Origin of the sequence: Streptomyces sp. NPDC051976 (genome assembly GCF_040680795.1) — a bacterium.
Classification (GTDB): Bacteria; Actinomycetota; Actinomycetes; order Streptomycetales; family Streptomycetaceae; genus Actinacidiphila.
Window position 1 is genome coordinate 1 of record NZ_JBFAXL010000030.1, and the last position, 57,671, is coordinate 57,671.

Annotated in this window: 41 protein-coding genes, 1 tRNA gene, 1 other RNA gene and 2 pseudogenes (1 of these 45 running past the window's edge); 30 read left to right on the forward strand and 15 right to left on the reverse strand. The window is 72.7% G+C overall.

Features of this window, described 5'->3' with window-relative positions; translation table 11 throughout:
* Positions 1-181, forward strand: a pseudogene (locus AB0M29_RS26410) (hypothetical protein); the annotation flags it as partial.
* Here AB0M29_RS26410 and AB0M29_RS26415 read toward each other — a convergent pair.
* From AB0M29_RS26415 to AB0M29_RS26440, 6 genes are all read right to left on the reverse strand, one after another.
* Complete coding sequence (locus AB0M29_RS26415; RefSeq protein WP_365386781.1) at positions 141-1,862, reverse strand: serine/threonine-protein kinase; 1,722 nt, start codon at positions 1,860-1,862, stop codon at positions 141-143. The pseudogene AB0M29_RS26410 and the gene AB0M29_RS26415 overlap by 41 nt on opposite strands.
* Before the next feature lie 141 nt (positions 1,863-2,003).
* The gene (locus AB0M29_RS26420; RefSeq protein ID WP_365386783.1) at positions 2,004-3,563 is read right to left on the reverse strand and encodes a hypothetical protein; all 1,560 of its coding nucleotides are present in this window, start codon (positions 3,561-3,563) and stop codon (positions 2,004-2,006) included.
* A gap of 82 nt (positions 3,564-3,645) precedes the next feature.
* Entirely contained in the window at positions 3,646-4,584 is a 939-nt protein-coding gene (locus AB0M29_RS26425; protein ID WP_365386785.1) for a carbohydrate ABC transporter permease, read from the reverse strand.
* Positions 4,581-5,969, reverse strand: a complete 1,389-nt coding sequence (locus tag AB0M29_RS26430) for a sugar ABC transporter permease (RefSeq protein WP_365386787.1) — start codon at positions 5,967-5,969, stop codon at positions 4,581-4,583. Before AB0M29_RS26430 ends, AB0M29_RS26425 begins: the two co-directional genes overlap by 4 nt.
* A gap of 6 nt (positions 5,970-5,975) precedes the next feature.
* Complete coding sequence (locus tag AB0M29_RS26435; protein ID WP_365386789.1) at positions 5,976-7,418, reverse strand: extracellular solute-binding protein; 1,443 nt, start codon at positions 7,416-7,418, stop codon at positions 5,976-5,978.
* A 219-nt stretch (positions 7,419-7,637) separates the two neighbouring features.
* The gene (locus tag AB0M29_RS26440; protein WP_365386791.1) at positions 7,638-11,489 is read right to left on the reverse strand and encodes an FtsK/SpoIIIE domain-containing protein; all 3,852 of its coding nucleotides are present in this window, start codon (positions 11,487-11,489) and stop codon (positions 7,638-7,640) included.
* A gap of 486 nt (positions 11,490-11,975) precedes the next feature.
* On the opposite strand from AB0M29_RS26440, the gene AB0M29_RS26445 reads away from it, so the two are divergent.
* The 4 genes and pseudogenes from AB0M29_RS26445 (at position 11,976) to AB0M29_RS26460 (ending at position 18,697) form a co-directional block, all read left to right on the forward strand.
* The gene (locus tag AB0M29_RS26445) at positions 11,976-13,718 is read left to right on the forward strand and encodes a serine/threonine-protein kinase (RefSeq protein ID WP_365386794.1); all 1,743 of its coding nucleotides are present in this window, start codon (positions 11,976-11,978) and stop codon (positions 13,716-13,718) included.
* A gap of 242 nt (positions 13,719-13,960) precedes the next feature.
* Positions 13,961-15,196: pseudogene (locus tag AB0M29_RS26450) on the forward strand (protein kinase); the annotation flags it as partial.
* A 1,082-nt stretch (positions 15,197-16,278) separates the two neighbouring features.
* Positions 16,279-17,397: a peptide chain release factor 2 gene (gene prfB / locus AB0M29_RS26455; protein WP_365386796.1), complete on the forward strand. Its 1,119-nt coding sequence runs from the start codon at positions 16,279-16,281 to the stop codon at positions 17,395-17,397.
* A gap of 328 nt (positions 17,398-17,725) precedes the next feature.
* A complete protein-coding gene (locus AB0M29_RS26460; protein WP_365386798.1) occupies positions 17,726-18,697 on the forward strand; it encodes a hypothetical protein in 972 nt (323 codons plus the stop codon).
* 492 nt (positions 18,698-19,189) lie between these two features.
* Here AB0M29_RS26460 and AB0M29_RS26465 read toward each other — a convergent pair whose 3' ends face one another.
* Positions 19,190-19,381: a hypothetical protein gene (locus AB0M29_RS26465; protein ID WP_365386799.1), complete on the reverse strand. Its 192-nt coding sequence runs from the start codon at positions 19,379-19,381 to the stop codon at positions 19,190-19,192.
* A gap of 296 nt (positions 19,382-19,677) precedes the next feature.
* On the opposite strand from AB0M29_RS26465, the gene ftsE reads away from it, so the two are divergent.
* The 5 genes from ftsE to ssrA all read left to right on the forward strand — a co-directional run bounded on the left by ftsE (position 19,678) and on the right by ssrA (position 23,757).
* Entirely contained in the window at positions 19,678-20,367 is a 690-nt protein-coding gene (gene ftsE / locus AB0M29_RS26470) for a cell division ATP-binding protein FtsE (RefSeq protein WP_365386801.1), read from the forward strand.
* A 45-nt stretch (positions 20,368-20,412) separates the two neighbouring features.
* Entirely contained in the window at positions 20,413-21,330 is a 918-nt protein-coding gene (gene ftsX, locus AB0M29_RS26475; RefSeq protein ID WP_365386803.1) for a permease-like cell division protein FtsX, read from the forward strand.
* A 77-nt stretch (positions 21,331-21,407) separates the two neighbouring features.
* Positions 21,408-22,694, forward strand: coding sequence for a S41 family peptidase (locus AB0M29_RS26480; RefSeq protein WP_365386806.1), 1,287 nt, complete (start codon positions 21,408-21,410; stop codon positions 22,692-22,694).
* Between the two features lie 18 nt (positions 22,695-22,712).
* On the forward strand, positions 22,713-23,192 hold the full coding sequence (smpB, locus tag AB0M29_RS26485) for an SsrA-binding protein SmpB (protein WP_365386808.1): 480 nt from the start codon (positions 22,713-22,715) through the stop codon (positions 23,190-23,192).
* A gap of 177 nt (positions 23,193-23,369) precedes the next feature.
* Positions 23,370-23,757, forward strand: a transfer-messenger RNA (tmRNA) gene (gene ssrA / locus AB0M29_RS26490).
* 73 nt (positions 23,758-23,830) lie between these two features.
* Here ssrA and AB0M29_RS26495 read toward each other — a convergent pair.
* Positions 23,831-25,165, reverse strand: coding sequence for an MFS transporter (locus tag AB0M29_RS26495; RefSeq protein WP_365386810.1), 1,335 nt, complete (start codon positions 25,163-25,165; stop codon positions 23,831-23,833).
* A 98-nt stretch (positions 25,166-25,263) separates the two neighbouring features.
* On the opposite strand from AB0M29_RS26495, the gene AB0M29_RS26500 reads away from it, so the two are divergent.
* The 7 genes from AB0M29_RS26500 (at position 25,264) to AB0M29_RS26530 (ending at position 34,736) form a co-directional block, all read left to right on the forward strand.
* Complete coding sequence (locus AB0M29_RS26500) at positions 25,264-26,226, forward strand: LysR family transcriptional regulator (protein ID WP_365386812.1); 963 nt, start codon at positions 25,264-25,266, stop codon at positions 26,224-26,226.
* Between the two features lie 213 nt (positions 26,227-26,439).
* Positions 26,440-27,792, forward strand: coding sequence for a nitrate/nitrite transporter (locus AB0M29_RS26505; RefSeq protein WP_365386814.1), 1,353 nt, complete (start codon positions 26,440-26,442; stop codon positions 27,790-27,792).
* A 163-nt stretch (positions 27,793-27,955) separates the two neighbouring features.
* Entirely contained in the window at positions 27,956-29,182 is a 1,227-nt protein-coding gene (locus AB0M29_RS26510; protein ID WP_365386817.1) for a uroporphyrinogen-III synthase, read from the forward strand.
* 240 nt (positions 29,183-29,422) lie between these two features.
* Positions 29,423-29,977, forward strand: coding sequence for an ABATE domain-containing protein (locus AB0M29_RS26515; RefSeq protein ID WP_365386820.1), 555 nt, complete (start codon positions 29,423-29,425; stop codon positions 29,975-29,977).
* Between the two features lie 95 nt (positions 29,978-30,072).
* Positions 30,073-32,367, forward strand: coding sequence for a UvrD-helicase domain-containing protein (locus tag AB0M29_RS26520; protein WP_365386822.1), 2,295 nt, complete (start codon positions 30,073-30,075; stop codon positions 32,365-32,367).
* 391 nt (positions 32,368-32,758) lie between these two features.
* Positions 32,759-34,198 carry an NAD-dependent malic enzyme gene (locus AB0M29_RS26525; RefSeq protein WP_365386824.1) on the forward strand — a complete coding sequence of 480 codons (1,440 nt, stop codon included), beginning with the start codon at positions 32,759-32,761 and terminating at the stop codon, positions 34,196-34,198.
* Positions 34,199-34,454: 256 nt separating this feature from the next.
* Positions 34,455-34,736: an HU family DNA-binding protein gene (locus AB0M29_RS26530; protein ID WP_365386827.1), complete on the forward strand. Its 282-nt coding sequence runs from the start codon at positions 34,455-34,457 to the stop codon at positions 34,734-34,736.
* Between the two features lie 82 nt (positions 34,737-34,818).
* On the opposite strand, the gene murA is transcribed toward AB0M29_RS26530, so the two are convergent.
* Entirely contained in the window at positions 34,819-36,180 is a 1,362-nt protein-coding gene (gene murA / locus AB0M29_RS26535) for a UDP-N-acetylglucosamine 1-carboxyvinyltransferase (protein ID WP_365386830.1), read from the reverse strand.
* Positions 36,181-36,442: 262 nt separating this feature from the next.
* On the opposite strand from murA, the gene AB0M29_RS26540 reads away from it, so the two are divergent.
* From AB0M29_RS26540 to AB0M29_RS26570, 7 genes are all read left to right on the forward strand, one after another.
* Entirely contained in the window at positions 36,443-37,021 is a 579-nt protein-coding gene (locus AB0M29_RS26540; RefSeq protein ID WP_365386832.1) for a YqgE/AlgH family protein, read from the forward strand.
* Between the two features lie 11 nt (positions 37,022-37,032).
* The gene (locus AB0M29_RS26545; protein WP_365386834.1) at positions 37,033-37,329 is read left to right on the forward strand and encodes a DUF3039 domain-containing protein; all 297 of its coding nucleotides are present in this window, start codon (positions 37,033-37,035) and stop codon (positions 37,327-37,329) included.
* 29 nt (positions 37,330-37,358) lie between these two features.
* Positions 37,359-38,624 carry a hypothetical protein gene (locus AB0M29_RS26550; RefSeq protein WP_365386836.1) on the forward strand — a complete coding sequence of 422 codons (1,266 nt, stop codon included), beginning with the start codon at positions 37,359-37,361 and terminating at the stop codon, positions 38,622-38,624.
* Between the two features lie 111 nt (positions 38,625-38,735).
* Positions 38,736-40,361 (forward strand): beta-N-acetylhexosaminidase, encoded by a 1,626-nt coding sequence (locus AB0M29_RS26555; RefSeq protein ID WP_365386839.1) that lies wholly within the window; start codon positions 38,736-38,738, stop codon positions 40,359-40,361.
* 267 nt (positions 40,362-40,628) lie between these two features.
* Positions 40,629-41,501, forward strand: a complete 873-nt coding sequence (locus AB0M29_RS26560) for an FAD binding domain-containing protein (protein ID WP_365386841.1) — start codon at positions 40,629-40,631, stop codon at positions 41,499-41,501.
* Positions 41,498-43,222 carry a (2Fe-2S)-binding protein gene (locus AB0M29_RS26565; protein ID WP_365386843.1) on the forward strand — a complete coding sequence of 575 codons (1,725 nt, stop codon included), beginning with the start codon at positions 41,498-41,500 and terminating at the stop codon, positions 43,220-43,222. The genes AB0M29_RS26560 and AB0M29_RS26565 overlap by 4 nt, the downstream gene beginning before the upstream one ends.
* Positions 43,219-45,534, forward strand: coding sequence for a xanthine dehydrogenase family protein molybdopterin-binding subunit (locus AB0M29_RS26570; protein WP_365386845.1), 2,316 nt, complete (start codon positions 43,219-43,221; stop codon positions 45,532-45,534). The genes AB0M29_RS26565 and AB0M29_RS26570 overlap by 4 nt, the downstream gene beginning before the upstream one ends.
* Before the next feature lie 48 nt (positions 45,535-45,582).
* Here AB0M29_RS26570 and AB0M29_RS26575 read toward each other — a convergent pair whose 3' ends face one another.
* The 4 genes from AB0M29_RS26575 to AB0M29_RS26590 form a co-directional block, all read right to left on the reverse strand.
* A complete protein-coding gene (locus tag AB0M29_RS26575; RefSeq protein ID WP_365386847.1) occupies positions 45,583-45,873 on the reverse strand; it encodes a hypothetical protein in 291 nt (96 codons plus the stop codon).
* An 18-nt stretch (positions 45,874-45,891) separates the two neighbouring features.
* Positions 45,892-46,953: a hypothetical protein gene (locus AB0M29_RS26580; RefSeq protein ID WP_365386849.1), complete on the reverse strand. Its 1,062-nt coding sequence runs from the start codon at positions 46,951-46,953 to the stop codon at positions 45,892-45,894.
* 86 nt (positions 46,954-47,039) lie between these two features.
* Positions 47,040-49,049: a hypothetical protein gene (locus AB0M29_RS26585; RefSeq protein ID WP_365386852.1), complete on the reverse strand. Its 2,010-nt coding sequence runs from the start codon at positions 49,047-49,049 to the stop codon at positions 47,040-47,042.
* Between the two features lie 126 nt (positions 49,050-49,175).
* Positions 49,176-49,922: an isocitrate lyase/phosphoenolpyruvate mutase family protein gene (locus AB0M29_RS26590; protein ID WP_365386854.1), complete on the reverse strand. Its 747-nt coding sequence runs from the start codon at positions 49,920-49,922 to the stop codon at positions 49,176-49,178.
* A 98-nt stretch (positions 49,923-50,020) separates the two neighbouring features.
* Between AB0M29_RS26590 and AB0M29_RS26595 the strand changes: the two genes are divergently transcribed.
* On the forward strand, positions 50,021-50,755 hold the full coding sequence (locus AB0M29_RS26595; RefSeq protein ID WP_365386856.1) for a Type 1 glutamine amidotransferase-like domain-containing protein: 735 nt from the start codon (positions 50,021-50,023) through the stop codon (positions 50,753-50,755).
* Here the strand turns inward: AB0M29_RS26595 and AB0M29_RS26600 are convergent.
* Positions 50,752-51,693 carry an AraC family transcriptional regulator gene (locus tag AB0M29_RS26600; protein WP_365386859.1) on the reverse strand — a complete coding sequence of 314 codons (942 nt, stop codon included), beginning with the start codon at positions 51,691-51,693 and terminating at the stop codon, positions 50,752-50,754. The two genes, AB0M29_RS26595 and AB0M29_RS26600, sit on opposite strands and share 4 nt — an antisense overlap.
* Positions 51,694-51,835: 142 nt before the next feature.
* On the opposite strand from AB0M29_RS26600, the gene AB0M29_RS26605 reads away from it, so the two are divergent.
* Positions 51,836-52,246 carry an organic hydroperoxide resistance protein gene (locus tag AB0M29_RS26605; RefSeq protein WP_365386862.1) on the forward strand — a complete coding sequence of 137 codons (411 nt, stop codon included), beginning with the start codon at positions 51,836-51,838 and terminating at the stop codon, positions 52,244-52,246.
* Positions 52,247-52,312: 66 nt separating this feature from the next.
* Here AB0M29_RS26605 and AB0M29_RS26610 read toward each other — a convergent pair.
* A tRNA-Cys gene (locus AB0M29_RS26610) sits at positions 52,313-52,387 on the reverse strand.
* Positions 52,388-52,568: 181 nt separating this feature from the next.
* Between AB0M29_RS26610 and AB0M29_RS26615 the strand changes: the two genes are divergently transcribed.
* From AB0M29_RS26615 to AB0M29_RS26630, 4 genes are all read left to right on the forward strand, one after another.
* On the forward strand, positions 52,569-54,041 hold the full coding sequence (locus AB0M29_RS26615) for an MFS transporter (RefSeq protein ID WP_365386865.1): 1,473 nt from the start codon (positions 52,569-52,571) through the stop codon (positions 54,039-54,041).
* A gap of 268 nt (positions 54,042-54,309) precedes the next feature.
* Positions 54,310-56,097 carry a DEAD/DEAH box helicase gene (locus AB0M29_RS26620; RefSeq protein ID WP_365386866.1) on the forward strand — a complete coding sequence of 596 codons (1,788 nt, stop codon included), beginning with the start codon at positions 54,310-54,312 and terminating at the stop codon, positions 56,095-56,097.
* A 254-nt stretch (positions 56,098-56,351) separates the two neighbouring features.
* Positions 56,352-57,158, forward strand: coding sequence for a helix-turn-helix domain-containing protein (locus AB0M29_RS26625; RefSeq protein WP_365386867.1), 807 nt, complete (start codon positions 56,352-56,354; stop codon positions 57,156-57,158).
* Between the two features lie 115 nt (positions 57,159-57,273).
* On the forward strand, positions 57,274-57,671 hold the 5' portion of the coding sequence (locus AB0M29_RS26630; RefSeq protein WP_365386869.1) for a S16 family serine protease. It continues 391 nt past the right edge of the window; the window shows 398 of its 789 coding nt (coding positions 1-398); the start codon lies at positions 57,274-57,276; the stop codon falls past the right edge of the window.

Below are 57,671 nucleotides of genomic sequence, written 5' to 3' on the forward strand. Positions count from 1 at the left end.
TGCCCCCGGCTCCTTCGAGGTGGCGCGCCGGGCGCTGGGCATCGCCGACGACGCGGCGCAGGGCGACCGGGTGAGCGTCGAACTGCCCGGCCCCGCCCCTCCGGCGTTCAGCCGCTACGGCTACGGCTACGGCTCCGGTCCTACGGAGGCGTCGGTGCGTCCGGCATCTTCCACACCGTGAGCAGGGTGGAGAACGTCGGCATGCCGTTGCCCGAGTCGCTCGACGGCGTCACATCGGTGACCTTCAGCATGGCCAGGTTGCCCGACGAGGTGATCGTGCACAGGACGGCGCCCTTGGCGATGTACGTCTGCTTGTTGAGGTCGTCCCGGGTGATCTCGCCCGACAGCGCGTCGGCCCCGACGCCCGTCTTGCACGCCTCGTACGTCGTACCGTCCGCCTTGCCGAAGGTGGTGAGGAAGCGCATGCTCGCGCCCACCCAGTCCTGGTACTCGATCTCGTAGTCCGACGTGTCACCGATCTGGCCGTTCGGCTGCACGGTGGCCTTGTCGAGGTCGACATGGGTGCCGGTGTTCCAGGCGGGCCCGCGGATGATGAACTTCTGGTCCTGGACGATCACTTGGGGGGCGCCCGTCGGCGTCGCGGTGTCCGTGTCCGCCGCCGGGTCGTCGGTCGTGGGGGCGTCGCTGTCCGGAGCGGTGGGCGTCGACTGCCGCGACTGGCTGGCGCTCGTGCTCGGCCTGCTCGTCGGGCCGCCGCTCGCGCTCTGGTCGTCCTTGCCGCCGGACCGGGTGAAGGCGTAGGTGAGCGTCACCGCGAGGACCACGGCGATCACCCCGCCGCCGATCGCCCGCACCTTCTGCATGCGGCCGCTGTGCGCCGGGTCCTGCTCGGACGGAGGCCCGGACGGAGGCCCGGACGGCGGCCCGCTCGGCCCGAACGGCGGCTGTTGGGGCGCCTGTCGGGGCGGCGGCGCGGCGGCGAATCCGGTCGGCGGCGCCGCGGTCGGCGGCGGCGGGGTCAACGGCTCCGGCTGCGGCGGGTGCTGGGCGGCGGTCTCGCGGCGGGCGATCTCCGCCGCGACCGGCTGCGGCAGCCAGCCGGTGAAGTCGCGCAGGTCCCGGCCCGCGAAGTCGGCGCACAGCGCGGCGAGTTCGGCGGGGGCGGGGCGGGCGGCGGGGTCCGCGGCCAGGCACCGCTCCAGCAGGGTCCGCAGCGCGTCGGGGTACCCGGACAGGTCCGGCGGGCGCATCGCGGTGTTGGCTATCTGGGTGGCGAGCGTGATCGCGCCCGCCTCGCCGTACGGGTGCCGTCCGGTGGCCGCCAGCGCGGCGATCAGACCGAGCGAGAACACATCGGTGGCCGGGGTGAGTCGCTGGCCGTTGGCGTGCTCGGGCGACATGAACTGCGGGGTGCCGATCAGGTCGCCGCTACGGGTGAGCTGGGTGGAGTCACCCGCCCGCGCGATGCCGAAGTCGATCACCCAGGGGCCGCTCGCCGCCAGCAGGATGTTGCTCGGCTTGAGGTCGCGGTGGATCACCCCGGCCGCGTGCACCGCGCGCAGCGCCTCGGCGGCGCACCCCACGAGCTGCAGCACCGCGGGCAGCGGCAGCGCGCCGAACCGCGCGAGCGCGTCGTCCAGGGACAGCCCCGGTACGTACGTCGTGGCCAGCCACGGCTCGTTGCCCGTCGTGTCGTGGTCCACCACCGGCACCACGTGGTAGCCCTGCACACGGCGTGCCGACCGTACCTCTTGCTGGAAGCGCTGCCGGAACTCCTCGTCCTGCGCGAACTCGCGGCGGATCACCTTCAGGGCGACCGGCTGCCCGCCGCGGGTGTGGGACAGGTACACCGATCCCATCCCGCCCTCGCCGATCCGCGCGAGCAGGCCGTACCCGGCCACTTCCCGCGGATCTTGCGGCCGCAACGGCCGCAGTGGACCGGTGTTCTCGTTCCTGGCGATCTCTGCACCCCCCGGTAGGCGAACGCTGCGATGTTACCCGCCCCCGGGCAACGCCACGGAGGTCCGCGCCCCTTCGGGGCACTACCCGGGGGCGGCGAGGCGGACGAGGCGTTCGCCGGTGGCGGGCTTGGCCGCGATGACGGTGCCGTCGAACGGCACCCGCTGACCGCGGGTCAGAAGCAACCAGCTGACGTCGTAGCGCTGTTGGATGGCCCGCTGGAGGGCCGGGGTGGCGTGGGGGGCGAGGTAGGCGCGGGTGTCGGCGAAGCGGCGGTCGCGGTCGGCGAGGGAGGTGGAGGGGTCGGGCCAGGCGGGGGCGACGAGGAAGGCACCGTAGGCGGGGAGTACGTGTATGGGCAGATAGCCGGAGGTGAGGACGACCGCGCCGACGGGGATGCGGTGGGCGGCCCACTGGTAGCCGGGCCAGGGCCGGGGCCGCTCCAGGGTCCGGACCAGCACATGCCGCGGCATCACCGCACCGGCCTGCGCCAGCAGCCCGAGGCCCAGCGCGACCGCGGCGAGCGGCGCCAGCACCCGGCGCAACAGCGTCCACGGCGGGATCTCGGCCAACTCGACGGCGAGCGCGAACTGCAGCGGCACCAGCAGCAGCGCGAACACCCGCCCGTACGTGTAATGGCCGCTGAACCAGCCGTAGGTGACGATCAGCAGATCCGCCCCGAACATCAGCACCAGCGGGTCGCGCCTGCAGGTGCGGCCGCGCCGTACCAGCGCGGGCAGCCCCACGAGCGCCAGCCCGTACCAGCCCCACAGATGGGCGTACAGCTCCTTGTGCACGGCGTCGACGGTGCTGTCACCGGCGAGCCGGAACACGTCGTAGTACGGCCAGACCGCCGCCACCACGAGCGCGGCGCCCACCGTCACCGCCCAGCGGGCCGCCACCCGCCGCGTCCAGCCGCGCTGCCTGCCCGCGACCACCGCCGCCACCCCGACACCCGCCGCCAGCGCCGTGATCGGATGGATCAGCAGCAGGATCCCGGCGAGCACACCGAGCCCCGCGTACGCCGCGACGGTGGCGGGCCGCCGGGCCAGCCGGTCCGCCAGCGTCCACAGCACGAAGGACAGGCCCACCGCGAACGTACTGGGATACGACGCCACCAGCGTCAGCGACCGCACCCCGCAGAAGCCGCTCCACGCGGACCCGTTCACCCCCCACAGCAGGGTGAACGCCAGCAGCGCGTAGACCGGGGCGAGCCGCCGCCGGCTGAGGGTGTGCGCGTACGCGCCGACGCCGACGACCAGCACCGCCAGGTTGACCGGCCCGCACCAGCGCAGCACCTTCCAGCCCGCCGCGCCCGTCGCCCGCGCCAGCAGCCCCAGCGTCACGATGTACGGCGAGTAGTACGGGCTGCCGGTGCCCGACTCGCGCAGCAGCGGGTTGGCCGGGTGCAGCCAGTCGGCCTTCACCCGCTCCACGGCCGAGGCGTGCTGCCCGAAGTCCCCGTTGATCGGGGTGTGCCGGGCCGCCACCGTGAGGATCAGCCAGAACAGGGCGGCGACCAGGACGTAAGGGCCCCACGCGGACCACGCGGCGCGCCGCCCGGCCATTCGCCCCCACGCGTCGGCCGCGGGCTCCGGCGGCCGGCTGTCTGCGGGTGCGATGACATGGAAACTCCGTGGCATGGCGACTGTTATATCCCGGAAGGCCGCCTTTGGTTCGCCTTTGGCCGGTGGCCGCACCCGTGTCAGGGGTGCGGCCGTACCGCTACTTGACGGCGCCCGCCATCACACCGGAGACGAACTGCCGCTGGAAGGCGAAGAAAACCGCCAGCGGGATCACCATCGACAGGAAGGCGCCCGGCGCCAGAATGTCGATGTTGTTGCCGAACTGCCGTACCTGCTGCTGGAGCGCGACCGTGATCGGCTGCGAGTCGCTGTTGGCGAAGATCAGCGCGACCAGCATGTCGTTCCACACCCACAGGAACTGGAAGATGCCGAGCGAGGCGATCGCCGGGCCGCCCAGCGGCATCACCACACGGGTGAACAACCGCAGCTCACCGGCCCCGTCCAGCCGTGCGGCCTCCAGCAGCTCCCGCGGGATCTCCGCGAAGAAGTTCCGCAGCAGGAAGATCGCGAAGGGCAGGCCGAAGGCGGTGTGGAAGAGCACCACACCGGAGATGTCACCGAAGATGCCGATGTCGCCGAAGAGCCGGGCCACCGGGACCAGCGCCACCTGGACCGGCACCACGAGCATCGCCACCACCGCCAGGAACCACCAGTCCCGGCCGCGGAAGTCCATCCACGCGAAGGCGTAACCGGCCAGCGAGCCGATCACCACCACCAGCACCGTGGTGGGGACGGTGATGAGCGCCGTGTTGACGAGCGAGTCGGTGATGGCGTGGTTCTTCAGCAGCTGGTGGTAGTTGGTGACGGTCAGCTGCGACGGCGAGGTGAAGACCTTCCACCAGCCGCTGCCCGAGATGTCGGCCGGTGTGCGCAGCGAGGAGAGCAGCAGTCCCAGTGTGGGCAGCAGCCAGAACAGCGCCACCAGCAGCAGGAAGATCCGCATCACCCCGCCGCCGGCCCGGGCCGCCAGCCGGGCCGCGAGCGGCGGGCGCGGCCTGCCGATGCCGCTCCCCGCCGTGCCGGTGTCCTTGCCGAGGGGGGTGCCGGTCGCCTTCAGGGCGGGGGTCTCCGCGCTCATCGCCGTCCCTCCCTGCGCAGCCGCCGGATGTTGAAGATCATGACGGGCAGGACGAGCAGCAGCAGGATCACACCGATCGCGCTGCCGACCCCCTGGTCGTCACCGCCGCCGAAGGACGACAGATAGAGCTGGAGCGCCAGGACGTTGGCGTTGGACTGGGTGTTCCCCGGCGCGATGATGTAGACGAGGTCGAAGATCTTCAGCACGTTGATCATCAGCGTGACCATGACGACCACCAGGACCGGGGCCAGCAGCGGCACGGTGATCTTGCGGAAGACCTGCCACTCGTTCGCGCCGTCCACCCGCGCCTGCTCCATCAGCTCGCGCGGCACCCCGGCGAGCCCGGCCGCGATCAGCACCATCGCGAAGCCCGCCCACATCCACACGTAACTGCCGATGATGGAGGGGGTGACCAGGTCGGGGCCGAGCCAGTTGATGCCGTTGTACTTGCCGGAGAAGTTCGAGGCGGGCAGCCGGAGCTGGGCGCCCGCGGCCGATCCGGGCAGCTTGTACGTGCCGTCCTTCCCGGACTTCGCCGACGCCACCACCTTGCCGTCCCTGACCGCCTGCACCTTCACCCCGGACAGCGCCTTCTCACCCGGGTCGATCACCCCGGGCTTGCCGGTGCCGCCCGGCCGGAAGTCCAGCCATACGGTGCCGGTGATCATCCCCGGCTGCGGCGGCGCGGGCTTGGCGTCCCGCGCCCCCGACGGCAGCTTGTTCTGCGCGATGCCGATCAGCGGCAGATCCGCCGCGGTACCCACGCTCGCCGTCGACTTGGAGGTGAACGAGCCGCCCGCGGTGGGCGCCAGATCGCTGTTGGGCCGTGGCCGGGCGCCCGGATACGCGGCGTTGCTGGTGAAGGTGTCATGGACGGCGACCACCACCGCGTTCGCCACCCCGCGTGACGGGTCCTGGTCGTACACCAGCCGGAAGATGATCCCGGCGGCCAGCATCGAGATGGCCATCGGCATGAAGATGACCAGCTTGAACGCCGTGCCCCAGCTCACCCGTTCGGTGAGCACCGCGAAGACCAGGCCGAGCGCGGTCGCCACCGTCGGGGCCACCACCACCCAGATCGCGTTGTTGCGGACGGCGGTGAGGATGCCGTGGTCGGAGAAGACGGTGCCGAAGTTCTTCAGCCCGACGAAGGCGCTGTCGTCGGCGTCGTAGAGGCTGCGCTTGATGGTGTACGCGATCGGGTACGCCACCAGCGCGCCCAGCAGTACCAGCGCGGGCAGCAGGAAGAGCGCCGCCACCCAGGGACGGGTGCCGATCACGCTCCTGCGGCGGCCCGGCCGGGGTGCGGGTCCCGGCAGGGGCGCGGGGGCGCCGGTGAGACCGGCACCCCCTGCCCCCGCGGCGGAGTCAGCCACCGGGGCCATCGGGCCTCAGCTCCCGTACGCCTTGGTGGCGTCCGCTTCGAGCTTGGCCTGCGCGCCCGCGACATCCGAGGGCTTGGCGAGGAAGTCCTGCAGGTCCTTCCACTCACCCTGGCCCTTGGTGCCGCCGAACGCGGCCGGGGCCTGGTCCGACATGTCGAACCGGAAGTCGTCGCCCGACGCGATCAGCGCCTGCGCGATACCGCGCTGCACGTCGTCCGGGTACGCGGACATGTCGAGCGCCTTGTTCGGCGACAGGTAACCGCCGCCCTGCGCCCAGATCTTGGCGGCGTCGGTGGAGCCGATGAAGGTCAGCAGCGCCTGCGCGCCCTTGCTGTCCTTGAGCGCCACCGCCACGTCACCGCCGCTGACCACCGGGGGCTTGCCGCTGCCCACGGCGGGGAACGGGAAGACCTTCGCGTCCGTGCCCACCTTCGCCTTGGTGTTGGCGCCGATGAACGCCGAGACGAAGTCGCCCTCGTAGACCATCGCGGCGGCCGGCGGGTTGCCGGTGAACGTCTGCGTCACCGACTTCGGGAAGTCCGCCGCGAGCGCGCCGCTGGTGCCGCCCGCGATCAGGTCCTTCTTGCCGAAGAGCTGCCCGAGGGTGGTCAGCGCGGTCTTCACCGACGGATCGGTCCACTTGATGGTGTGCGCGGCGAGCTGGTCGTAGTTCTCCGGGCCCGCCTGCGAGAGGTAGATGTTCTCGAACCAGTCGGTGAGCGTCCAGCCGTCGGCGCCGCCGATCGACACCGGGGCGGTGCCCGACTCGAAGACCGTCTCCGCGGTCTTCAGGAAGTCGTCCCAGGTCTTCGGCACGGACGCGCCCGCGTTGCTGAACGCCGCGTTGTTGTACCAGATCAGCGACTTGTTGGAGACCTTCGCGTAGATGCCGTACTGCTTGCCCTTCCACGCGCCGAGCTTCTGCCAGCCGGGCGAGAAGTTCTGGCTCAGCTGGGCCTGCGCCTCCGGGCCGAGCGGCTTGAGCCAGCCCTTGTCGGCGAACTGGTGGAGGACGCCGTTCTGTGCCAGGAAGGCGACGTCCGGCGGCGCCCCGCCCTCGATCTTGGTGCCCAGGAAGGTGGACTGGCTGTCGCCGGTCGGTACGAAGGTGGACTTGGCGCCGGTGCGCTTGTCGAACTCGTCCAGCACCTTCTGGAAGTTCTGCTGCTCGGGGCCGGTCCAGACGGCGGCCACTTCGAGCTTCTGCCCGTGCAGGTCGGGCAGTTGGAGCCCCGAGGAGGGGCTCGACGCGGACGGGCTCGAGGACTTCTTCCCGTCGTCCTTCTTGCTGCCGCCGCACGCGGCGGCGGTGAGCGCGAGTGCGGACGCCGCCAGGACGGCGAGCGCGACGCGCGTAGTGCGGTGGTTTCGGCTGGTGCGACGACCGGTTAAGGTCCGCCCGCCAGGAGTTGGTCGAGCGTCGTTGCCGCGCATGTCAGATGTAGGCATCTGGCCATCCCCTCAGTCCCGTGGCGTCCTGTCCTACGCCCGGGCAACGGGGGCCGCAAGGGCGCGGGCCACGGCGTGCGGGTGATCGTGACCATGCCGTGATCTTGCGTCAACCCCCTTCAGGACAAAGCGAATACCAAACCTGTGGGAGTGGATTTCCGGTCGCCGGAGGCGGCATACGGGAGGGGTTACAGGTGGGTCAGGAGCCAGGACCGGCGGTCAGATCAAGGGTGCCGCCGACGCGCCGGACGCGGACTTTCCCGGCACCGGGCCGCCGCCGGGGGACCGGCCCGGGTCGTGGTCCGAGGCGTCGCCCGAGGTGTCGTCCGCGGCGCGGTCGGAGTGGCCGGCGCCCTGGCCCGCGCTCTGCGCCGCGGCCTGCTCGGGGGCCGACTCGGCGGCCCGCTGCAACGCGCTGGCCAGCAGGGCGAGATCGGTCGGCCCGTTCCCCAACTCGCGCACCTGGCGGCGCGCGGGCGGATCGCCCATCCGCTCCCACTCCAGCGGTACGACCGTCGGCCGCAGCGTCGCCGTACGCGGGATGCGGCCGCTGACCCGGCCCGCCTGGAACGGCGTCACGCCCCCGCCCGGCCTGCGCAGATAGCCGCGCCCCGGCACCGAGTCGTCAAGACCGGCCGGATCCTCGACATGCACCAGCAGCGCCGCCGACTCCGGGTCCGGCATCCGCAGCGCGATCCGCAGCCGCGACCGCTGGTCCGCCTCGGTACCCGCCGTACGCTCCGGGCGCCCGGTCGACGCCACGAGATGCACGCCCAGCGGCCCGCCGTCCCGCGCCACCGCCTCCAGCGCCCGTACGACACTGCCCGCCGCCGGTCTGCCGGTGCTGCCCAGGCCCGGCGCGACCAGCGCGTCGAAGTCGTCGACCACCACGACCAGGCGGGGGAGCGCGGGCTGGGGCGCGCCCTGGGCCTGGGCTATTGCCTGTCCCGGCGCCTCCGGGCGCGCGGCGCCTTGCGGGGCTTCATGCGTCGCCGCCCGCGCGTCGGGCCGCGCGGGGACCTGGGCGCGCGCGGTCCCTTGCGGGGGGACCGCTGCCGCCTGGGCGTCCGCCTGCCCCGGGACCTGGGCGGCCGCGGCCTGCGGATCCGCGTTCCGCCCGGTCGCCGTACGCCCGCCGCGTCCGGACTGGTGCGGCACGGTCGCCGCCACCAGCCGGTCCGCGTGCCAGGCGGCGAAGTCCTGGCCGTCGAGGATCTCGGCCCGACGCTTCAGCTCGCCGCCGAGCGCCTGGGCGAACTCCCGCATCCGTACCGGATCGGAGGCCACCAGATGCGTCGAGACATGGGGCAGGTCGGCGCAGGCCCGCAGGCCCTCGCCGCGCTCCTGACCGGCGCCGTCGACCAGCACCAGGGAGAGCCGGTCGGGCCGCTCACCCGCGGCCAGCGCTGCCGCGACCGACCGCAGCAGTTCCGTCTTGCCCGCGCCGGGCGCGCCGCCCACCAGCGCGTGCGGCCCCTCCGCCAGCAGGTCGACGGCGACCCGCCCGCCGGAGCCGACGCCGAGCACCGCGGTGGCCGTGCCGACCGCGGTGGGCGCCGCCGCCCAGCGGGCACCGATCTTGGCGGGAGTGGCCAGCGCGAGATCCAGCTCGTCCAGCAGCCGGACCGCGCCCGGCAGGGCGTGCCGGGAGCGGGCTCCTGACGCCTCCGCGTCGGCCTCGCGCAGCGGCGCCAGGGCCCGCGCGAAGTGCTCGGCCCAGGCGGCGGACACCGCGTCGAGCACGATCTCGTCGGGCGCGAGCGACGGCTGCGCGGCGGCGCCCGCGATGCCCGCGGGCTCGATGTGCAGCGTGGTCGCGACGTCTCCGGAGAGCCGGGCCACGATGCCGCTGCCGACTGCGGGGCGTTCGCCCTGCTCCGCCAGACACAGCACATGGACGCCGACCGAGGGACCGGCCGCGGCGATCCTGGCCGCGGTCTCGCGCAGCGTGGCGGAACCCGGGTCGCCGTCCACCACGAGCAGCGTGAACGGCCCCTCGTGGGCCGCCGCGGCCTCGGACACCGCGGCGGGCGCGGCACCGGCCCAGCCCGCGCCCAGCGGTCCCGCCTCCAGACGGCGCACGATCTCGGCGGTACGGGCCTCGGCCTGGTCCCGGTCGAAGGCCAGCAGCAGCCTGCAGTCCTGGCCGTGGGCGGGCCGCAGATGCGGCAGCCAGTTGAGCCAGGACCACTCCTCGGCCCGCTGGTCGGCGGTACGGGCCCGGTCCGCGCTGACCAGGACGACTTCCAGGGTGGCGGGGGAGTGCAGGGCGCACAGCTGCGCCAGCACCGCGCGGGCCAGCCCGGCCAGCCGCGGCCGGGGCCCGGCCAGGGTCAGGGCGGCGGTGCGCGGCCCGCGCAGGTCCACGGTGAAGGGCACCCCGCTCAGCCGCCGGGTGCCGTCCTCAGACGGCAGGTCCGCGGTGCCGAGCCGTACGGTCAGCGCGTCGGGGTGGCCGGCGCCGCGCTCCCACAGCCGCCGCCCGGGGCCCAGCACCGTCAGCAGGACGGCCGCCGCGTCGGGCCAGCGCTCGCGCAGCGCGTCGGCCTCACCGGCGCCCACGCCCTCGCCGCCCTCGACCGTGCTCTTGCCGCCGGCCAGCCGCCGCCGCGCCCAGGCGCCTATCGACCCGACGACCCCGCGCCCCTCGCCGCCGCGGTCCTGCTCGGCCCCGCCCGCCACGACGACCCGTCCCCGCCGCTCGCCGGTGGCCCGGCGCCCGCTGTCGGGGGCATGCCGATCGGGCTGGTCGGCCGGATCGCCCTGGTCCTCGGGGTGAGGGCCGCGTCCGCCGCCCGATTGGCCCGGGGTCGCTCGGCGGGTGTGTGACCGGCCGGAAGCGTCCTGGAAGGCTTCCGCGCCGTCCCCCGGCACCTGCCCGAGCCCGCGCAGCTCCCAGTCCGTGTCCGCGCCGCCCTGGCCGGAGCCCGTGCCGCCGTGACCGGCGGGGGAGCCGGGCGCGGCGGGCGGCCGGTCCTGCGCCGGTGCCGCGCTCTGCGCCGGGATCGGCGGCCGTGTCGGCCGCTGGGCCGGGGCGCCGCCCGGGAAGCCGCTGTCCCGGCCGCCGCTGCCGGGGGCGCCGGGAGCCGTACCGCCGTCGTGCCCACCGGGCCGGGCGGCGGCGCGGTCGGCGTCCTGGCCGGTCCTGCCCGGGAACCCCTCGGGTCCTGGCCGGGAGGCGGCACCGTGGGCGTCCCCTCCGGTCCTGCCGCCCGGGAACCCTTCGGCTCCACCGGGCCGCGAGGCCGTGTGGTCGGTGCCGCTCGTGGCCTGGCGGCCCGGTCGGCCGGCCACGTCGGCGGGGACCGAGAAGCCCGCGCCATGGGTGGCCGCCGTGGAGGGGTCCTCCGTGGGCGGCGGCGGGGTGGACGGCCAGGGGGCGTCGCGCAGGGAGACACGCAGATGGCCGTCGGAGTCCGCGACGGCGGCCAGCGCCGCGGGAGCCGCGGAGCCCGCCGCCTCCAGCCGCAGCGTCGACTCGCCGATCCGCAGCAGCGCGCCCGGGAGCAGCGGCAGCGGGTGCGCTCCGACCGGGCGACCGGAGAGCGTGGTGCCGTTGGTGGAGCCGAGATCCGCCACGGTGACGCGGCCGTCCGCGCCGACGGCGATCTCGCAGTGCAGCCGGGAGACGTCCGGGTCGTCCAGCGGCACGTCCGCGTCCGCCGACCGCCCGATCCGGGCCTGGCCGCCCTGCAGCAGATGGACTCCGCCCGCGTCGGGACCGCCGATCACATGCAGCCTGGCCGACTCCGCGGTCGGCCTGCCGTACTGCCCGAACTGGCCGTACTGACCGTGGTCACCGGGCTGCCCCGCGGGGGCGTGCAGGGACAGCAGGGCGCCGTCGACCAGCGGGGGCACTCCGAGCACGGCGGTGGGCGCCAGCCGCTGCGCCCCCGCGAAGAGCGCGACCGAGGAGCTGGCCGACCTCGCCGGCTGCCCCGACCCGGCGGCCGAGGCCAGCGCACCGGCCACCGCCCCCAGCGCGGTGCCCGCGGGCGCCGTGATGAGCACGTCGCAGGCGCGCGCGGCGCGACCGCTCCGCGGCCCGAGGACGGTCAGCCGGATCTGCATCTCGTCCGCGCTCCCCTTCTGCCCGGCATGCGGCAGGAAGTCCCCTCCCCGGCCACGCGCGGGCGCGTCGACACGTACAAGCACGAGCGGCGGGGCCCCCGTTGCCCCATCCGGACCGTACGGGTGCATCCTCCCACCCGCCACCGACAGCCCGCCCCCGGTCCCACCATCAGTGATCTTGAACGACCGGGCTGCGATCATTCCATGCCGGAAGCTGATCGGACACCGATCGGAAAACCCCCGTTCATGACCGTTGCCGGTCACAAATCGGCCGATCTCTCGAAGTCCGGCCCCCCGCGTTATCCCCTCCGTCACAACTGTCGCCACGTGACGCAACCAACAACCTACGGTCGGCGTCCTACCTGGGAATCCGGCTGAGCTGTCCGGACAGGGTCCGGCGGCGGCACTACGCTGGGGCCGGACCAGGCACGCCGAACCCGGCGGGCCGAAGCAGGGCAAGCCGAAACGGAGCAGGGAGCGCGAGACGTGCGGCCGGTAGGCAGCAAATACCTTCTGGAGGAGCCGCTGGGACGCGGCGCCACTGGCACCGTCTGGCGTGGCCAGGTGCGCGACGAAGAGGGCACCGCCGTCGCCGTCAAGGTGCTCAAGGAAGAGCTGGCCGAGGATCCGGACGTGGTGATGCGCTTCCTGCGGGAGCGCTCGGTGCTCGTCCGGCTGCGGCACCCGCACATCGTCCGGGTCCGCGACCTGGTGGTGGAGGGCGATCTGCTCGCCCTGGTCATGGACCTCGTCGACGGCCCTGACCTGCACCGCTACCTCCGGGAGAACGGCCCCTTCAGCCCGGTGGGCGCCGCCCTGCTCACCGCGGCCGTCGCCGACGCGCTCGCCGCCAGCCACGCCGACGGCGTGGTGCACCGCGACCTCAAGCCCGCGAACGTGCTGCTCGCCACCGTCACCGGCGAGGACGGCACCGAGCGGATGCACCCGATGCTGACCGACTTCGGCATCGCCCGGCTCGCGGATTCGCCCGGCGTCACCCGTACGCACGAGTTCGTCGGCACTCCCGCCTATGTCGCGCCCGAGTCCGCCCAGGGCCGTCCCCAGACCTCGGCCGTGGACATCTACGGCGCCGGAATCCTGCTGTACGAGCTGGTCACCGGGCGTCCGCCGTTCCGTGGCGAGAGCGCCATCGAGGTGCTGCACGCGCACCTGACCGAGGAGCCGCGCCGCCCCACCACGGTGCCGGAGCCGCTCTGGACCGTCATCGAGCGCTGCCTGCGCAAGGAGCCGTCGCAGCGGCCCAGCGCCGAGAACCTGGCCCGCGCGCTGCGGGTCGTCGCCGGGGGCATCGGTGTGCACGCCAGCCCGGCCGCGGCCGAGGCGGCCCTGGGCGTCGCGGCGCTGCTGGGCCCCGACCCGACCCCGACCCTCGTCCCGGGCACCGGCAACGGCGGCGGCACCCGAACGGGCGATGCCGACCCCACCGAAGTGCTGCCCTCCGGCCAGGGCGCCGGGCAGGGCGGCCGGTACGACCCCAACGCCGTCACCGGGCAGCTCCCGGGGGCCGGTTTCGGCTCCGGCGCGGGCTCCTCCGGTTCCGACTCCGGATCGGGTTCCGGTTCCGGCCGCCAGGACGGCGACCGCACCCGGGTGATGCCGCCGGTGCCGGGCGGCGACCGGCAGAGCCAGCCGCAGGCGCAGGGCCCGCACCCGTGGGAGTCGCAGCTCAGCGCCGCCAGGCAGCGCAACGAACAGACCGAGGTGCGGTACGCGGCCCCCGAGCAGGACTACCCGCCGGGCTTCCCCAACCGCCGCCCGCACCGCCAGCCGCAGCGGGCCCCGCAGCCCCAGCAGCAGGGGTACGGACAGCAGCAGGGGTACGCCCAGCCGTACCAGCAGCCCTATCAGCAGCCGCAGGCCCAGCCCCAGCCGCGCTACCAGCAGCCGCAGCCCCAGCACTACGAGCCGCAGCGCCCGCCCGCGCAGGAGCGCCCGCAGCGCGAGCCCCGGGAGCCGCGCCGCCGCAGCGCGAACCCGGTCAAGATCCCGGGCCTCGGCTGCCTCAAGGGCTGCTTCACGGTGGTGCTGGTGCTCGTCGTGCTCTTCGTGATCGTCTGGTACACCACCCCGCTGCCCGAGTGGGTGCACAGCACCCAGAACCTCTGGGACGCGACGTCCAGCTGGGTCCACACGGTCTACGACAAGCTCTCGTCGATCACCGGGGATTCGGGCGGCGGCTCCAACGGCGGCACCAGCGGCTCGGGCTGACCCGAGATCCACTCGCTCCCGCTCCTCTAGATCCACTCCGTCCCGCTCTTCGCGTTCCCGCGCGTTGCCCTTTTGTGGTCCCGCACGCCCTCCACCTGCCCTCACCTTGGTGATTTGTCGACTTCCAGAGGGTGATTTCTCCGGCAGAACGCCTAGTGACCGGCTGCACGTATCCCGAACGGCCCCTGACCCGCGTAGCTTTGTCGCCAACGCGACGGACCGTCGGAGGAGTCGGAGCAGCCTTGGCCAGGAAGATCGGCAGCCGGTACACCGCCCACCAGGTGCTCGGGCGGGGATCCGCGGGCACGGTGTGGCTCGGCGAGGGCCCGGACGGCCCGGTCGCCATCAAGCTGCTGCGCGAGGACCTCGCCTCCGACCAGGACCTCGTCGGCCGCTTCGTCCAGGAGCGCACCGCGCTGCTCTCCCTCGACCACCCGCACATCGTCGGCATCCGCGACCTGGTGGTGGACGGCAGCGACCTCGCCCTGGTGATGGACCTGGTGCGCGGCACCGACCTGCGCTCCCGGCTGGAGCGCGAGCACCGCCTCAGCCCCGAGGCCGCCGTCGCGATCGCCGCCGACGTCGCCGACGGCCTCGCCGCCGCGCACGCCGCGGGCGTCGTCCACCGTGACGTCAAGCCGGAGAACGTCCTGCTGGACTCGGCCGCCGCGCCCGGCCCCGGCGGCGCCCCGCCCGCGCTCCTCACCGACTTCGGCATCGCCCGCCTCGTCGACTCCCCGCGCAGGACCCGCGCCACCCGCATCATCGGCACCCCTGACTACCTGGCGCCCGAGATCATCGAGGGCCTGCCGCCGCGCGCCTCGGTCGACATCTACGCGCTGGCCACCGTGCTGTACGAACTCCTCGCCGGATTCACCCCGTTCGGCGGCGGCCACCCCGGCGCGGTGCTGCGCCGCCATGTCACCGAGACCGTCGCCCCGCTGCCGGGACTGCCCGACGAGCTGTGGCAGATCCTCGCCCCGTGCCTGGCCAAGGCCCCCGCGTCCCGGCTCACCGCGGGCGAGCTGGGCGCCCGGCTGCGCGACCTGCTGCCGGGCCTCGCGGGTCTGCCCGCGCTCGACGTCGCCGCGCCCGGCACCGAGAGCGGCCAGGCCGGCGCCGACGACGAGGACCCGTACGGCGACGCCTTCTCCGAACCGCTGCCCGCGCCCGGCTCGGGCCCGCGGCTGGCCGCCGACCGCCCGCGCGGCGCCGTACCGCTGGTCCGCGGCGCCGCCCCCGACTCCAGCCGCGACACCCACACCAGCATCAAGCTGCCGTCCGCCGAGGAGCTCGCGGGCTTCGGCGCCGCCTCCCGGGCCGGGAAGGCCGCCCGCGGCACCGCGGGCCGCGCCTCCGCCCCCGGCCGCCCGGCCAGCCCCCGGCACCGCGCGGTCTCCGACGCCGTGCGGCAGCGCCGTATCAAATTCGCCGCCGCCGCTGCCGCCGCGCTGGCCGTCGCGGGCCTCGGCGGCTGGGGCATCGCCACCGCGGGCTCCGGCTCGGGCTCCCACTCCGGCACCTCGCGCGACGACACCCCGCCGACCCCCACCACCACCCACGGCACCCCGAAGGCGCCGACCGCGGGCGCCGCCTCCCCGCAGGGCCGCACGGGCGCGCCGGTCAGCCTCCCGCAGTGGACCGCCTTCACCGACGTCCCCGCCGCGGGCGTACGCCTCCTCGGCGGCCCCCGCGCGCTCACCGTGAACGGCGCCACGTACGTCTTCGCGCGCGGCGCCGACAAGAACGTCTGGTACGTGGTGCGCGACGGCTCCGGCTACGGCCAGTGGCACCGGCTGACCGGGATAAGCCTCGCCGACGACCCGGCGGCCGTCTCCGACCGCGCCGGGCGGATCGACCTGTTCGGGCTGGGGACGGACGGCCTGCTCTACCGCCGCACGCTGGTGGGGGGCGGTTCCGGGTCCGGGTCCGCTTCCGGGCCGGCCTCCGGCCACTGGAACGCCTGGTCGCAGGTCGACGAGCGGACCCACTTCGACGCCGCGCCCGCCGCCGCGTCCTCGGAGCCGGGCCGGATCGACCTCGTCGGCCGGGTCGGCGGCGACCTCGTCACCGCCTCCCTGGTCGGCGACCGCTGGAACGCCTGGGCTCTGGTCCCGACCGCCGGCCGGATCACCGCCGCTCCCGCGCTGGTCTCCCGCGCCCGCGGCACGCTGGACGCCTTCGTGGTCCGCAAGGCCGACGGCGCCGTCCTGCGGCTGCCCTACTCCGGCGGCGCATGGCGGCCCACCCAGGTCGTCCGCGGCCTGGACACCACCGTCCGCCCCGACGTGGTGGCCGCCGACGGCCGCCTCTACGCCTTCACCCCCGGCGCCCAGGCCGCCGCCCCCACCGACGGCCCCTGGGAGACCGCCCCCCTGACCTCAGCGGCCCCCGGCCCCGTGGGAGCGACGGCCTCCGGCCACACCCTGGAGCTCTACACCCGCACCTCGGACGGCACCCTGGCCCGGGCGGCGTCGTCACTCTGAGGCGTTACGGGGCCGGGGCGCCGCCCCCGACCACGGGCGGCTACGTCCCTCCGGCCAGCCGGTAGGCTGGTGGGGTGGCGATCGTCGATGTATCCGAAGAGCTGAAGTCCCTGTCCTCGACCATGGGGTCGATCGAGGCCGTCCTCGACCTCGACCGGATGCGGGCTGACATTGCCGCACTCGAAGAGCAGGCCGCGGCGCCGTCCCTGTGGGACGACCCGGAGAACGCGCAGAAGATCACCAGCCGTCTCTCGCACATCCAGGCCGAGCTGCGCAAGACCGAGACACTGCGCGGCCGGATCGACGACGTCGCCGTACTCTTCGAGCTCGCCGAGGCCGAGGACGACGCGGACACCCGCGCCGAGGCCGAGTCCGAGCTGGCGTCGGTCCGCAAGGCGCTGGACGAGATGGAGGTCCGTACCCTCCTGTCCGGCGAGTACGACGCCCGTGAGGCCCTGGTCAACATCCGCGCCGAGGCGGGCGGCGTCGACGCCGCGGACTTCGCCGAGCAGCTCCAGCGGATGTACCTGCGCTGGGCCGAGCGGCACGGCTACCCGACGGAGGTCTTCGAGACCTCGTACGCGGAGGAGGCGGGCATCAAGTCCACCACCTTCGTGGTCAAGGCCCCGTACGCCTACGGCACCCTCTCCGTCGAGCAGGGCACCCACCGCCTGGTCCGTATCTCGCCCTTCGACAACCAGGGCCGCCGCCAGACCTCCTTCGCGGGCGTCGAGGTGCTCCCCGTCGTCGAGCAGAGCGACCACGTCGAGATCGACGAGTCCGAGCTGCGCGTCGACGTCTACCGCGCCTCCGGCCCCGGCGGCCAGGGCGTCAACACCACCGACTCCGCGGTCCGCATCACCCACATCCCCACCGGCATCGTCGTCTCCTGCCAGAACGAGCGCTCCCAGATCCAGAACAAGGCGAGCGCCATGAACGTCCTCCAGGCCAAGCTCCTCGAGCGCCGCCGCCAGGAGGAGCAGGCCCTCATGGACTCCCTCGGCAAGAGCGACGGCGGCAACTCCTGGGGCAGCCAGATGCGTTCCTACGTCCTGCACCCGTACCAGATGGTCAAGGACCTCCGCACCGAGTTCGAGGTCGGCAACCCCCAGGGCGTCCTCGACGGCGACATCGACGGCTTCATCGAGGCGGGCATCCGCTGGCGCAAGAGCCGCGAAAAGGCCGCCGCCTAAGCCCCGTCCCCCCCGGCACCCCCGGGGGGCTCACCGGCCGCCCCCGGGCCGTCCTCGCCCCCTTCCCCCGGGCAATTCCCCTTCTCCCGCGTGCCTTTGGCGTTGCTCATGTCACAGCCGTGTGGAGAAGTGCCGGGCAGAACCGGGCACTTGGCACATTGTGTGCTTAATGACCTTGACGGTGCCAGAGAAAGCCGCGAGGGTGTTGCGCGGCATGCGCATGAATGAAACGTAAGCGCACGGGGGCGAGCGCACCGATTCCTCCCAGTGACACCGTTACCCATGGCTGCGCAGCCTCAAGCAGACATCTACTGGGGGTAGTTGACACATGAGCAAGGCCAACACACGGTTGCGCGTCACTCGCATCGCCGCAGCCGCGGTGATCGCGGCCGGCGCCTCCCTGACAGCTGTGGGCGCCGCCCAGGCCGTCACCAATGACTCGGGCGTCAAGGTCAATGTCTCGGCGAGCGTCGGCGACGACTCCGGCGCCACCGCGGGCGCGACCGCGGGCGACGACTCGGGCGCGACCGCCGGCGCGACGGCGGGTGACGACTCCGGCGCCACCGCCGGGACCAGCACGGGTACCTCCACGGGCACCAGCACGGGCACGTCGACGGGTACGTCCACCGGCACCACCGAGGGCACCACCACGGGTACCTCGACCGGTACGTCCACCGGCACGTCGACGGGTACCTCGACCGGCACCACCGAGGGCACCACGACCGGTACCTCGACCGGCACCTCCACGGGTACGTCCACCGGTACTTCGACGGGTACGTCCACGGGCACCTCGACCGGTACCAGCACGGGCACCTCCACGGGTACCTCGACCGGTACGTCCACGGGCACCAGCACCGGCACGTCGACCGGTACCAGCACGGGCACCTCCACGGGTACCTCGACCGGTACTTCGACGGGCACGTCCACCGGCACCAGCACCGGCACGTCCACGGGCACCTCGACCGGCACGAGCGCCGGCACCAGCACCGGTACGTCCAGCGGTACGTCGGCGGGTACCAGCGCGGGTACCTCGAAGGGCTCCACCTCGGGCTCCACCGGCTCCGCCACCGGCGGGAACAACAACACCTGCACCCTGACCGGTGAGAGCGTCGACTGCGGGAACAACAACACCGGCACCGACAACACCCAGCAGGTCCCGCAGGGCCAGACCACTCAGCAGCTCGCTGAGACCGGTTCCAACGGCACCACCTTCCTGCTCGTCGGTGCCGCGACCCTGATCGCGGGCGGTGTCGGCTTCCGCCTCACCCCGCGCCTGGTCTCGCGCCGCAACGCCGCCTGACACCGCGGCTGAGCAGCACCCAGTAGCACCGCACAAAGACGGGGCCCGGAACGCACAGCGTTCCGGGCCCCTCTGCTCTCCTACCGCCCTCCCGCCGCCGCTGGGGGGCCCGTCCTCTTCCGGAGGTCAAAGCCCCCAAGCCTCTTAAGCCCTCTCAGGCTCCACCCGCAGGCCGGGAAAGCAGACTCAAACCGTCTCGTATTTGCCTGTGCGCGTTACCAATACTTGGGTCGTGGATAATGCAATACGGCGAGTTCCGTGGCGGGTGAAATAATGAGAGTGGAGGCTCTGGAGACCCCTCGCCTCAGGGGGAACATGCACTTCAGACGGCCTCCTCAGGTAAATTCGATGTCGAGATCGAAGTTCCGGAAGAGGTCGTGGAGTGGAGATTGCTGCGGGCGCGACTGGGCTTTCTGGAGTCGCAACCCCGAATCGACGGTCAGAGCTTCCCGTGGGGGATCTCGTCGCTTTCCGGGCCAGCCGAATTCGGCCCTACGCCGTGGCGTGCTCCACTACCAGGACTACGGCCAGGAGGGCCGCCAGGAGGGCTATGAGGGCGGCGGGGGAGATGTTGGACCAGGGGTTTTCGCGTTCGAGGCGGGCGCGGTTGGCGCGGCATACGGGGCAGCGGCCCTCGCTCACCGGTCCGGCGCAGTTGGCGCACACCAGTCGGTCGCACGTCATGCGATCTCCTCCTCCGTCCGGTGAACGATCCGGGGAACCCAAGTGTTCCCGGGGGAAGGGCGGCGTACTCACCCGTCCTCGTTCCACTGTGCCAGCTTCCGCGGGAATCGGCGCGGCCCACGGGCGCAGCGGCGGGCCGGGGGCGGGCCGGGATGGGGCGTAGCGCGGTCAATGACGGGTTTGTCCGAGTGTGCCCTGTGGCGCAGCCCACCAACCGCACACGGCGACTGCGCACCCGTGAGCGCTTCGCGTAGGGTCACCCCCACATCCCCTATCCGGCCGACCCTGGTGCGAACGTGATCCGATTCGACAACGTCACCAAGACCTACCCCAAACAGAACCGTCCCGCACTTCGGGACGTGACACTGGAGATCGAGAAGGGGGAGTTCGTCTTCCTGGTGGGCTCGTCGGGCTCCGGAAAGTCGACTTTCCTACGGCTGATCCTGCGCGAGGAGCGTACGGACACGGGTGCGGTGCACGTGCTCGGCAAGGACCTCGCCCGGCTGTCGAACTGGAAGGTGCCGCAGATGCGGCGCCAGCTCGGCACGGTGTTCCAGGACTTCCGGCTGCTGCCCAACAAGACGGTCGCGGAGAACGTGGCGTTCGCCCTCGAAGTGATCGGCAAGGCCCGCGGCACCATCCGCAAGACGGTCCCCGAGGTCCTGGACCTGGTCGGCCTGGCGGGCAAGGAAGACCGTATGCCCGGCGAGCTGTCCGGCGGTGAGCAGCAGCGGGTGGCGATCGCGCGTGCCTTCGTCAACCGCCCGATGCTGCTGATCGCGGACGAGCCGACAGGAAACCTGGACCCCCAGACGTCCGTCGGCATCATGCGCCTGCTGGACCGGATCAACCGGACCGGCACCACCGTGGTGATGGCGACGCACGACCAGAACATCGTCGACCAGATGCGCAAGCGCGTCATCGAACTGGAGAAGGGGCGGCTGGTGCGCGACCAGTCGCGCGGTGTCTACGGCTACCAGCACTAGTCGTACGGCAGTAGTCACCACCCCCTGAAAGGACAACCAGACACCATGCGCGCCCAGTTCGTCCTGTCGGAGATCGGCGTAGGACTCCGCCGCAACCTCACGATGACCTTCGCCGTCATCATCTCCGTCGCGCTCTCCCTCGCCCTCACCGGTGGCGCCCTGCTGGCCAACAAGCAGGTCGACTCGATGAAGGGCTACTGGTACGACAAGGTCCAGGTCACCATCTACATGTGCAACAAGGGTGACGCGGCGACGACACCCAGTTGCGCCAAGGGGGCCGTCACCGACGACCAGAAGGCCGAGATCAAGGCCGACCTGCAGAAGCTGCCGATCGTCGACAAGGTCTACTTCGAGACGGCGGAAGAGGCGTACAAGCACTACCAGGAGCAGTTCAAGAACTCGCCCCTGGTCAGCTCGGTCACGCCGGACCAGATGCAGGAGAACTACCGGGTCAAGCTCAAGGACCCGACCAAGTTCGCCGTCGTGGCCAGCGCGTTCCAGGGCCGCCCCGGCATCCAGTCCGTCGAAGACCAACGCAAGGTGCTGCAGAACCTGTTCAGCCTGCTCAACGGTATGACCAACGTGGCATGGGTGGTTCTCGCCTTCATGCTCACGGTGGCGATGCTGCTGATCGTCAACACCGTGCGCGTCTCGGCGTTCAGCCGCCGCCGGGAGACCGGAATCATGCGCCTGGTGGGCGCGTCCAGCTTCTACATCCAGATGCCGTTCATCATGGAGGCGGCCTTCGCCGGGCTCGTCGGCGCCGGTCTCGCCTGCGGAATGCTGCTGGGCGGGCGGTACTTCATGATCGACGCCGGCCTCAAGCTCCAGGAGAAGATCCCCCTGGTGTCGTTCCTGGGCTGGGACTCGGTGGTCAAGGTGCTGCCACTGGTGCTGCTGATCGGCGTCGTGATGCCGGCCCTCGCCGCATTCGTCGCTCTGCGCAGGTATCTGAAGGTCTGACCGAAGTGCGGCCCGAGCGCGGCACAGGTGGCGGCAACCTTCCGTACGGTGCCCGTTTCTGTCCTAGACTTCCGGCCATGTCCGGCCCGTTGCTTTTCGGGAAGCCCCGCAGCCTGCGCCGCGGGGCCACCCTGACGTTGGTGTTCAGCACCCTGCTGGCCACCGGGGCGGCGGCCAGCGGACTGACTCAGCCGGACGGGCGGGCACCGCGCACCGCGCGCATCTCCGCCGAGACGGTCGCTGACGGCCGTACCGCCCTCACCACGCATGCCGCGGCCACCGGCAGCCCCGCGGGCTCCCCGAGCGCCTCCAGCGGCACGGACGACGCCGCGGACGCCGACGGGGCCGACGGCACCGACGGCGCGAACGCCGACCACGTCGACACCGGGCGGATCGCCCAGGAGATCGCCGACGGCAAGGTCGGCTCGGAGGCCGTCGAGAAGCTGGTCAGCCGTAGCGGCGACCGCTGGTCGTCCTTCTACACCGCCCAGGAGTACGCCGGCCTCCAGCAGACGCTGGACGGCCACTACGTCGGCGTCGGCATCTGGGTGCGGCGCGGGGACGGCGGCGAGATCGAGGTCGCCAGGGTGCAGGCCGGAAGCCCCGCACAAGGTGCCGGAATTCGCGTCGGCGACCTGCTGCGGACCATCGACGCCACCAAGTGCACGGGTCTGGCGGTCACCGAGGTCGTCGCCGACCTGCGGGGTGACAATGTGCCCGGCAGCCAGGTGCGGCTCGGCGTCCAGCGCGCGGACCGGAGCTGGTCGGTCACTCTGCGTCGCGCCACCCTGGCCACCGAGGCGGTCACCGTGCAGCGCGCCGCCGACGGCCCCACGGTGGTCGCGATCGACTCCTTCGCCGTCGGCGTCGGGGCCCAGGTACGGGCCGCCGTACACGACGCCCGGCGCGGCGTCCTGCTCGACCTGCGCGGCAACTCCGGCGGACTGGTCAAGGAAGCGGTCGCGGTGGCCTCGGCCTTCCTCGACGGCGGACTGGTCGCCACCTACGACGTCCACGGCAAACAGCAGGCGCTGTACGCGGCGGACGGCGGCGACACCACGGTGCCGCTCGTCGTACTGGTGGACGGCGGCACCATGAGTGCCGCGGAACTCCTCGCCGGAGCGCTCCAGGACCGCGGCCGGGCGGTCGTCATCGGCTCCCGCACCTTCGGCAAGGGCTCGGTCCAGATGCCCAGCACCCTGGCGGACGGCTCCGTCGCCGAACTGACCGTCGGGCACTACCGGCTCCCCGACGGCCGCGGTGTCGACGGGCACGGCATAGAGCCCGACGTCAGGGTTCCGGACGGGCAGGACCCCCTGGCCGACAGCCGCGAGGTATTCGCTGGCCTCGGACCCCCCTCCTAGTGCGACAATGGCCCGGCTATGGCTAAAGAGACGGGTCGCAAACTGATCGCGCAGAACAAGAAGGCGCGGCACGACTACCACATCCTGGACACCTTCGAGGCGGGCCTGGTGCTCACGGGCACCGAGGTCAAGTCGCTGCGGCTTGGCCGCGCCTCACTGGTGGACGGCTTCGCGCAGCTCGACGACGGCGAGGCGTGGCTGCACAACGTGCACATCCCCGAGTACACCCAGGGGACCTGGACCAACCACGCGGCCCGCAGGCGGCGCAAGATGCTGCTGCACCGCGCGGAGATCGAGAAGCTGGTCCACAAGACGCAGGAGACCGGTCACACCATCGTGCCGCTCGCCCTGTACTTCAAGGACGGCCGCGCGAAGGTCGAGATCGCGTTGGCGAAGGGCAAGAAGGAGTACGACAAGCGGCAGACCCTGCGCGAGAAGCAGGACCGCCGTGAGTCGGACCGCGCCATGTCGGCCGCCCGCCGCCGCCAGCGCGCCTGACGGCACGGGTCGCCCGACCCGCCCGCGTCCCCCGGCCACCCGCGCGCCGCCCGACCGCCACCCGACGGCCGCCGGCACCCGGTTGACCGGGTGGAATGCGCTGGCACGCACGAGCGTTGTTCCCGTACGATGGGGGCAGCAGCCACCCTCGGGTGGTGCACCTTGAAAAATCAACATGGGGATGATCGGTTTCGACTGGGGATGTCGAAGCAGGGGAAGCGAGCCGAGGAAGCGGCAATGATCTCGTTAACCATATGTCGCAACCAATAATCGCCAATTCCAAGAGCGATTCCTCCGCCTTCGCACTTGCTGCCTAATAAGTAGCTAGCGAAGACTCCGCGGAGTGTCAGCCCGGGGGCTGTTCCCGACCCGGATCCTGGCATCATCAAGGGAACTAAACTTCATGACCCGGTCACGGGGACATGAAGGAAATCAAACAGTGACTGGGCCCGTCGGCAGCTTGTCCGCGTGACTGCCGGGGCCGAGAAAAGCACAGCGGACTGCGCTCGGAGAAGCCCTGGTTCCGCACCACAGGACGCGGGTTCGATTCCCGCCATCTCCACTCATCCCATGTGGGCGCAGGCCCCCGCCGACTCGTCGGCGGGGGCCTGTGTCATGTCCGGGCGCAGGTCAGCGCGTCAACGGTGGTGCCGGAAGGCGGCGGCAGGAGCGATCGCCGTCAGCGCGGCGAGCGTCCCCGCGGCCACGGGTATCCAGTAGCCGGCGCCGGGTGCGAAGTGCTGGGCGGTCCAGCCGCCACTGCCCGCACCCGCGGAAATGCCCGCGAGGATGGCCGTGACCGCGAGCGTCATGCCCTCATTGAGGCGGTCGGCGGGCACCAGCGACTGGACCATTGTCATGCCCGTGACCATGGTGGGCGCGGTGGCGCAGCCCGCCAGGAACAGGCAGCAGGCGAGCGACGGCAGATTCCACGCGAGCAGCGGCAGTGCCATCAGCGCGGCCATCGCGGCGACCCCGTAGGCGAAACGCTTCGCCACGGGTCCGGCGGGCTGCTTCGCGAGGCCGTAGAGCAGTCCGACTGTGCACGATCCAGTGGCTTGCAGCGCGAGTACGGCGCCGGCCGCGGACCGGTGGCCGTGCGCGTCGGCGAAGGCGACCGTCGTCACCTCCATCGCGCCGAAGACCACGCCCGTGCAGAGGAAGGTGACGAGCAGCCGCGGCAGCCCCGTCACCCAGATAGGTGAATGTGTCCGGGGGGCTCCGGGCGGTGCGGTCGGGGGTTGCGTGCCGCGCTGGGCGCAGAACACGATGACGCCGGTGAGCAGGAGCGCGGCACCGGCCAGGGTGCCCGCCTCGGGGAAGAGTGAGGTGCACAGGAACGCGGCGAGGACCGGGCCGATCATGAAACAGGCCTCGTCGGCGACCTGTTCGAAGGAGTTCGCCACATGCCGGGCGGCCGCGTCGTCCCGGTGCAGATGGGCCCAGCGAGCGCGGGCCATGCCACCGGTGTTCGGGGCACAGGCGGTGGCGGCGTAGCAGGCGAAGAGGGTCCAGTCGGGTGCGCCGTGGCGCACGCACAACAGAAGGGAGACGGATGCGGAGGCGGAGAGCGCGGCGGCGGGCACCGCGACCCGGGCCTGGCCGTAGCGGTCCACCAGCCGCGCGGTGAGCGGGCCGACCACGGCGGTGGCGCCCAGCCCGGTCGCCGAGACGGCGCCCGCCAGCGCGTAGGAGCCGCGGGTGGTCGCGATCATGATGACCAGGCTGATGCCGAACATGCCCATCGGCAGCCGGGCCAGCAGGCTGCCGGCGGTGAAGGCGGCGCCCCCTGGGGTGGCGAACAGCCGGCGGTACGGGCCGGGCGGGCGGCGCGTACGCGCGGCGGGCTGCGACGCGGGTGGGAGCGAGGAGTCGGGACGGGACAGGGATCGGGTGCGTACCGAAGAGGAGGTGTGCGGCAGGGCGGCGACCAGCGTGGCGCCGCAGGAGGCGAGCAGGAGTCGCGGGGGCATGCGTTCACCCTCGCGGTGACCGGGAGGCGCGGTCCAACACCTGGTCGGAGCCAATTAACGCACTGGTGTAGTGAATCGGCGGCTGTTTGAATGCCGGGATGCCCCACGACATTGAACCCCGGCTACTGCGTGCCTTCACCGTCGTCGCGGAGGAACTGCACTTCTCCCGGGCGGCCGAGCGGCTGTACGTCGCGCAGCAGGCGCTGAGCCGCGACATCCGGCGGCTGGAGCGGGAGTTGGGTGCGGCGCTCTTCCTGCGCACCACGCGCAGGGTGGAGCTGACCGCGGACGGAGTGCGGCTGCTGCCCTACGCCCGGCGGGTGCTCCAGGCGCAGGAGGAGCTCACCGCCGCGTTCGTCGCCGACGGCGGGCGGCCGCTGCTGGTGGACGTCAGGGCGCAGGCGGGCAGCGGGAACCAGGTGCTCGGCGAGGCGCGCAGGGCCGCGCCGGACACCGAGTTGACCGCGCGCTTCCACAACGGCCTGACCGGCGCGGTGGGCGAGATCCTGGCCGGACGGCTGGACGTCTCCTTCGGCCGGGTCGCGGGACTGGCCCCCGCGGTGCTGAGCCGGCTCGGCCACCGCCCGGTCCGGTACGAGCCGATGGCCGTCCTGCTGCCCGACGACCATCCGCTGGCGCCCCTGCCCGCCGTGCCGCTGGCCCGGCTCGCGGGCGAGACGCTCTACGCGGCGGCCGGGAATCCGTCGACCGCCGAGTGGACGGATCTCGCCGCCCGGTTGTTCGCCGGGCGCGGCATCGAGGTCGCCGCGCCGTTTCCGTCCATCGAGGGAGAGGAGGAGTTCGTCCGTCTGATGCGCAAGCACCGCTGGCCGGTGCTGGCCACCACGCAGTTCGTCACCGTGCCGGGCGCCGTACTGCGTCCGCTCACCGATCCGGTGCCGCTCGCCGCGGTCTCCATGGTGTGGCGGGCGGGGCTGCGCCACCCGGGGCTCGACGCGCTGCTCGACGCGGCCGCGCGGCTGGCCGCCGCCGGGAACTGGCTGGTCCGGCCGCCCGGAAGCTGGCTCCCGCCCGAGGACGAGCGGCTCGCGGGGGTCTGACGCGTCCGTACCCGGTCCGCGGCCCGGCAGTGCCGCGCTCCTGCCCAGCGGTCCGGTGTCGGTGTCCGGCCGATTTCCGACTGTCACGCTGCGGTTGGCTCACAGCGCCGGTGGGGGATGGGTGAGTGCATGGTTGCGCTCGCGTCACCTCATGGCATGGGGCGGTAACCGGGCGTTCCTATTGTCGGGGCCATACCTAGTGCGGGAGGGCTAATGAGTCGCTGGATCGAGCAGTGGGACCCGGAGGACGTCCGGTTCTGGAACGAGGGCGGGGGGAAGCGGGTCGCCGCCCGTAACCTGGCTTTCTCCGTGCTGTCCGAGCACATCGGGTTCTCCGTGTGGAGCCTGTGGTCGGTGATGGTGCTCTTCATGGGGCCGAAGTACGGCGTGGACCCGGCGGGCAAGTTCTTCCTGGTGGCGATGCCGACGCTGGTCGGCGGGGTGCTGCGGGTGCCGTACACCTTCGCGGTGGCGAAGTTCGGCGGCCGCAACTGGACGGTGGTCAGCGCGCTGCTGCTGCTGATACCGGTGATCACCGCCTCGTTCGTGATGAAGCCCGGCGTGTCGTACACCACGCTGATGGTGGTCGCGGCGCTCACCGGCGTCGGCGGCGGCAACTTCGCCTCCTCCATGACCAACATCAACTCCTTCTACCCGCTGCGGGAGAAGGGCTGGGCCCTCGGGCTCAACGCGGGCGGCGGCAACATCGGCGTGCCCGCGATCCAGCTCATCGGCCTGCTGGTGATCGGCACCGCGGGTGCCACCCACCCGCGGATCGTGCTCGCCGTCTACATCCCGCTGATCGTGGTGGCCGCCACGCTCTCCGCGCTCTTCATGGACAACCTCGCCCCGGTGAAGAACGACACCGGGGCGGCGCTGGACGCGGCGCGCGACGGGCACACCTGGATCATGGCGTTCCTGTACATCGGTACGTTCGGGTCGTTCATCGGCTACAGCTTCGCCTTCGGGCTGGTGCTGCAGAACCAGTTCGGCCGCACCCCGCTGCAGGCCGCCGACCTCACCTTCATCGGCCCGCTGCTCGGCTCCCTGATCCGCCCGGTCGGCGGGCGGCTCGCCGACCGGTTCGGCGGGGCGCGCATCACCTGGTGGAACTTCCTGGCGATGGCGGCGGCGACCGGCGTCGTGGTCATCGCCTCGGCCCAGAAGTCGCTGGCGACCTTCCTGGTCGGATTCATCGCCCTGTTCGTGCTGAGCGGGATAGGCAACGGCTCCGCGTTCAAGATGATCCCCGGCATCTTCCAGAAGAAGGCCGAGGCCAAGGGGCTCGTGGGCGAGGAGGCGGCGGCGCACGGGCGGCGGCTTTCCGGGGCGGCGATGGGCCTGATCGGCGCGGTCGGCGCGCTCGGCGGTGTCGGGATCAACCTCGCCTTCCGCGAGTCGTTCCTGAACGCGAAGTCCGGGACACCGGCGTTCGTGTCCTTCCTGGTGTTCTACGGGGTGTGTTTCGTGGTCACCTGGGCCGTATACCTGAGGCGTACGGCACCGGCGGCGGACGCCGCCGGCCAGGCCGCGCCGACGGGCGCTGCCGCCTACGCGGAGGTGTGAGCAGCGGATACGTCCGTAACACCCGGGAAATCCGGGCGAACCTCCCCCGACACCCCGCCTTGGGACGATGCGTCTCCCGGCGGGGTGGCCGGGGACGGCGTACGGGGCCCGGGACGGCCCTGGGCCCCGGGCACGTGTACCTCCAGCAAAGTGGGGCAGAGCCATGCAGGCGCACTCGCAGCGAAGCAACGGCGGTGCTGACGGCCGTCAGGACGGCGGTCAGGACCTGGGTTCCGGCCGCCCCGGGGCCGCGGGCGGTACGGGGCCGGTGCTGCCGCTGGCGGGCTTCACCGTCGGGGTGACGGCGGCGCGCCGGGCGGAGGAGCTGGTGGCGCTGCTGGAACGGCGGGGCGCGGCGGTGCTGCGGGCGCCCGTACTGCGGTTCGTGCCGCTGCCCGACGACGCGGAGCTGCTGGCCACCACCAAGCAGCTCATCGACGACGCGCCGGATGTCGTCGTGGCCACCACCGCGATCGGCTTCCGCGGCTGGATCGAGGCGGCCGACGGGTGGGGGATCGGGGAGGCGCTGCTGAGCAGGCTCGGCGAGGTCGAACTGCTCGCGCGCGGGCCCAAGGTGCGGGGCGCCGTGCGCGCGGCGGGGCTCAGGGAGGCGTGGTCCCCGGCGTCCGAGTCGATGGCCGAGGTGCTGGAACGGCTGCTCGACGAAGGGGTGGAGGGCCGGTGCGTCGCCGTACAGCTGCACGGCGAGCCGCTGCCGGGGTTCAACGAGGCGCTGCGTGAGGCCGGGGCGCGGGTGGTGGCGGTGCCGGTCTACCGGTGGATGCCGCCGGAGGACCTCGGGCCGGTGGACCGGCTGCTGGACGCGGTGTTCGCGCGGACGCTCGACGCGGTGAGTTTCACCAGTGCGCCGGCGGTCGCGTCGCTGCTCGACCGGGCCGAACAGCGGGGGCGGCTGGACGAGCTGCTCGGGGCGTTCAGGACCGACGTCCTGACGGTGTGCGTGGGGCCGGTGACGGCGCTTCCCCTGCAGGGGCACGATGTGCCGACGCTGCAGCCGGAACGGTTCAGGCTGGGGCCGCTCGTGCAGCTCATCGCCAGTGAACTGCCGGGGCGGGTAAGGGTGTTGCCGGTGGCCGGGCACCGGGTCGAGATTCGGGGCCATGCGGCGGTGGTGGACGGGGAGTTGCGGCCCGTGCCGCCTGCCGGGATGGCGCTGCTGCGGGCTCTCGCCCGCAGGCCCGGGTGGGTCGTGGGGCGGGCGGACCTGCTGCGGGTACTGCCGGGGGCGGGGCGGGACGAGCATGCCGTGGAGACCGCCATGGCCCGGCTCCGCACCGCCCTGGGCGCCCCCAAGCTCATCCAGACCGTCGTCAAGCGGGGTTACCGGCTTTCGCTGGACCCGCACGCGGATACCAAATACGCGGAGTAGCCGGGGGCCTGAACCCGTGGGTGGGGTCGGGGCCCTGCCGGGGTGACTCCTCGGGCGCCAAACACTTGCCGGGTGAATCTGCTTCTGCGGGGGGAGTGTTCGGCGCCCTGCGGGGACACCCCGCCACGTCCCCTCCCGGGCCGGAGGGTGGCTGCTGGTCCCCGCCGCCCGCTCGCCTCTAGCCCGAGCGGCTGGCGGGAAGGCACTCTGGGGGGAGCTGGCGCGGGAGGGGTGGGTGGGATGGGGTGGGATGCGGGGAGGGTGTGCCTGAACCTGGTCGCGGCCAGGGGGGAGCGGTTGGGGTCGGGGGCGGCGCTGGGGGAGTGGCTGGGCGGGAGCGGGGTGGTGCCCGCGGGGACGGAGCCGGCGGCGGACGGGGAGTGGCTCGCGGCGTTCCTGGGGTTACGGGAGGTGCTGGAGCGGGTGGTCGCCGCGGAGCTGGCCGGTGAGCGCGGCGCGGCGGCGGACATCGCCGAGCTGAACCGTCTGGCGCTGGCCGCGCCGCCCGCCCCCTGCGCGGTCCTGGGAGAGGACGGCACCCTGGTCCGCGCCCTGGCGGCACCGCCGGACCGCGCCGGGCTGCTGGCCGCCGTCGCGCGCGACGCCGTCGACCTGCTCACCGACCCCCTCGCCCGCTCCCAGCTCCGCGTCTGCGAGGGCGAGAGCTGCGAGCTGGTCTATCTGGACACCTCCCGCGGCCGTCGCCGCCGCTGGTGCAGCAGCGAGGTCTGCGGCAACCGGGAGCGCGTCGCCCGGCACCGGCGCCGTACCACAATGACCCGCGCCCGGGGGTAAGCAGCGGCTGACGGGGGAGTCGGGTGGGCATAAGGGCGCAGGTCGCGTACGGTTGCAGGCTGCCCCACGTGCGTACTGAAGTGCGTGGGCGGCGCATGACGCGAGGAAGAAGGGGGTTCTGCGTGGCCGCGCAGACCGCAGCAGCCATCGGGGTCCGGGATCAGGAGATCGCCGTCGAGCAGGCGCATCTGGACCGGGTGTACCGCCGCCTGGAGGAGAAGATCCACGAGGCGGAGTTCCTGATGCACGACGCCGCCCAACGCGGCCACGTGGGTACGCCCGGTGCGCTCGCCGAACGGGACGCGCAGGTCTTCCGGGCGGGCGTCCACCTGAACCGGCTGAACAACGAGTTCGAGGACTTCCTGTTCGGGCGGATCGACCTGCTGCAGGGCAAGGACGGCAAGAAGGGCGCCGACGGCGCCTTCACCTCCGTCGAGCCCGCCGACGACGCGATCTCCGACGACAAGTCCGCGGAGATCGCCGAGACCCTGCACATCGGCCGGATCGGCGTGCTCGACAGCGAGTACGCGCCGCTGGTCATCGACTGGCGGGCGCCCGCGGCGGCGCCGTTCTACCGCTCCACCCCGGTCGCCCCCGGCCGGGTCGTCCGCCGCCGGGTGATCCGCTCCAAGGGCCGCAGGGTGCTGGGCGTCGAGGACGACCTGCTGCGCCCCGAACTGACCACCGGCCTGCCGGTGGTGGGCGACGGCGCGCTGATGGCGGCCCTCGGCCAGGCCCGCAGCCACACCATGCGCGACATCGTGGCGAGCATCCAGGCCGAACAGGACGAGGTGATCAGGGCGCCCGCCGCGTCCGTCACCGAGGTGACCGGCGGCCCCGGCACCGGCAAGACCGCGGTCGCCCTGCACCGGGCCGCGTACCTGCTCTACCAGGACCGCCGCCGCTACTCCGGCGGCATCCTGTGCGTCAGCCCGACGCCGCTGCTGGTGTCGTACACCGAGGGCGTGCTGCCGTCGCTCGGCGAGGAGGGCCAGGTCGCGATCCGCGCCGTCGGCTCGCTGGTCGACGGCGTGACCGCGGAGCTGTACGACGAGCCCGCCGTCGCCCGGATCAAGGGCTCGCTGCGGATGCAGAAGGTGCTGCGCAACGCGGCCCGCGGCGCCCTCGACCTCACCCCGGGCCGCCCGGCCACCCTGCGGGTGGTCGCCTTCGGACGCCGGGTGGAGCTGTCGGAGCAGGAGCTGGAGGGCATCCGCCACACCATCCTGGGCGGCACCACCCCGGTCAACCTGCTGCGCCCGCGCGCCCGCAGGCTGCTGCTGGACGCGCTGTGGCGCAGAACGGGCCGCCGCTTCGACGACGCCGAACTCGCCGCCGAGGAGCGGCAGGGCTTCGACGAGGACATCTCCACCGAGCAGGAGTTCATCGACTTCCTCGACGCGTGGTGGCCGGTGCTGGAGCCGCGCGCGGTGCTGGCCGCGCTGGCCGACGAGAAGCGGCTGGCCCGCTGGGCCCGCCGGGTGCTCACCCCGCCCGAGGTGCGCCGGGTGGCGCGCTCGCTGCGCAGGACCGGCAGCACCGTGCACGACGTGGCGCTGCTCGACGAGTTGGACACGCTGCTGGGCCCGGCGCCGCGCCCCAAGCGGCGTGAGGCGGACCCGCTGGACCAGTTGACCGGTCTCGACGAGGTCACCACCTTCGCCGACCGCTCGGGCCCCTCGCGCCGCAGCCGCGCCGAGCGGCTGGACGAGGAGCGCACCGAGTACGCGCACGTGATCGTGGACGAGGCGCAGGATCTGACGCCGATGCAGTGGCGGATGGTGGGGCGGCGCGGGCGGACCGCGACCTGGACCATCGTCGGTGACCCGGCGCAGAGTTCGTGGACCGACGTGGAGGAGGCCGCCCGCGCCCGCGACGAGGCGCTCGGCACCCGCCCGCGCCGCCGCTTCACCCTCACCGTCAACTACCGCAACCCCGCGGAGATCGCCGAGGTCGCGGCCACCGTGCTGGCGCTCGCGATGCCCGGCATGCAGTCGCCCCGCGCGGTCCGCGCCACCGGTCTGCTGCCGCGCTACGAGGTCGCGGGCGACGACCTGGAGACGTCGGTGCGCGCCGCGGCCGAGCGGCTGCTGGCCGAGGTGGACGGCACCGTCGGCGTGGTGGTGGCGATGAACCGCCGTGCGCAGGCCCGCGGTTGGCTCGCCGGGCTGGGCGACCGGGTGGTCGCGCTGGGCAGCCTGGAGGCGAAGGGGCTGGAGTACGACGCCACGGTGGTCGTCTCGCCCGCGGAGATCGCCGAGGAGTCCCCGGCGGGGCTGCGGGTGCTGTACGTGGCGCTGACCCGCGCCACCCAGCGGCTGACCGTGCTGGCGGGCGAGCGCGACCTGCCGGACGCGGCGGGCGTCCCCGACCTGCTGCGCCGGGACTGACCCGGCGGCAGGCACGCACGGGGGAAACCCGGCGGGCACACAGGCGGGAAACACGTAGGGCGCCCCTCCCGAGGAGGGGCGCCCTACGGACGTCTGCGACACCGACCCGCCATGCTCGCCTCGCGGCAAGTGGGCGCTCGAAGCGCCTAAGGTTGGGCCCGGGGGCTTGGATCGAGCCGGTGCCGTACCCAGGCTAACAAACCGCCCCCGGAACCTCTTCCCGCCGGGCGAAAATCTTCCCCCCTTGCCAGTCTCCCGCATCGTGGAAGTATTCTTCCGCTAAGCGCCTCGGGTTTACGCGTACCCGTCGGTAGGTGCAACGATCGACAGGCACGTCACACCAGTGGTGGCCACGCGGTGGCCACCACGCAGGAACCGGAAGAAGGTCGTCATGGCAACGGCGCCAAGCGTCTCGTACTCGATCACGGTGCGGCTGGAGGTCCCGGCGAGCGGGACCGCGGTCAGCCAGCTCACCACCGCGGTGGAGTCGTCGGGCGGGTCGGTCACCGGCCTCGACGTGACGGCCTCCGGCCACGAGACGCTGCGGATCGACGTCACCGTCGCCGCCAGCTCCACCGCGCACGCCGACGAGATCGTGGGCAAGCTGCGCGGCATCGAGGGCGTCGCGGTGAGCAAGGTCTCCGACCGTACGTTCCTGATGCACCTCGGCGGCAAGATCGAGATGCAGTCCAAGCACCCGATCCGCAACCGCGACGACCTGTCGATGATCTACACCCCGGGTGTCGCCCGGGTCTGCATGGCCATCGCCGAGAACCCCGAGGACGCCCGGCGGCTGACCATCAAGCGCAACAGCGTGGCCGTCGTCACCGACGGCTCCGCGGTGCTGGGCCTCGGCAACATCGGGCCCAAGGCCGCGCTGCCGGTGATGGAGGGCAAGGCGGCTCTCTTCAAGCGCTTCGCGGGCATCGACGCCTGGCCGCTGTGCCTGGACACCCAGGACACCGACGAGATCGTGGCGATCGTCAAGGCGATCGCGCCCGGCTTCGCGGGCATCAACCTGGAGGACATCTCCGCGCCGCGCTGCTTCGAGATCGAGGCCCGGCTGCGCGAGGCGCTGGACATCCCGGTCTTCCACGACGACCAGCACGGCACCGCCATCGTGGTGCTCGCCGCGCTCACCAACGCGCTGCGCGTGGTCGGCAAGGAGATCGGTGACGTACGGGTCGTCATGTCCGGTGCGGGCGCGGCCGGTACGGCCATCCTGAAGCTGCTGCTCGCGGCCGGGGTGAAGCACGCGGTGGTCGCCGACATCCACGGAGTGGTGCACGCCGAGCGCGCCGACCTCGTCGAGGGTGACGCTGGCTCCGCGCTGCGCTGGATCGCCGACAACACCAACCCCGAGGGCGTCACAGGCACCTTGAAGCAGGCGGTCAGGGGCGCCGACGTCTTCATCGGCGTCTCCGCGCCCAATGTGCTGGACGGCGAGGACGTGGCGGCCATGGCCGCCGGGGCGATCGTCTTCGCGCTGGCCAACCCCGACCCCGAGGTGGACCCGGGCGTGGCCCGCGAGACCGCCGCCGTGGTCGCCACCGGCCGCAGCGACTTCCCCAACCAGATCAACAACGTCCTGGTCTTCCCCGGCGTTTTCCGCGGCCTGCTGGACGCCCAGTCCCGTACGGTCAACACCGACATGATGCTGGCCGCCGCACGGGCGCTGGCCGGTGTCGTCGGGGACGGCGAACTGAACGCGAACTACATCGTGCCAAGCGTCTTCAACGACAAGGTCGCCGGCGCGGTGGCCGACGCGGTGCGGGACGCGGCGAAAGCACAAGGCCCCTCGGTGGCGGCCGTCGTACCCGACCCGGTGTGACGAACGCCCTTGTGACGAAGGCGCCGTGCGGGACTGGTGAGGACCGGAGAAGGCCCGGAATCGTATTCCGAGCGTCGACCATGTAACAACAATCCGTCATCCCCGTGGTCTCACACCGTTTTTTGTGCGACTCGCGCGGTCGGTGGATTGGCTTTCCCCCCATATATGGGGGCAGGATGCACACCTGGGCAGTGAGGCACACAGCAACAGCTTCGAACTCGCGCCCCCATGGCAGAAAGAACACGGGAGTACAGATATGAACCGCAGTGAGCTGGTGGCCGCTCTGTCGGAGCGCGCCGAGGTGACCCGTAAGGACGCCGACGCCGTACTGGCCGCGTTCGCTGAGACCGTCGGTGAGATCGTGGCCAAGGGCGACGAGAAGGTCACGATCCCCGGCTTCCTGACCTTCGAGCGCACCCACCGTGCCGCTCGTACCGCCCGCAACCCGCAGACCGGTGAGCCGATCAACATCCCGGCCGGCTACAGCGTGAAGGTGTCGGCGGGCTCCAAGCTCAAGGAAGCCGCCAAGGGCAAGTAAGCCTCGTCGGGCGTGAGAAGGGCGGTCGTCCCCGGGGGACGACCGCCCTTCTGCCTGCCGTGAGCCTTCTGCCCGCCGTGAGTTACGCCACGGCCGCCGGGGCCGCCGCGCCCGCGGGCACCGGCAGTTCGATGTGCGCGCCCAGACTCTCCAGCTTGGACAGGAAGTTCTCGTAGCCGCGGTTGATCAGGTCGATGCCGTGCACCCGCGAGGTGCCCTGCGCCGCCAGCGCCGCGATCAGGTACGAGAAGCCGCCGCGCAGGTCGGGGATGACCAGGTCGGAGCCCTGCAGCTTGGTCGGGCCCGACACCACCGCGGAGTGCAGGAAGTTGCGCTGCCCGAAGCGGCACGCGGAGCCGCCGAGGCACTCGCGGTAGAGCTGGATGTGCGCGCCCATCTGGTTGAGCGCGGAGGTGAAGCCGAGCCGGGACTCGTAGACCGTCTCGTGCACGATCGACAGGCCCGCGGCCTGGGTCAGGGCCACCACCAGCGGCTGCTGCCAGTCGGTCTGGAAACCGGGGTGCACGTCGGTCTCCAGCGCGATGGCGTTGAGCGGGCCGCCCGGGTGCCAGAAGCGGATGCCCTCGTCGTCGATCTCGAAGGCGCCGCCGACCCGGCGGAAGGTGTTCAGGAAGGTCATCATCGACCGCTGCTGCGCGCCGCGGACGTAGATGTTGCCCTCGGTGGCCAGCGCCGCGCTCGCCCAGGAGGCGGCCTCCAGGCGGTCCGGGAGCGCCCGGTGGGTGTAGCCGCCGAGCCGGTCGACACCGGTGATCCGGATCGTCCGGTCGGTGTCCATCGAGATGATCGCGCCCATCTTCTGCAGGACGCAGATCAGGTCCTCGATCTCCGGCTCGACCGCCGCGTTGGACAGCTCGGTGACGCCCTCGGCCAGCACCGCGGTGAGCAGCACCTGCTCGGTGGAGCCGACGGACGGGTACGGCAGCCGGATCTTGCAGCCGCGCAGCCGCTGCGGGGCCTCCAGGTACTGGCCGTCCGCCCGCTTCTCGATGGTCGCGCCGAACTGGCGCAGCACGTCGAAGTGGAAGTCGATGGGCCGGCCGCCGATGTCGCAGCCGCCCAGGCCCGGGATGAACGCGTGGCCGAGGCGGTGCAGCAGCGGGCCGCAGAACAGGATCGGGATCCGCGAGGAGCCCGCGTGCGCGTCGATGTCCGCCACGTTGGCGCTCTCGACATGCGTCGGGTCGAGCACCAGCTCACCTGGCTCGGCGCCGCTCTGCACCGTCACCCCGTGCAGCTGGAGCAGTCCGCGCACCACGCGGACGTCCCGGATGTCGGGGACGTTGCGCAGTCTGCTGGGTCCGCTGCCGAGCAGCGCGGCGACCATGGCCTTGGGTACGAGGTTCTTCGCACCGCGGACACGGATCTCGCCCTCCAGCGGGGTTCCGCCATGGACAAGCAGTACATCGGCGATGTCGGTCATGGATCTCGCGATCGTCGGAACGGGCAGTACGAGGCACAGCTCACGCGTGGTCTTCGGTGCGGGCCACGCGGCGACGCAAGAAGAAATGGTAATGCGCCTACTGCCCCGTCCTGCTAGGCAGCAACGTTGCGCCCGTGTCATGACTTGGCTACAGCACCCTGCGCGACGGGAGGGGCACCGCTCGTAGCGGGACGTGACGTGGTGCGGAACCGGACGCGGGTTGCCCCTCCGTACTCGGCCGACATGCGGGATCATGTGATCCATGACCGAGGTGTCCTCGCTCGCCGGGCGGCTGCTGGTGGCCACGCCGGCGTTGGCCGACCCCAACTTCGACCGGGCGGTGGTGCTCCTCCTCGACCACGACCGGGAGGGGTCGCTGGGCGTCGTCCTGAACCGGCCCACCCCGGTCGGTGTCGGCGACGTCCTGCAGCCCTGGGCGGGCCTGGCGGGCGCCCCCCAGGTGGTCTTCCAGGGCGGTCCTGTGTCCCTGGACTCCGCGCTGGGCCTGGCGGTGGTGCCCGGCGAGGCGCGGGACGGCGAGGACGGCGACGTGCTGGGCTGGCGGCGGGTGCACGGCGCCATCGGCCTGGTCGACCTGGAGGCGCCGCCCGAGCTGCTCGCCGCCGAGCTGGGATCGCTGCGGATCTTCGCCGGATACAGCGGCTGGGGGCCGGGCCAGCTGGAGAAGGAGCTGGTCGACGGGGCCTGGTACGTGGTGGACTCCGAGCCCGGTGACGTGTCCTCGCCCGACCCCGACCGGCTGTGGCGATCGGTGCTCCGCAGACAGCGCAGTGAGCTCGCCATGGTGGCCACGTATCCCGACGATCCGTCTCTCAACTAGGCTTAACCCTTATGAGCACTCTTGAGCCCGAGCGCGGGGCGGGCACCGGCACTCTGGTCGAGCCGACTCCGCAGCTCTCGCACGGTGACGGCGACCACGAGCGCTACGCGCACTATGTCCAGAAGGACAAGATCATGGCGAGCGCGCTGGAAGGCACGCCCGTCGTCGCGCTCTGCGGCAAGGTCTGGGTCCCCGGACGCGACCCGAAGAAGTATCCGGTCTGCCCGATGTGCAAGGAGATCTACGAGGGCATGCCGCTGGGTGGCGGGGACAAGGACAAGTCCGGCAAGGGCAGCGGCAACGGCTGACCGCCGCGACGCGACCAGCAGGGGAGGACGTGGACAGCGGCGAGGGTGACGACGGCGCGTTCGGTGCCGCCGACGCGCCCGACGACGACGCGAGCAGCGGCGAGCGGGTACACGGGCTCGTCGGGCAGGGTCGTTTCGCCGAGGCGCACGCCCTGGTCGGTGATGCCTTCGTCGAGCGCAACGGCAGCGCGGGCTATCTGCTGCGCGCCTGGATCCTCGCCCAGGAGAAGCGCCGCCCGGAGGCCCGGGAGGCCGTGGACTGGGCGCTGGCGCTCGCCGGGCCCGCCGAGGCCGCCGATGTCTTCGTGCTGGCCGGTGTGGTGCTGCTCTCCCTCGACGAGTCGCACGCCGCGCTGACCGTGGCGCAGCGCGCCGCAGGAGCGGACCCCGACGGCTGGGAGCCGTCGGTGCTGCTCTCCGACGTCTACCGGCGGCTGGGCAGGGTCCCCGACGCGGTGGCCGCCGCCCGCCGGGCGGTCGCGCTGGCCCCGCAGGAGGCCGAGGCGCAGGTCGCGCTGGCCCGCTCGCTCACCTCGGGCCGCGGGCTGCTCGGCCGGGTGCCCAGGCGGCACCGGCCCGAGCACCAGGCCGCGGTCGAGCGGGCGCTGATGCTCGGCGCCGACCCCAGCCAGCTCACCGCCCCCCGCGGCGGCGCGCTCGCCGGGATCCTCGCGGTGGTGGTGCTGGTCGGCATCCAGCTCTTCCGGATCGAGACCGGCGACATCTGGCAGCTCGTGGCCACCGCGGCGGGCCTGGTGGTCGCGGTCGCCGTGGTCGTGGTGCTGCTGACCATCGCGGGCCGCCGCTCGGGGACGCCGCTGCGCGCCAGGCTGCGCGGTATCCGGGCCACCGTGCGCACCGAACTGGACAGCGATCCGTGGCTGCGGCGGATACGCGAGATCAACGCCGTCGCCGTTCTCCCGCTGGTGCCCCTGGTGAGCACCGCGCTGCCCAGCGACCGGGCCAGGCAGCGCGCGCCCTGGCCGCTGTGGGCGGTCTCGGCGGTCACCGCCGGGGGGCTCGCCGCGCTGCTCCTCACCGTGCTCACCATCCGCTGGTGGTACGGCGCCAGGTTCGCCCGGCACGCCCTGCTCGGCAGCTGGCCGGGCCGGCTGCAGCTCGCCGCCGCCGGGCTGCTGATGGCCACCACGCTGGCCTTCTCCGCGACCCCCGGCACCCCGCACACCGCCTGGGTCGCCCTCACCGAGGCCCATCTCGGCTGGCTGCTGCTGGCCGCCGCCGGCACGGCCGTGGTCGCCGCCAGAGCCCAGCGGGAGCGCGGCCGGGCGCTGTAGGGCCGCGCACTCGGACCCGTACGGGATTCCCCGGCGGCGGTGGCCTGTTCCGGTCGGCTTTTGCGTCGATTGGTCTATGCCAATAGGCCGGTACGGGGGCAGGATGGCCCCATGGACCTGATTCCCGCGCCGCTGCACACGACCTCATGCCCGAACGACGCGAGCGTGGTGCTCGGCGCCGGGACCGTCATCGACGCCGGGCCCGGCGCGGAAGGGGCCGCGCGGTGGCTGCGCGCGACCGTCGGCGCCGCGACCGGGCTGCCGCTGGCGCCGGGGGAGCGGTCGGCGGGCGGAGTGGTGCGGCTGGCGGTGGACGAGACGGTCCCCGGTGGGCCCGAGGGCTACCGGATCACCGTGGACCCGGAGTTCGGGGTCCGGGTCACCGGCGGCGGCCCGGCCGGCGTGTTCTGGGGCGTCCAGACCCTGCGTCAGCTCCTCGGCCCCGAGGCGTTCCGCCGCGCACCCGTCGGCGCCCGCGAGTGGCGGGTGCCCGGCTGCCACATCCAGGACTCGCCGCGCTTCGGCTGGCGCGGCTTCATGCTCGACGTGGCACGGCACTTCATGCCCAAGGACGTGGTGCTGCGCTATCTCGACCTGATGGCGGCTCACAAGCTCAACGTGCTGCATCTGCACCTCACCGACGACCAGGGCTGGCGGGTGGAGATCACCCGCTACCCGCGGCTGACCGAGGTCGGCGCCTGGCGCGAGCGCACCAAGGTGGGCCTGCGCGAGTCGCCGCTGTGGGACGAGCGCCCGCACGGCGGTTACTACACCCAGGACGACATCCGGGAGATCGTGGCGTACGCCGCCGAGCGGCACATCACCGTCGTCCCCGAGATCGACATCCCCGGCCACTCGCAGGCGGCCATCGCCGCCTACCCCGACCTGGGCAACACCGATGTGGTCGACACCACCGCGCTGCCCGTACTGCCCAGTTGGGGCGTGAACCCCAATGTGCTGGCCCCCTCCGACGAGACCCTGCGCTTCTACGAGAACGTCTTCACCGAACTCCTCGACCTCTTCCCGTCCACGTTCTTCCACATCGGCGGCGACGAGTGCCCCAAGGAGCAGTGGCGCGAATCGCCCGCCGCGCAGGCGCGGATCAAGGAGCTGGGACTGGCGGACGAGGACGAGCTGCAGAGCTGGCTGATCCGGCACTTCGACCGCTGGCTGGCCGACCGCGGACGGCGGTTGATCGGCTGGGACGAGATCCTGGAGGGCGGGTTGGCGCCCGGCGCGGCCGTCTCCTCCTGGCGCGGCTACGCGGGCGGTATCGCCGCCGCCCGGGCCGGGCACGACGTGGTGATGTGCCCGCAGTCCCATGTCTACCTGGACTGGCGGCAGTCGGAGCGCGCCGACGAGCCGGTGCCGATCTCGCACGCCCGCACCCTTGAGGACGTGTTCCGCTTCGAGCCGGTTCCCCCGCAGCTCACCGAGGAGGAGGCGGCGCACGTCATCGGCGCGCAGGCCAACATCTGGACCGAGGTGATGGATTCGGTACGGGTGCTGGACTACATGGCCTTCCCCCGGCTCGCCGCCTTCGCCGAGGTCGCCTGGTCCGCGCTGCCCGCGCCCGACCAGCGGGACTGGCCCGGTTTCGCGGCGCGGATGCGCTCGCACTACGCCCGACTGGACGCGCTGGGCGTGGAGTACCGGCCCGACGCCGGGCCGCTGCCGTGGCAGCGCCGCCCGGGTGTCATCGGACGGCCGGTCGACGGGCCGCCCCCGATCGTGTGACCAATTCCGCAACTTCCGCCCCTCGCGCGGGCGGAGCTGGCACGGTGGTCTGTCGTACCGCCGCAACACACCTCAAGAAAGGCAATTCCGGCACAGCGGCCTATTCCGTCGGAGCCGTACGATCACGGCCGTGACGGACGGACCGGTACTTCGTGGACCCTCGCGTCGGCCACCGTGGAACATGTGCCAGAGTTGCCACGTCCGGGCTGTGAGCACGTACGGTACGGCTACCGCGCGACGGAGGAAGGCCGGGAAGGGGCAGGCTGCGTGAGCACGTATGCACGGCAGACGGCGGAGAACGTCACGTTGCCGACCTCGCTCGACGAGGCGGTGGCGGCGCTCGCCGCCATGCCCACTGCCGTGCCCGTCGCCGGTGGCACCGACCTGATGGCGGCGGTCAACTCCGGACTGCTGCGCCCGGCGGCGCTGGTCGGCCTCGGCCGGATCAGCGAGATCCGCGGCTGGCAGTACGCCGACGGCGCCGCGCTGCTGGGCACCGGCCTCACCCACGCCCGGATGGGCCGCCCGGACTTCGCCGCGCTGATCCCCGCCCTCGCCGCCGCCGCCCGGTCCGCGGGACCGCCGCAGATCCGCAACGCGGGCACCCTCGGCGGCAACATCGCCTCCGCCGCGCCCACCGGCGACGCGCTGCCGGTGCTGGCCGCGCTGGAGGCCAGCGTGATCGTCGCCGGGCCGGAGGGCGACCGTGAACTCCCGGTCAGCCACCTGCTGACCGGCATGGACCCGCTGCGCCCCGGCGAGCTCCTGGCCTTCGTGCGGATCCCGCTGCTGCACGCCCCGCAGACCTTCCTCAAGGCCACCGGCCGCACCGGACCGGGCCGCGCGGTGGCCTCCGTGGCGCTCGTGGTGGACCCCGCGCGCCGCCAGGTGCGCTGCTCCGTGGGCGCGGTCGCGCCGGTGCCGCTGCGGCCGCTGGAGGCCGAGCAGTGGGTCGCGGGGCTGATCGACTGGGACGGCGAGCGCAACCTGGCCCCGGAAGCGTGCACGGCCTTCGGCGAGTACGTGGCCGCCGCCTGCATTCCGGACCAGCCCGGAGTCGAACTGCCGCCCGCCGCCGTACAGCTCCGTCGTACTGTGGCCGCACTGTCCCGTCGAGCGCTCGGGAGGGCACTGGCATGACCGACCAGCCGCAGCCGCAGCCGGGCGCGCCCGGAAACTCGGGGGCCTGGCAGCCGGTTCCCGGCGGCGGGGACTACGACCCCGACCAGACCATGCATGTCTCCTTCGCCGCCCAACTGCCGCCCGAGCCGCGGCCGGGCGAGGACCCGCTCGGGGCGCACGGCCCGGCCGGTCCCGCGGGTGAGGTGGGGGATTCCGACGCGGCGACCACCTGGTCGATTCCGGTCATAAGGGACGACACCGACGGGGACTCCGGTGAGTTCTCGGTCGGTTCCTTCGCCGCGCCCTGGGACCAGGCGCCGTCGCCCGCGCCCACGCAGTCGTTCCCGGCGGGGATGTTCGGCCAGGGCGCCGCCGCCGCCGCGCACGCGCAGCGGTCGCAGGCCCGGCAGCAGCAGTCCCACCAGCAGCCGCACGAGCAGCTCCACCAGCAGCAGCCGTCCCCGCCCGAGCACTCCCAGCCGCGGGGCGACGGGCTCGGCGGCACGCCGGAGCACCACCTTCCCGCCGCGCAGGAGCAGCACCTCAGCGGGCACTGGGCGATGCCCTTCCCCGGCCCCGACGTCACCGAGGGCATCCCGTGGCCGCCCGCCGAGCCCGCGTGGTCCGGCGTGGTCGACGACCCGGAGGGCCCGCCGCCCGCCGCCCAGGACGCCCCCGCCGACCCGGCCGCCGGCCATCAGGCCGCCCCTGACACCGCGTTCGGGCACGGCACGCCCGGCCCGCACGGCGACACCGACGGATACGGCCAGGACGCCGGGTACGACGCGGCGGCCAGGACACGTGCCCAGGGCGAGCTGATCGACGCCGTGGCCGCCGCGCACCCGCTGGACGAGGTACTCGACCGGCTGGACGGCGCGGAGGCCCTGGCGGCCCTCCAGGACCTCTCCGACGACGCGTCGGCGGCCTCCGGCCACTCCGGCCACTCCGGCCAGGAGGACGCCGCCGAGGACGGGACGGCGGCCACCACGGGCCCCGCGCTCGAAGGTCCCGAAGGTCCCGAGGTTCTCGACGGTGCCGAGGTTCTCGACGGTGCCGAGGCTCTCGACGGTGCCGGGGCGGTCGAGGACACCGACGCCGTCGACGCCACCGGGGAGCCCCTCGCGGAGCCGGAGCCGGAGCCGGTCCCGCAGACCCGCAGCGAACACCCCCTCGCCTCGTACACGCTGCGCGTCAACGGCGCCGACCGGCCCGTCACCGACGCCTGGCTGGGCGAGTCGCTGCTCTACGTGCTGCGCGAGCGGCTGGGCCTGGCGGGCGCCAAGGACGGCTGCGAACAGGGCGAGTGCGGGGCCTGCTCGGTCCAGGTCGACGGCCGCCTCGTCGCCTCCTGTCTGGTGCCCGCGGCCACCGCGGCGGGCAGCGAGGTCCGTACCGTCGAGGGCCTGGGTGTCGACGGCCGCCCCTCGGACGTCCAGCGGGCGCTGGCCGAGTCCGGCGCCGTGCAGTGCGGCTTCTGCGTGCCGGGCATGGCGATGACCGTGCACGACCTGCTGGAGGGCAACCACAAGCCCACCGACCTGGAGACCCGCCAGGCGCTCTGCGGCAACCTGTGCCGCTGCTCCGGCTACCGCGGTGTGCTCGACGCCGTCGGCCAGGTGGTCGCCGCCCGCGAGGCGGAGGCCGAGGCCGACAGCGCGTCCGGCGCCGCGGCCAACCCGACGCGAGTGCCGCACCAGGGCGGACCGGTCACCAACCCGCCCGCGGGAGGCGCCGTATGACCGGCATCGTCGACGGCGCTCCCGCCGTCACCGACAGCCTGGCCGGGGCGCCCGCCCCGCACGGCATCGGCGTGTCGCTGCCGTCCACCGACGCGCTCGCCAAGACCCAGGGCACCTACCCGTACGCGGCCGACCTGTGGGCCGAGGGCCTGCTGTGGGCGGCCGTGCTGCGCTCCCCGTACCCGCACGCCCGGATCACCAGGATCGACACCTCCGAGGCCGTCGCGATGCCCGGCGTGCGCGCCGTCGTCACCCACGAGGACGTGCCCGGCGACGCGATGCACGGGCGGCGGGTCGCCGACCGGCCGGTGTTCGCCAGCGAGATCGTCAGGCACCACGGCGAGCCGATCGCCGCGGTCGCCGCCGACCACCCCGACACCGCGCGGCTGGCCGCCGCCGCGATCCTCGTCGAGTACGAGGTGCTGGAACCGGTCACCGACCCGGAGAAGGCGTTCGCCGCCGAGCCGCTGCACCCCGACGGCAACCTGATCCGGCACATCCCGCTGCGCTTCGGCGACCCCGAGGCGGTCGGCGAGGTCGTGGTGGAGGGCCTGTACCGGGTCGGCCGCCAGGACCCGGCCCCGATCGGCGCCGAGGCCGGACTCGCCGTGCCCCGCCCGGACGGCGGCGTCGAGCTCTACGTGGCCTCCACCGACCCGCACACCGACCGCGACCTGGCCGCCGCCTGCTTCGGCCTGGAGAGCGACCGGGTGAAGGTCGTCGTCACCGGTGTGCCCGGCGCGATGGGCGACCGCGAGGACTCCGGCATCCAGCTCCCGCTCGGCCTGCTGGCGCTCAGGACCGGCTGCCCGGTGAAGTTCGTGGCCACCCGCGAGGAGTCCTTCCTCGGCCACGCCCACCGCCACCCCACGCTGCTGCGCTACCGCCACCACGCCGACGCCGAGGGCCGCCTGGTCAAGGTCGAGGCGCAGGTCCTGCTCGACGCGGGCGCCTACGCCGACGCCTCCTCCGACGCGCTGGCCGCCGCCGTGGCCTTCGCCGCCGGGCCCTACGTGGTCCCGCACGTCTTCGTCGAGGGCTGGGCGGTACGCACCAACAACCCGCCGTCGGGACACGTCCGCGGCGAGGGCGCCCTCCAGGTCTGCGCGGCCTACGAGGGCCAGATGGACAAGCTGGCCGCCAAGCTGGGCCTGGACGCGGCCGAGATCCGTATGCGCAACGTGATGGCCACCGGCGACCTGCTGCCCACCGGCCAGACCGTCACCTGCCCGGCGCCGGTCGGCGAACTCCTCAAGGCCGTCCGCGACGCCGACCTGCCCCCGCTGCCCGACGGCGACGACGAGTCGCAGTGGCTGCTGCCCGGCGGCACCTCCGGCGCGGGCGAGCCGGGCGCGGTGCGCCGCGGTGTCGGCTACGCGCTCGGCATGGTGCACGTGCTGGGCGCCGAAGGCACCGACGAGGTGTCGACCGCGACCGTACGCGTGCACGACGGCCGGGCCACCGTCATCTGCGCAGCCGTCGAGACCGGCCAGGGCTTCACCACCCTGGCCCGGCAGATCGTCCAGGAGGTCCTCGGCATCGAGGACGTCCACGTGCTGCCCTCGGACACCGACCAGCCGCCCGCCGGCGCCGCCGCCCGCGGCCGCCACACCTGGGTGTCGGGCGGCGCCGTCGAACGCGCCGCCAAGATGGTCCGCACCCAGCTGCTGCAGCCGCTCGCGGCCAAGTTCGGGATGTCGGTGGAACTGCTCACCATCGCCGACGGCAAGATCACCTCCTACGACGGGGTGCTCTCCACCACCGTCGCCGAGACGCTCGACGGCAAGGAGCTGTGGGCCACCGCGCAGTGCCGCCCGCACCCCACCGACCGGCTCGACGAGACCGGCCAGGGCGACGCCTTCGTCGGCCTCACCTTCTGCGCCATCCGCGCCGTCGTCGACGTCGACATCGAACTCGGCGCCGTCCGCGTGGTGGAGATGGCCGTCGCCCAGGACGTCGGCCGGGTGCTCAACCCGCGCCAGCTCGCCGCCCGTATCGAGGCGGGCGTCACCCAGGGCGTCGGCATGGCCCTCATGGAGGACCTGCGCGCCCCCCGCGGCGTCATCAAGCGCCCCAACCTCACGGGCTACTCCCTGCCGACCGCCCTGGACGCCCCCGACATCCGCATCGTCAAACTCGTCGAGGAGCGCGACGTGGTCGCCCCCTTCGGCGCCAAGGCCGTCAGCGCGGTCCCGGTCGTCACCGCCCCGGCCGCCGTCGCCGCCGCCGTCCGCGCCGCCACCGGCCGCCCGGTGAGCCGCCTCCCGATAAGGCCCCAGGCGGCGGTGGTGAAGCCGACGGCGACGGCCTGAGGCGAATCGCCCCGGCCGCCCCGTCAGTTCAGCGCTTCGCGCCCGGCGTCACTGCCCCGCGCCGGTGCGCTTGCGGTCCATGTCCGCCTGGTCCTTCTGGGCCTTGGCGATCAGCCGTTGCTCCTCGGCCGGGTAGGAGTCGAAGAGCCGGCCGAGCGTGCTCATGCGGCCGGAGAAGTCTCCTCCCCACTTGTCGGCGGCGGCGCCGACCCAGGTGTCCTTGCCCATCAGGGCGTTGACGGCCTGGATAGCGGCACGGATGTTGTGTGCCGAGGTCTCGACGCTGTTCATGTCCTGCTGGCAGAGGTAGCCGAGCTTGTCCTCGTCGGGTATGCCCACGGGAGTCTTCCTCCGTTGCTAGCTGACAGCGATGGTGAGTACGTATGGAGTACCGCCGCCCAGCACCAGGCGGCCCGCGTGGTAGGCGAGGGCCGAGGGAAGCCAGCACGGCAGCTTGGTGGCGTCCACCGGATGCGGCAGGTCACACGTCGCGGAGCCGGTGCTCTTGTTCGCGTCGCCCCGGTGGGCGGCGATGAGTTGGGCGCCGCCGGGCCTCAGGTGGAGGACGTAGTCGCCGGACGCTCCCGAGACGTGGGCGTAGACGCCGTCGGCGCCGTCGTCGGCCACCCAGAAGAGGCGCAGCGCGGCGAGGTCCTCCGGCACGCCCGCGACCTTGGCGGGCAGCGGCGGCGTGGCGACCGCGCCGCCGGAGGTGATGGTCCTGAGGTCGCCGACGGTCGCCTTGTGGGCGAGCGAACCGGCAGCCACCCAGGCCGTCCCGGACCTGTTCACGGCGCTGCCTCGCAGCACCAGGTCGGGGTCACCCGTGTCGTGCGAGGCGGGCGCCTGGTAAAGGCGGGTCAGTCGGCCGTCCTTGAGGGACCACACGACGTCGCCGTCCGCGAGCAGCACGGAGCCGTCCGGCCGCCGGCCGAAGGGCGCTGCCCCGCCGGGGATGAAGTGGACCGCGGTCACGGCAGCCGAGGCGGGTACGGCGGCCCCGATGGTGCGATCGTTCCCCGCGGCCTTGGCCAGCACCGTCACCGTCCCGTCGGCGCGCACGCTACTGACCGTGGCTCCCGTGCCGGTCAGGAAGGCGCCGCCGGGTTGGGCGACCAGGCCGTGGGCGCCCTTGGCCTGGTCGTCGAGCACAACGTGTGCCGTACGGTCGCCGTCGATCCTGACCAGGTCGGAGGTGAGCCCGTAGACCTGGCCGTCGGAGCCGAAGGCGAGACCGTCGATGCTGCTGCCGAAGCCGAGGCCGACGGTGCTGCTGGTCTTGTCGCCCGTGTCGTCCGTCCGGACCAACACCGCCGCCTGCCCCTTGTCCGGAGCTTTCCAGCCGTCTCCGCCGCCCGAGCAGCCGGCGGTGCTGGCCGCAACGACTGCCGCGGCCAGCACCGCCGTCAGAACGCCCACGCGCCGTCGCGATGTCCGGTGCGGCATCTGGGCCCCCCTCGATCCGTGTACCGCGTCGCCGGTGGGGACGCGGGATCCTGACGGCCTCACTCCGCACCGCGCTTGAAACTGTCGGCCATGTCGTGACTGAACGTATCGAGCTTGGGGTCGGACGCGCGAGCGGAGATCCACCAGTCGTTGAAGGATGTCCGGTCCGCAGGGGTGTTGATGGCGATGTTGCCGTCCGCCCACTCCGGGTGGTCGGGTGGCGGCTTGAGCTTTCCGGACCGCACGAGCCCCTGCATGATGGGCACTTGCATGGACGCGTCGTCGTCGTACATGAGGGCCGGGGTCTTGCTCTGCTCGGTGGCCGCGTTGTTCGTCGAGAACGACGACTGGAACTTCGTGTCGAGGTAGGGGATTCCGGCCCAGATGGCGGCCTGGATCCCCGACTGCGTGAGCTGCAGGGGCTTGGGGTCCCACGGGTTGGGGACGGCGGCGGCGCCGCTGGCGAGGATGTTGAACCACATCAGGTTCTTGGCGTGCTCGGCGTCCGTGAGCGTCGCCTTGTCGACCTTCACATTACTGCCGGCCTTCGACACCTCACCGCGCAACTGGGCGAGGTCGTTCATGTAGGCGGACGCCCCGGGGTCGTCGAGGCCCGACGCGGAAGTGAGACTGATCTGGGCGTCGATCGACTGGATCACGTTCCCCACCTCGTCATGGTTCTGCATGATCATGGAGAGGAAGTCCTCGGTGTGCTGCCGGTCGGTGATCAACGTTCCTGGCCGGTCCTTCGACGGAGCGGCCGCCTGGTTCGCCACACCCGTGGAGTAGGCCAAGTCGGATACGTACGCCTGGAAGACCGTGGACAGCGCCTGCGTGATGTCCTTGTTGAGCGGGTACTGCGTCCGCTGGTTGTCGTTCTTGCCCTTCTCCGTACCGTATTCGGCGCCGCCTGCGTTGATGAGATTCGCCGCCGCCTCGGCTGACTCGTTCGGGTGCCCCTTGCGGTCCAGCGTGGCCGCCCTGATGACCGCCGCGGGGAATGTGGCGTCGTCGAAGTCGTTGCCGGGCGTGTGCCACTTGTCGCTGACCAGCGCGGCGGCGTGGTCGGGTCCCTTCCCCCCGGTGAGAATGAGGCGGGACGCGTCCGCGTTCTCGCTGACGCGCTGCATCAGGGCGATGGACGGGTCGTTGTCGTCGATGCCCTGCATCTCGGCGGGGTGCAGGCCGCCGCTGTCGCGGTAGTCGACCGTCAGACCGAGTGAGGTGTACCAGGCGTTGCGGTCGCCGACATAGCTCCCCGTGTACGGGAGCTCCCCCGCAGAGAATTCGGGCCGCATCTCGTGGCTCTGGCGCCAGTCCAGCATCGAGCCGCCGACGTCGGAGAGCAGGTGGGCGTCCCACTTGTCGCCGGGCGGGCCGTACTTGAAGAGCATGCCGACCGACCACATGTCGCCGCCGTCGGGCTGGGTGAGCTTCTTCTCCCAGTCCTGCGGGAGGGTGATCTTGCCGTTCGCGGCCATCGTGGTCGCGGTCTGCACGCCCTGGGCGAACTGGGCGAGCATCGCCTCGGAGTCCTTGCTGAGGACGACACCGTCGTGGGTGCCGTCCTGCGCGTGCAGGACGCGGGCGGCGCGGGCGGCCTGGTCCATGCCGCCGTTGGCCATGAACGCCTGGAGGTAGGCGGGGTCGTCCTGGTGGTCGGCCAGAGACTGCGCGACCTCCTTCATGGTGGCGCGCGAGGTCGGGTCCTTGGGGTTGTCCATGGCGTTCTTGAGGCCCAGCGCCTCCTGCTGGGCTTCCTGGGCCGTGTTGATCTGCGACACGTCCCAGGGGATGAAGCTCCAGTGCGCGTGCGGGTCTCCCTGAGCCGAGATATGCGGGGTGTGAGCCAGATTCGCCGCCTGGTCGGCGCGCTTGGCCATGTCGGAGGCGTCGGTGCGCACCTGCGCCACCTGCTGCGACAGCAGCGACTGGTTGAGGGTGCCCTGCCACTCGTCGAACATCTTCCGGATGTTCGGCGCCTCGCGTTCCAGCGTGTCCGCCAGGTCCTTTAATTTGTTGGCCAGTTGCCGCACCCGCTGTGGGTCGACTCCCGCGAACTCCGTCATACCGCTCTCCCCCCCTCGAGACGTCCGCCGCCCGGGAGCGGCGGACGTGACCAAGACGCTCCACACTACGCAGGAGGTTCCTGGTGAGCACGGGGGCCAGGGGTAAGGAGGGGCGGCGGGCTTCGGCTAGGCGCGCAGGCCCGCGGCCATCTCGCGTACCGCTTCCAGCGCTTGGGCCTGCATGCCGCCGCCGAAGGTGACGCGGGAGGCGCCCATGACGCCCAGTTCGCGGGGGGAGCGGCCGCCGGGGCGGGAGAGGGCGTTGACCGGGAGGCCGACCACGTCGGCGATCTCGGCCAGCAGTTCCGGCGGGGCCATGATCGGGTAGACGCAGTCGGCGCCCGCTGCCGCGTAGAGGAGGCCGCGCTCGATCGCGGCGCCCGTGGTGCGGTCGCCGCGCAGGAAGGTGTCGATGCGGGCGTTGAGGACGAGCGCGTCACCGGCGGCGGCGCGGACCTCGGCCAGCCACTCCGCCTGCGCGCGGGGATCGCGCAGCCGCTTGTCGGCCGGGTCGGAGTCCTCCAGGTTGCAGCCCACCGCCCCGGTCTCCAGCAGCCGCTCCACGAACTCCTTGGCGGGCAGCCCGTATCCGGCCTCCATGTCCGCCGTCACGGGGACGTCCACGGCCCGTACGATCCGCGCCACGGCCGCGAACATCTCGGCGGCGGGCGTCCGCCCGTCCTCGTACCCCAGCGACGCCGAGACCCCCGCGCTCGGCGTCGCCAGTGCGGGGAACCCCGCGTCCGCGAAGACCCGCGCGCTCGCCGCGTCCCACGGCCCCGGCAGCACCAGAGGATCGTCCGCCGCCCGCCCGTGGTGCAGCGCCCGCAGAATCCCGGACGCCGTGTTCGCCTGCTTCGCTCGCTCGGTCATGCCCTCGACGCTACGGTGTCACCGCCCCCCGTACGTGTACCAATCCGCACCTGAAATCTTGGGCCAATCAGCGACGGCACCTCAGGAAGGCCAGGAACATGCGAGCGCTCCTCACCTCGTCAGGGATCAAGAACGACAGCATCCGCGCCGCGCTGGTCGATCTGCTGGGCAAGCCGATCGCCGAATGCAACGCCCTTTTCGTGCCCACCGCGATCTACCCCTTCCCCGGTGGGCCGGGGATGGCGTACCGCGCGATCACCGGGCAGTCCGCGTCGCCGTTGTGCGAGCTGGGCTGGAAGTCGCTCGGGGTGCTGGAGCTGACGGCGCTGCCGAGCATCGACGAGGCCGCCTGGGTGCCGACGGTCCGGGACGCAGACGCCCTGCTGTTCTGGGGCGGCGACCCCCTCTTCCTCGCCCAGTGGATGCGGCGCTCCGGTCTGACCGCCCTGCTGCCGACGCTGCGCCCCGAGGCGGTCTACGTCGGCGTGAGCGCCGGAAGCATCGCCGCCACCTCCACCTTCGTCGAGACCTACGAAGAGCCGCCCCGCGGCACCGACGGCCCCCTCGGCTCGAAGGACGTCGTCTTCACCACCCCCGAGGGCGACGTCGACCGCATCCTGGTCACCGGGCAGGGCGCGGGCCTCGTGGACTTCGCGGTCATCCCGCACCTCGACCACCCGCACCACCCCGACGCCTCGCTGCCCAACGCGGAGTTGTGGGCGTCCCACATCCCCGCGCCCACCTACGCGATCGACGACGAGACCGCTCTCAAGGTCGTCGACGGCGTCACGGAGGTCGTCTCCGAGGGCCGCTGGAAGCTCTTCCAGCCCTAGGAGTCTCCCGTTGCCTGCAGGGCAGGACTTCGCGACTGCTGGCGGTACCGGCCGGGGGCCAGGCCGTACTCCCGCTTGAACGCTTTGGCGAAGGCGAATTCGGAGGTGTATCCGGTGCGCTGCGCGACGGTCTGTACCGGCCCGTCGCTGTCGCGCAGGAGTCGCGCCGCCAGGGTCATCCGCCACCAGGTCAGGTAGCCCAGCGGCGGTGTGCCGACCAGCGTGGTGAACCGGCGGGAGAAGGCCGCGCGCGACAGTCCGGCTGTCGCGCCGAGCGCTTCGACGGTCCACTGCCGCGCGGGTTCCTGGTGGATGTGGCGCAGCGCCGCGGTGATCGCCGGATCGTGCAGCGTCGCGGCCCACCCGGTGGCCGGGCCGTCGTCGGTCTGCTCCTCGAGCCAGGCCCGCAGGATGTACAGCAGCATCATGTCCAGCAGGGCCGACACGACCGCTTCGGTTCCGTGGTCGGGGTGGGCGATCTCGTCGCCGAGCAGGTTGACGGCCGTATGGAGCGGCGTGCGGTGGCCCAGACGTGCCGGAAGGTGGATGACTTCGGGCAGTTCCTCGAACAGGGGATGCGGCCGGGTCTGGTCGAGCGTGTACGCGCCGCACAGCAGGACCGTCGTGGCTCCCTCGCCGTCGTCGGCGCCCGGCGCCATCGCCCGCAGGGAGGCCGAGGGCGCGCCCGTCAGGGACGTCGACGGGCTGTCGGCCAGCGCGTGCCCGCAGCCGTGCGGAAGGCACACCACATCGCCCACGCCCAGGGGGATCGCGGCGCCCGTCGGCGGGATCAGCCAGCATGTCCCTTCCAGCACCACATGGAAGCCGGCCCCGGAGAACGGCTCGGCCCGCACCCCCCAGGGGGCGTGCTTGCGGATCTCGGTGGAATGCGGGCGCCCCGTACGCATGACGCCGATCGCGTCGCTGAGTACGTCCATCGCCAGATCGTATCGCGAGGCCGCCGTACACAAGACGATCGGACAGGAAACGGAGACGGTGAGCCATGGGGAGCGGCTCCTGGCCTCCATAGCCTGAGTGCGCCAAGCAGATTGACCGATCGGTCTACCAGAAGGGCAGGACATGAGCCTGTACACCGCCGTCGCGACCGCGACCGGCCGCGACGGCCGCGCCTTCAGTTCGGACGGCAAGCTGGACGTCGAACTGGCCCTCCAGAAGGAGTTGGGCGGCACCGGCGACGGCACCAACCCCGAGCAGCTCCTCGCGGCGGGCTACGCGGCCTGCTTCGCCACCTCCATGCGGCTGGTGGCGCAGAGGAAGAAGATCGATGTCTCGGGCGTGTCGGTCACCGCCGAAGTCGGCCTCGTCCCCAACGGGCAGGGGGGCTTCCAGCTCGACGTCGTACTGCGGACGAAGCTGCCGGACAGCCTGCCCCGGGACGTCGGCCGCGAGCTCATCGAGGCCACCCACCAGGTGTGCCCGTACTCCCACGCCACCCGCGGCAACATCCCGGTCGAGCTGCTCGCCGACTGAGCCGGACAACCGGAAGGGCGGCACCCTTTTTCGGGTGCCGCCCTTCTGCTTTGCCTGGTCAGGCAGTGGAGGCCGCGACCGGAATCGAACCGGCGTAACTCGCTTTGCAGGCGAGTCCCTCAACCACTCGGGCACACGGCCGTGTTGGAGTGCTTGCATCGACCTTGGCGGGGGCCGGGGCGGGGGGTCAAGGGTGGGGGCGGGGGTGCAACGGGACTGCCATGCCGCGTTCACAAACCCGGACGGCCCTAGGCCGAAAGGCGGAGGGAAAGAGGGACGCAGGGCAGGGGTGTAAGGCGGGTTTGCCCCTTACTCTTGGCGGGTGACTGTCGTGGGGACGCGTGATGAGCAGGGGATCCTTGACGCCGACGCCGAGCAGGGGGTGCTCGGGCGGCGCTACCGGGCGTTGACGCTCGGCATCGTGTCCGTGGTGCTGCTGATCGCGTTCGAGGCGACCGCGGTGGGTACGGCGATGCCGATCGCCGCGCGGGAGCTGCACGGGCTGGGCCTGTACGCGTTCGCGTTCTCCGGGTACTTCACGACGTCGCTGCTGGCGATGGTGGTCAGCGGGCAGTGGTGCGACCGCAGCGGGCCGCTGGCGCCGCTCGCGGCGGGGATCGGCGGGTTCGGGGCCGGGCTGGTGGTGAGCGGGACCGCGCAGTCGATGTGGCCGTTCGTGCTCGGCCGGGCGATACAGGGGCTCGGCGGCGGGCTGGTGATCGTCGCGCTGTACGTGGTGGTGGGGCGGGCGTACCCGGCGCGGCTGCGGCCGTCGGTGATGGCGGCCTTCGCCGCGTCATGGGTGGTGCCGTCGATCGTCGGGCCGCTGGTGTCGGGCACGGTCACCGAGAACCTGGGCTGGCGCTGGGTGTTCCTGGCCATTCCGGCGCTGGTGGCGCTGCCGCTGGCGATCATGCTGCCGCCGCTGCGGCGTACCGCGAAGGCGCAGGACCCGCCCGCGGATCCTGCCGCGGATCCCGCCGCCGATCCCGCCAGGGACGGGCGGCGGATCTGGTACGCGGTCGCGCTCGCGGTCGGCGCGGCGCTGTTGCAGTACGCGGGGCAGGACATCACCCCGCTGTCGGCCGTACCGGCGATCGCGGGTGCCGCGCTGCTCGTGCCCTCGGCGCTGCGGCTGCTGCCGCGCGGCACTTTCCGGGCGGCCCGCGGGCTGCCCACCGTGGTACTGATGCGCGGGGTCGCGGCGGGCACCTTCATCGCCGCCGAGACCTTCATACCGCTGATGCTGGTCACCCAGCGCGGGCTGTCGGCCACCATGGCGGGCTTCTCCCTGGCGGGCGGCGGGCTGACCTGGGCGGTCGGTTCCTACGTGCAGGCCAGGCCGCGGCTGGCGCCGCTGCGTGAGCGGATGGTCCAGCTCGGCATGCTGCTGTCCGCCGCCGCGATCATCGGGGTCTGCCTGGTGCTGATACCCGGGGTGCCGGTCTGGGTGGTGGCCGTCTCCTGGTGCGGGGCGGGCCTGGGCATGGGCCTGGCCATCTCCACCATCAGCGTGCTGCTGCTGGAGCGGTCGGCGCCGCACGAGGCCGGTGCCAACTCCGCCGCGCTCCAGGTCTGTGACGCGCTGTCCAACGTCCTGCTGGTCGGCGCCGCGGGCACCGTCTTCGCCGCCCTGGGCGGCGGCGCCATCGGCGCCACCGCCACCGGCACGGCCCCCCACCACCACCCGGCCGCCTTCGCCGCCGTCTTCCTCCCCATGGCCGCCCTCGCCCTCGCAGGCGTCTTCCTGGCGGCCCGCCTGCGCGTCAAGCCGGCGGCGGCGCCCGCGAACTGAGCCGAAGCCTGACGCCTTCGAGCCGAGCCGACCGAGCCGAAGCCTGGCGGCACGCGCCCAGCGCGCCAGCCCGCCGCCAGGCGCCCCCCGCGCGGGGACGCGCCTGCCCGAGGCCCCCCGGCGCCTGAGGCGTCGCGCGGCGACTGTGAGGTGGGTCGCACCTGGGGTGGTGCGGGGGCGTCTACCCGGGTGCGGAGGTGCGCGGCCGGTACGCTGAGGCGGTTTTCGTACGGACCGGAAAGCCGCCTCGACCTTCTCAACGGAGACCGTGACTACCACCGCATCGCATCCGCACCACCTGTCTCCCGCCTTCCCCGGCCGCGCGCCCTGGGGGACGGCGAACAAGCTGCGGGCCTGGCAGCAGGGGGCCATCGACGCGTATGTCGCCAAGCAGCCACGGGACTTCCTGGCGGTGGCGACGCCCGGCGCGGGCAAGACGACCTTCGCGCTGTCGCTGGCGTCGTACCTGCTCCACAACCATCTGGTGCAGCAGATCACCGTGGTGGCGCCCACCGAGCACCTGAAGACGCAGTGGGCGGACGCGGCGGCGCGGATAGGGATCAAGCTGGACCCGGAGTACAGCGCGGGCCCGGTCGGGCGCGAGTACCACGGGGTGGCGGTGACGTACGCGGGCGTCGGCGTACGCCCGATGCTGCACCGCAACCGGTGCGAGCAGCGCAAGACGCTGGTGATCCTGGACGAGATCCACCACGCGGGCGACAGCAAGTCCTGGGGCGAGGCGTGCCTGGAGGCGTTCGACCCGGCGACCCGGCGGCTCGCGCTGACCGGCACGCCGTTCCGGTCGGACACCAACCCGATCCCGTTCGTGGCGTACGAGGAGGGCAACGACGGGATCCGCCGCAGCTCCGCCGACTACACGTACGGATACGGCAACGCGCTCGCCGACGGCGTGGTCCGCCCGGTGATCTTCCTGTCCTACAGCGGCAACATGCGCTGGCGCACCAAGGCGGGCGACGAGATCGCCGCCCGGCTCGGCGAGCCGATGACCAAGGACGCCATCGGGCAGGCGTGGCGGACCGCGCTGGCGCCGACGGGGGAGTGGATCCCCAATGTGCTGCGGGCGGCCGACCAGCGGCTGACCGAGGTGCGCAAGGGCATCCCGGACGCGGGCGGCCTGGTGATCGCCACCGACCAGGACTCGGCCCGCTCCTACGCCAAGCTGCTCAAGGAGATCTCCGGGCACAAGCCGACCGTGGTGCTCTCCGACGACACCGGCGCCTCCAAGCGGATCGAGGAGTTCAGCCAGTCCGAGGACCGCTGGATGGTCGCGGTCCGGATGGTGTCCGAGGGCGTGGACGTACCGCGGCTGGCGGTCGGGGTGTACGCCACCACCATCTCCACCCCGCTGTTCTTCGCCCAGGCCGTCGGCCGCTTCGTACGGTCCCGGCGGCGCGGCGAGACGGCGTCGGTGTTCGTGCCGACCATCCCGATGCTGCTGGAGTTCGCCAACGAGATGGAGGTCGAGCGCGACCACGTGCTCGACAAGCCGAAGAAGGCCGGCGAGGAGGACCCCTTCGCGGAGGAGGACAAGCTCCTCGCGGAGGCCGAGAAGGGCGAGGACGAGGACACCGAGGACGACATGCTGCCCTTCGAGGCGCTGGAGTCCGACGCGGTCTTCGACCGGGTCCTCTACGACGGCGCCGAGTTCGGCATGCAGGCGCACCCCGGCAGCGCGGAGGAGCAGGACTACCTCGGCATCCCCGGGCTGCTGGAGCCCGACCAGGTGCAGATACTGCTGCAGCGGCGGCAGGCCCGGCAGATCGCGCACAGCAGGAAGAAGCCGGACGAGGAGGCCGATCTGCTGGAGCTGCCCGCCGAGCGGCGGCCGATCGTCACCCACCGCCAACTGCTCGAACTGCGCAAGCAGCTCAATACCCTCGTGGCCGCCTACAACCACCAGAGCGGCAAGCCGCACGGCGTGATCCACAACGAACTGCGGCGGGTCTGCGGCGGCCCGCCGAGCGCCGAGGCGACCGCCGGACAGCTCTCCGAACGCATCAAGAAGGTGCAGGAGTGGGCGACCCGAATGCGGTAGCTTTCCGCCGGATTGTCGAGGATCGCGTGTCAGCCGATCCTCAAGAGACTCTCAAGCAAACGCCCGGATTGTGGACGACCCCTTCCGCTGAGCGGTACTCGCTCGCTAGCGTGCCCGTCACGCACGCGCCGTGGCAGTGCAGCCGCGGAGTGCAGCCGGTACTGCCGACACCGGCGGCCTCTCCGCGCACTGCCGCGGGACCGGCAGTGTGTACCGCCTGAGATGCGCCGCCGAATCTACGAGGAGGGGGCGTCGTGACCGCGGAGACGTCTCAGACGCTTGACCGGGGCCTGCGGGTCCTCAAGCTGCTCGCCGACACCGACCACGGGCTGACCGTGACCGAGCTGGCCGCCAAACTCGGCGTGAACCGGACGGTGGTGTACCGGTTGCTGGCGACCCTGGAACAGCACTCCCTGGTCCGCCGTGACCTGGGCGGCCGGGCGAGGGTGGGGCTCGGTGTGCTGGGCCTGGCCCATCAGGTGCACCCGCTGCTGCGTGAGGCGGCGCTTCCGGCGCTGCGCTCGCTGGCCGAGGAGATAGGGGCGACCGCCCACCTCACCTTGGTCGACGGCAGCGAGGCGCTGGCCGTCGCCGTGGTCGAGCCGACCTGGACCGACTACCACGTGGCCTACCGCACCGGCTTCAGGCACCCGCTGGACCGGGGCGCCGCGGGCCGGGCGATCCTGGCGGGCCGGGGCATGCAGCCCGCGCCCGACGGGCTGAGCTGGGTGCGCTTCCCGGAGGGCGAGGAGGCCGTGGAGGGCGTCGAGGACGGCGAGCTGACGGTCGCGGGCGCGGGCGGCGGATCGCTGGCCGGCGCCCACACCGCCACCGCGCTCACCGCGTCCGCCGGCGGCTTCGTACCCGCCGATCCGCCGGTCCGCTACGTGCTGACCCACGGCGAGCTGGAGGCGGGCGCCAGCGGCGCCGCCGCCCCGCTGCTCGGGGTGCCGGGGATCGAGGGCAGCGTCGGCGTCGTGATGCTGGCCGAGTCGGTGCCCGAGCGGGTGGGGCCGCGCGTGGTCGAGGCGGCGACGGAGGTGGCGGACGCCCTGCGCTGATGCCGGTGCCCGCGAGGTGGTGTGACGACCGTCACCTCGCGGGCATGGTCACGGGTCGGGTACGGGTCGGGTACGGCGTTCTGGGTCGGGCGCCGGGTGAAATAAGGTCGAGCGCATGCCTCACCTCTCCCGCCGGTCCGTGACCCTCGCCGCCTGCGCGGCGGTCGTCGTCGCCCTGCTGGCCGTGGCCGCGTTCGCACCGCTGCCGGTCTCGATCGTCGAGCCCGGCCTGACCGCGAACGTCCTGGGCGCGGACAAGGGCACCGCCGTGATCACGGTCAGTGGGACGCCGACGCGCACCACCAGCGGGCAGCTGCGGATGGTGACCATCCAGGCCACCGCCCCGAACGCCTCGGTGCACTTCACCGACGTCTGGAGCGCGTGGTGGAACAAGGACCAGGCGGTCATGCCGCGGGACTCGGTCTACCCCAGCGGCGGCTCGGTCAAGGAGATCGAGAAGGTCAATCTCAAGGCGATGACCGACTCGCAGCAGGACGCCACCGCGGCGGCGCT

Excerpts from the sequence above, each read along its gene's own strand:
- ftsX (WP_365386803.1), top strand. The coding sequence starts at position 20,413 with ATGCGCGCCCAGTTCGTCCTGTCGGAGATCGGCGTAGGACTCCGCCGC.
- AB0M29_RS26585 (WP_365386852.1), bottom strand. The coding sequence starts at position 49,049 with ATGACGGAGTTCGCGGGAGTCGACCCACAGCGGGTGCGGCAACTGGCC.
- AB0M29_RS26440 (WP_365386791.1), bottom strand. The coding sequence starts at position 11,489 with ATGCAGATCCGGCTGACCGTCCTCGGGCCGCGGAGCGGTCGCGCCGCG.
- AB0M29_RS26420 (WP_365386783.1), bottom strand. The coding sequence starts at position 3,563 with ATGCCACGGAGTTTCCATGTCATCGCACCCGCAGACAGCCGGCCGCCG.
- AB0M29_RS26495 (WP_365386810.1), bottom strand. The coding sequence starts at position 25,165 with ATGCCCCCGCGACTCCTGCTCGCCTCCTGCGGCGCCACGCTGGTCGCC.
- AB0M29_RS26595 (WP_365386856.1), top strand. The coding sequence starts at position 50,021 with ATGCGAGCGCTCCTCACCTCGTCAGGGATCAAGAACGACAGCATCCGC.
- AB0M29_RS26570 (WP_365386845.1), top strand. The coding sequence starts at position 43,219 with ATGACCGGCATCGTCGACGGCGCTCCCGCCGTCACCGACAGCCTGGCC.
- AB0M29_RS26520 (WP_365386822.1), top strand. The coding sequence starts at position 30,073 with ATGACGCGAGGAAGAAGGGGGTTCTGCGTGGCCGCGCAGACCGCAGCA.
- AB0M29_RS26505 (WP_365386814.1), top strand. The coding sequence starts at position 26,440 with ATGAGTCGCTGGATCGAGCAGTGGGACCCGGAGGACGTCCGGTTCTGG.
- AB0M29_RS26480 (WP_365386806.1), top strand. The coding sequence starts at position 21,408 with ATGTCCGGCCCGTTGCTTTTCGGGAAGCCCCGCAGCCTGCGCCGCGGG.
- AB0M29_RS26500 (WP_365386812.1), top strand. The coding sequence starts at position 25,264 with ATGCCCCACGACATTGAACCCCGGCTACTGCGTGCCTTCACCGTCGTC.
- AB0M29_RS26435 (WP_365386789.1), bottom strand. The coding sequence starts at position 7,418 with ATGCCTACATCTGACATGCGCGGCAACGACGCTCGACCAACTCCTGGC.
- smpB (WP_365386808.1), top strand. The coding sequence starts at position 22,713 with ATGGCTAAAGAGACGGGTCGCAAACTGATCGCGCAGAACAAGAAGGCG.
- AB0M29_RS26540 (WP_365386832.1), top strand. The coding sequence starts at position 36,443 with ATGACCGAGGTGTCCTCGCTCGCCGGGCGGCTGCTGGTGGCCACGCCG.
- AB0M29_RS26590 (WP_365386854.1), bottom strand. The coding sequence starts at position 49,922 with ATGACCGAGCGAGCGAAGCAGGCGAACACGGCGTCCGGGATTCTGCGG.
- AB0M29_RS26565 (WP_365386843.1), top strand. The coding sequence starts at position 41,498 with ATGACCGACCAGCCGCAGCCGCAGCCGGGCGCGCCCGGAAACTCGGGG.
- AB0M29_RS26515 (WP_365386820.1), top strand. The coding sequence starts at position 29,423 with ATGGGGTGGGATGCGGGGAGGGTGTGCCTGAACCTGGTCGCGGCCAGG.
- AB0M29_RS26465 (WP_365386799.1), bottom strand. The coding sequence starts at position 19,381 with ATGACGTGCGACCGACTGGTGTGCGCCAACTGCGCCGGACCGGTGAGC.
- AB0M29_RS26525 (WP_365386824.1), top strand. The coding sequence starts at position 32,759 with ATGGCAACGGCGCCAAGCGTCTCGTACTCGATCACGGTGCGGCTGGAG.
- AB0M29_RS26555 (WP_365386839.1), top strand. The coding sequence starts at position 38,736 with ATGGACCTGATTCCCGCGCCGCTGCACACGACCTCATGCCCGAACGAC.
- AB0M29_RS26530 (WP_365386827.1), top strand. The coding sequence starts at position 34,455 with ATGAACCGCAGTGAGCTGGTGGCCGCTCTGTCGGAGCGCGCCGAGGTG.
- AB0M29_RS26605 (WP_365386862.1), top strand. The coding sequence starts at position 51,836 with ATGAGCCTGTACACCGCCGTCGCGACCGCGACCGGCCGCGACGGCCGC.
- AB0M29_RS26600 (WP_365386859.1), bottom strand. The coding sequence starts at position 51,693 with ATGGACGTACTCAGCGACGCGATCGGCGTCATGCGTACGGGGCGCCCG.
- murA (WP_365386830.1), bottom strand. The coding sequence starts at position 36,180 with ATGACCGACATCGCCGATGTACTGCTTGTCCATGGCGGAACCCCGCTG.
- AB0M29_RS26425 (WP_365386785.1), bottom strand. The coding sequence starts at position 4,584 with ATGAGCGCGGAGACCCCCGCCCTGAAGGCGACCGGCACCCCCCTCGGC.
- AB0M29_RS26430 (WP_365386787.1), bottom strand. The coding sequence starts at position 5,969 with ATGGCCCCGGTGGCTGACTCCGCCGCGGGGGCAGGGGGTGCCGGTCTC.
- AB0M29_RS26545 (WP_365386834.1), top strand. The coding sequence starts at position 37,033 with ATGAGCACTCTTGAGCCCGAGCGCGGGGCGGGCACCGGCACTCTGGTC.
- AB0M29_RS26510 (WP_365386817.1), top strand. The coding sequence starts at position 27,956 with ATGCAGGCGCACTCGCAGCGAAGCAACGGCGGTGCTGACGGCCGTCAG.
- AB0M29_RS26460 (WP_365386798.1), top strand. The coding sequence starts at position 17,726 with ATGAGCAAGGCCAACACACGGTTGCGCGTCACTCGCATCGCCGCAGCC.